At 45.7% G+C, this 57671-nt stretch carries 47 protein-coding genes (2 of these 47 cut by a window edge); 26 read left to right on the forward strand and 21 right to left on the reverse strand.

Annotation, left to right across the window (positions count from 1 at the left end; translation table 11 throughout):
- A protein-coding gene (locus tag L5M29_RS01785) for an ABC-F family ATPase (RefSeq protein WP_081729050.1) crosses the window boundary here: on the forward strand, window positions 1-184 show its 3' portion. The gene continues 1409 nt to the left of window position 1, outside the view; the window shows 184 of its 1593 coding nt (coding positions 1410-1593); its start codon lies off the left edge, out of view; the stop codon is at window positions 182-184.
- A gap of 188 nt (window positions 185-372) precedes the next feature.
- Here the strand turns inward: L5M29_RS01785 and L5M29_RS01790 are convergent, their stop codons facing one another.
- From L5M29_RS01790 to L5M29_RS01835, 10 genes are all read right to left on the reverse strand, one after another.
- Window positions 373-897, reverse strand: coding sequence for a lipocalin family protein (locus L5M29_RS01790; protein WP_263165863.1), 525 nt, complete (start codon window positions 895-897; stop codon window positions 373-375).
- Between the two features lie 119 nt (window positions 898-1016).
- Window positions 1017-1895 (reverse strand): DMT family transporter, encoded by an 879-nt coding sequence (locus L5M29_RS01795; protein WP_263165865.1) that lies wholly within the window; start codon window positions 1893-1895, stop codon window positions 1017-1019.
- A 105-nt stretch (window positions 1896-2000) separates the two neighbouring features.
- On the reverse strand, window positions 2001-4595 hold the full coding sequence (locus L5M29_RS01800; RefSeq protein ID WP_263165866.1) for an FAD-binding protein: 2595 nt from the start codon (window positions 4593-4595) through the stop codon (window positions 2001-2003).
- 132 nt (window positions 4596-4727) lie between these two features.
- The gene (locus L5M29_RS01805; protein ID WP_263165867.1) at window positions 4728-5756 is read right to left on the reverse strand and encodes a diguanylate cyclase; all 1029 of its coding nucleotides are present in this window, start codon (window positions 5754-5756) and stop codon (window positions 4728-4730) included.
- 229 nt (window positions 5757-5985) lie between these two features.
- Window positions 5986-6876 (reverse strand): IS982 family transposase, encoded by an 891-nt coding sequence (locus tag L5M29_RS01810; RefSeq protein WP_263165868.1) that lies wholly within the window; start codon window positions 6874-6876, stop codon window positions 5986-5988.
- Window positions 6877-7025: 149 nt separating this feature from the next.
- Window positions 7026-8075, reverse strand: a complete 1050-nt coding sequence (locus tag L5M29_RS01815) for a transposase (protein WP_113938919.1) — start codon at window positions 8073-8075, stop codon at window positions 7026-7028.
- A gap of 152 nt (window positions 8076-8227) precedes the next feature.
- On the reverse strand, window positions 8228-8605 hold the full coding sequence (locus L5M29_RS01820; RefSeq protein WP_011071844.1) for a DP-EP family protein: 378 nt from the start codon (window positions 8603-8605) through the stop codon (window positions 8228-8230).
- A 20-nt stretch (window positions 8606-8625) separates the two neighbouring features.
- The gene (locus tag L5M29_RS01825; RefSeq protein ID WP_263165871.1) at window positions 8626-11853 is read right to left on the reverse strand and encodes a winged helix-turn-helix domain-containing protein; all 3228 of its coding nucleotides are present in this window, start codon (window positions 11851-11853) and stop codon (window positions 8626-8628) included.
- Between the two features lie 432 nt (window positions 11854-12285).
- Window positions 12286-13614: a DUF4785 domain-containing protein gene (locus L5M29_RS01830; RefSeq protein ID WP_263165873.1), complete on the reverse strand. Its 1329-nt coding sequence runs from the start codon at window positions 13612-13614 to the stop codon at window positions 12286-12288.
- Between the two features lie 11 nt (window positions 13615-13625).
- Window positions 13626-14483, reverse strand: coding sequence for a hypothetical protein (locus L5M29_RS01835; RefSeq protein ID WP_028760548.1), 858 nt, complete (start codon window positions 14481-14483; stop codon window positions 13626-13628).
- Between the two features lie 793 nt (window positions 14484-15276).
- On the opposite strand from L5M29_RS01835, the gene L5M29_RS01840 reads away from it, so the two are divergent.
- The 6 genes from L5M29_RS01840 to L5M29_RS01865 all read left to right on the forward strand — a co-directional run bounded on the left by L5M29_RS01840 (window position 15277) and on the right by L5M29_RS01865 (window position 21041).
- A complete protein-coding gene (locus tag L5M29_RS01840; protein WP_113938914.1) occupies window positions 15277-15624 on the forward strand; it encodes a hypothetical protein in 348 nt (115 codons plus the stop codon).
- A gap of 185 nt (window positions 15625-15809) precedes the next feature.
- Window positions 15810-16511 carry a TetR/AcrR family transcriptional regulator gene (locus L5M29_RS01845; protein ID WP_198573577.1) on the forward strand — a complete coding sequence of 234 codons (702 nt, stop codon included), beginning with the start codon at window positions 15810-15812 and terminating at the stop codon, window positions 16509-16511.
- 23 nt (window positions 16512-16534) lie between these two features.
- Window positions 16535-17506, forward strand: coding sequence for an HlyD family secretion protein (locus L5M29_RS01850; protein ID WP_411569026.1), 972 nt, complete (start codon window positions 16535-16537; stop codon window positions 17504-17506).
- Window positions 17503-18459, forward strand: coding sequence for an ATP-binding cassette domain-containing protein (locus tag L5M29_RS01855; RefSeq protein ID WP_263165877.1), 957 nt, complete (start codon window positions 17503-17505; stop codon window positions 18457-18459). The genes L5M29_RS01850 and L5M29_RS01855 overlap by 4 nt, the downstream gene beginning before the upstream one ends.
- Window positions 18449-19585, forward strand: coding sequence for an ABC transporter permease (locus tag L5M29_RS01860; protein ID WP_263165879.1), 1137 nt, complete (start codon window positions 18449-18451; stop codon window positions 19583-19585). Before L5M29_RS01855 ends, L5M29_RS01860 begins: the two co-directional genes overlap by 11 nt.
- A 169-nt stretch (window positions 19586-19754) precedes the next feature.
- Window positions 19755-21041 (forward strand): acetyl-CoA hydrolase/transferase family protein, encoded by a 1287-nt coding sequence (locus L5M29_RS01865; protein ID WP_173245739.1) that lies wholly within the window; start codon window positions 19755-19757, stop codon window positions 21039-21041.
- 606 nt (window positions 21042-21647) lie between these two features.
- Here the strand turns inward: L5M29_RS01865 and L5M29_RS01870 are convergent.
- From L5M29_RS01870 to L5M29_RS01880, 3 genes are all read right to left on the reverse strand, one after another.
- Window positions 21648-22676 (reverse strand): DUF4062 domain-containing protein, encoded by a 1029-nt coding sequence (locus L5M29_RS01870; protein ID WP_263165882.1) that lies wholly within the window; start codon window positions 22674-22676, stop codon window positions 21648-21650.
- A 422-nt stretch (window positions 22677-23098) separates the two neighbouring features.
- Window positions 23099-23647, reverse strand: a complete 549-nt coding sequence (locus L5M29_RS01875; RefSeq protein ID WP_113938905.1) for a DUF1415 domain-containing protein — start codon at window positions 23645-23647, stop codon at window positions 23099-23101.
- 26 nt (window positions 23648-23673) lie between these two features.
- Window positions 23674-24267 carry a LysE family translocator gene (locus tag L5M29_RS01880; RefSeq protein WP_113938904.1) on the reverse strand — a complete coding sequence of 198 codons (594 nt, stop codon included), beginning with the start codon at window positions 24265-24267 and terminating at the stop codon, window positions 23674-23676.
- A 399-nt stretch (window positions 24268-24666) separates the two neighbouring features.
- On the opposite strand from L5M29_RS01880, the gene L5M29_RS01885 reads away from it, so the two are divergent.
- Window positions 24667-25350, forward strand: coding sequence for a DUF4136 domain-containing protein (locus L5M29_RS01885; protein ID WP_317633241.1), 684 nt, complete (start codon window positions 24667-24669; stop codon window positions 25348-25350).
- Window positions 25351-25598: 248 nt separating this feature from the next.
- On the opposite strand, the gene L5M29_RS01890 is transcribed toward L5M29_RS01885, so the two are convergent.
- The 3 genes from L5M29_RS01890 to L5M29_RS01900 form a co-directional block, all read right to left on the reverse strand.
- Window positions 25599-26420: a DUF2797 domain-containing protein gene (locus tag L5M29_RS01890; protein ID WP_263165886.1), complete on the reverse strand. Its 822-nt coding sequence runs from the start codon at window positions 26418-26420 to the stop codon at window positions 25599-25601.
- 173 nt (window positions 26421-26593) lie between these two features.
- Complete coding sequence (locus L5M29_RS01895) at window positions 26594-27247, reverse strand: DedA family protein (protein ID WP_263165888.1); 654 nt, start codon at window positions 27245-27247, stop codon at window positions 26594-26596.
- 477 nt (window positions 27248-27724) lie between these two features.
- On the reverse strand, window positions 27725-28225 hold the full coding sequence (locus tag L5M29_RS01900) for a glycine cleavage system protein R (RefSeq protein WP_028760534.1): 501 nt from the start codon (window positions 28223-28225) through the stop codon (window positions 27725-27727).
- A 200-nt stretch (window positions 28226-28425) separates the two neighbouring features.
- On the opposite strand from L5M29_RS01900, the gene L5M29_RS01905 reads away from it, so the two are divergent.
- The 4 genes from L5M29_RS01905 (at window position 28426) to phoU (ending at window position 34035) form a co-directional block, all read left to right on the forward strand.
- The gene (locus L5M29_RS01905) at window positions 28426-30684 is read left to right on the forward strand and encodes an ABC transporter permease subunit (protein ID WP_263165890.1); all 2259 of its coding nucleotides are present in this window, start codon (window positions 28426-28428) and stop codon (window positions 30682-30684) included.
- 59 nt (window positions 30685-30743) lie between these two features.
- Window positions 30744-32402 carry a phosphate ABC transporter permease PstA gene (pstA, locus tag L5M29_RS01910; RefSeq protein WP_028760532.1) on the forward strand — a complete coding sequence of 553 codons (1659 nt, stop codon included), beginning with the start codon at window positions 30744-30746 and terminating at the stop codon, window positions 32400-32402.
- A 33-nt stretch (window positions 32403-32435) separates the two neighbouring features.
- Window positions 32436-33254 carry a phosphate ABC transporter ATP-binding protein PstB gene (gene pstB, locus L5M29_RS01915; RefSeq protein ID WP_028760531.1) on the forward strand — a complete coding sequence of 273 codons (819 nt, stop codon included), beginning with the start codon at window positions 32436-32438 and terminating at the stop codon, window positions 33252-33254.
- 70 nt (window positions 33255-33324) lie between these two features.
- Window positions 33325-34035 carry a phosphate signaling complex protein PhoU gene (gene phoU, locus L5M29_RS01920; RefSeq protein WP_028760530.1) on the forward strand — a complete coding sequence of 237 codons (711 nt, stop codon included), beginning with the start codon at window positions 33325-33327 and terminating at the stop codon, window positions 34033-34035.
- 558 nt (window positions 34036-34593) lie between these two features.
- Here the strand turns inward: phoU and L5M29_RS01925 are convergent.
- The 3 genes from L5M29_RS01925 to L5M29_RS01935 form a co-directional block, all read right to left on the reverse strand.
- Entirely contained in the window at window positions 34594-35034 is a 441-nt protein-coding gene (locus L5M29_RS01925) for a hypothetical protein (RefSeq protein ID WP_263163301.1), read from the reverse strand.
- Between the two features lie 117 nt (window positions 35035-35151).
- Complete coding sequence (locus L5M29_RS01930) at window positions 35152-35478, reverse strand: hypothetical protein (RefSeq protein WP_263165892.1); 327 nt, start codon at window positions 35476-35478, stop codon at window positions 35152-35154.
- A 537-nt stretch (window positions 35479-36015) separates the two neighbouring features.
- On the reverse strand, window positions 36016-36411 hold the full coding sequence (locus L5M29_RS01935) for a VOC family protein (RefSeq protein ID WP_006085321.1): 396 nt from the start codon (window positions 36409-36411) through the stop codon (window positions 36016-36018).
- A gap of 185 nt (window positions 36412-36596) precedes the next feature.
- Between L5M29_RS01935 and L5M29_RS01940 the strand changes: the two genes are divergently transcribed.
- The 3 genes from L5M29_RS01940 to L5M29_RS01950 all read left to right on the forward strand — a co-directional run bounded on the left by L5M29_RS01940 (window position 36597) and on the right by L5M29_RS01950 (window position 40076).
- Complete coding sequence (locus L5M29_RS01940; RefSeq protein WP_028760527.1) at window positions 36597-37178, forward strand: DUF502 domain-containing protein; 582 nt, start codon at window positions 36597-36599, stop codon at window positions 37176-37178.
- A gap of 398 nt (window positions 37179-37576) precedes the next feature.
- Complete coding sequence (locus tag L5M29_RS01945) at window positions 37577-39553, forward strand: BCCT family transporter (protein ID WP_105249669.1); 1977 nt, start codon at window positions 37577-37579, stop codon at window positions 39551-39553.
- 160 nt (window positions 39554-39713) lie between these two features.
- Window positions 39714-40076 carry a YajD family HNH nuclease gene (locus L5M29_RS01950; RefSeq protein WP_028760525.1) on the forward strand — a complete coding sequence of 121 codons (363 nt, stop codon included), beginning with the start codon at window positions 39714-39716 and terminating at the stop codon, window positions 40074-40076.
- A gap of 57 nt (window positions 40077-40133) precedes the next feature.
- On the opposite strand, the gene L5M29_RS01955 is transcribed toward L5M29_RS01950, so the two are convergent.
- Window positions 40134-40367, reverse strand: a complete 234-nt coding sequence (locus L5M29_RS01955; RefSeq protein ID WP_006085323.1) for a DUF1289 domain-containing protein — start codon at window positions 40365-40367, stop codon at window positions 40134-40136.
- A gap of 164 nt (window positions 40368-40531) precedes the next feature.
- Here L5M29_RS01955 and L5M29_RS01960 point away from each other — a divergent pair, with 164 nt between their 5' ends.
- From L5M29_RS01960 to L5M29_RS01985, 6 genes are all read left to right on the forward strand, one after another.
- Window positions 40532-41881 (forward strand): SAM-dependent methyltransferase, encoded by a 1350-nt coding sequence (locus L5M29_RS01960; RefSeq protein ID WP_263165895.1) that lies wholly within the window; start codon window positions 40532-40534, stop codon window positions 41879-41881.
- Window positions 41882-42134: 253 nt separating this feature from the next.
- Window positions 42135-43184, forward strand: a complete 1050-nt coding sequence (locus tag L5M29_RS01965) for a 3-oxoacyl-ACP synthase III (RefSeq protein ID WP_028760522.1) — start codon at window positions 42135-42137, stop codon at window positions 43182-43184.
- 168 nt (window positions 43185-43352) lie between these two features.
- Window positions 43353-44264 carry an alpha/beta fold hydrolase gene (locus tag L5M29_RS01970; protein WP_263165897.1) on the forward strand — a complete coding sequence of 304 codons (912 nt, stop codon included), beginning with the start codon at window positions 43353-43355 and terminating at the stop codon, window positions 44262-44264.
- Window positions 44264-46102, forward strand: a complete 1839-nt coding sequence (gene oleC / locus L5M29_RS01975) for an olefin beta-lactone synthetase (RefSeq protein WP_263165898.1) — start codon at window positions 44264-44266, stop codon at window positions 46100-46102. The genes L5M29_RS01970 and oleC overlap by 1 nt, the downstream gene beginning before the upstream one ends.
- Window positions 46103-46251: 149 nt before the next feature.
- Window positions 46252-47397, forward strand: a complete 1146-nt coding sequence (gene oleD, locus L5M29_RS01980; protein WP_263165900.1) for a 2-alkyl-3-oxoalkanoate reductase — start codon at window positions 46252-46254, stop codon at window positions 47395-47397.
- A gap of 35 nt (window positions 47398-47432) precedes the next feature.
- Window positions 47433-47672, forward strand: a complete 240-nt coding sequence (locus L5M29_RS01985) for a DUF3624 domain-containing protein (RefSeq protein WP_105249662.1) — start codon at window positions 47433-47435, stop codon at window positions 47670-47672.
- A gap of 25 nt (window positions 47673-47697) precedes the next feature.
- Here the strand turns inward: L5M29_RS01985 and L5M29_RS01990 are convergent, their stop codons facing one another.
- A complete protein-coding gene (locus L5M29_RS01990; RefSeq protein ID WP_263165902.1) occupies window positions 47698-49323 on the reverse strand; it encodes a peptide MFS transporter in 1626 nt (541 codons plus the stop codon).
- Window positions 49324-50013: 690 nt separating this feature from the next.
- Between L5M29_RS01990 and L5M29_RS01995 the strand changes: the two genes are divergently transcribed.
- The 5 genes from L5M29_RS01995 to L5M29_RS02015 all read left to right on the forward strand — a co-directional run.
- Complete coding sequence (locus L5M29_RS01995) at window positions 50014-51000, forward strand: TerC family protein (RefSeq protein ID WP_028760515.1); 987 nt, start codon at window positions 50014-50016, stop codon at window positions 50998-51000.
- Between the two features lie 195 nt (window positions 51001-51195).
- Window positions 51196-52734 carry a hypothetical protein gene (locus L5M29_RS02000; RefSeq protein ID WP_263165905.1) on the forward strand — a complete coding sequence of 513 codons (1539 nt, stop codon included), beginning with the start codon at window positions 51196-51198 and terminating at the stop codon, window positions 52732-52734.
- 253 nt (window positions 52735-52987) lie between these two features.
- Entirely contained in the window at window positions 52988-53866 is an 879-nt protein-coding gene (locus tag L5M29_RS02005) for an ABC transporter ATP-binding protein (RefSeq protein ID WP_263165909.1), read from the forward strand.
- Between the two features lie 12 nt (window positions 53867-53878).
- Complete coding sequence (locus tag L5M29_RS02010) at window positions 53879-57436, forward strand: ABC transporter permease/M1 family aminopeptidase (protein ID WP_263165910.1); 3558 nt, start codon at window positions 53879-53881, stop codon at window positions 57434-57436.
- A 172-nt stretch (window positions 57437-57608) separates the two neighbouring features.
- Window positions 57609-57671: the start of a phospho-sugar mutase gene (locus L5M29_RS02015; RefSeq protein ID WP_263165911.1), read on the forward strand. It continues 1659 nt past the right edge of the window; 63 of the gene's 1722 nt are visible here — the first part of the coding sequence; the start codon lies at window positions 57609-57611; its stop codon lies off the right edge, out of view.

Below are 57671 nucleotides of genomic sequence, written 5' to 3' on the forward strand. Positions count from 1 at the left end.
GGAATCGATTGAATCACTGAACAACGCGCTGGAAATGTACGAAGGGACCTTGATTTTCGTGAGTCATGACCGTGCATTCGTATCGTCTCTGGCAAACCGTATCCTTGAAGTCACTCATTCAGGCGTGAATGATTTCAGAGGCACTTACGATGAGTTCCTTGCTAGCAAAGGCATCGAAGTCTAACGCTATTTGTTATTTAGCTGCATGTGTAAATACATGCATTTAAATACATGCATTTAAATACAGTGCAGCTAAATGCAGCATCAATAAAAACGCCGCGATTCATTGCGGCGTTTTTGTATCCATTTGCTGTCGTTTTTTCTAGTGATTAGCTTTTCGCGCACTCGATTTTAGCGCATTGGCGGCACTCGTTAGGGCGCTGACTCTTGCTGCACATAAATCAAATTGTCGGTATCAAAGCCGCGGGCTTTAGACATTTCAACAAATTTTTGCAACACCTCCGGTGGCACAGTCGGGGTTTTAGCCAATAGCCACAAATAACCTGTGTCGGGTCCCGATATAAAAGCGTATTGATAGTTTTCATGATCTAATTCGAAGACCACATACGATCCATAAAATGGCCCAAAGAAGGAGACTTTCAAATAGCCTTCTGAGTCCCCATTCACAAAATAGGCCTTTCCTTCGGCTTCTTTCCATTCATTTTTAGCCGCTGAGAATCCACGATTAATGACCATCACACCGCCATCGTCTCTGAGGCTATATTCTGCGCTAACTTGGCTTAAGCCTCTTTCGAATGAATGATCTAAGCGCGCAATTTCGTACCATTTACCTAAGTATTTATTCAGCTCAAAATCATTCACGGGTTGAACCAGTTTAGGCATGCCTAAGCAACCGCTGAGCAAAAATATACTAATGACTAACAGTAGCTTTCTCAATTTGACCTCCTGATCTTAAGTCTTAGTCGCACGTCTTCGGTGCAATGTTCAATCAATCCTCTGTTGAGCTTACACTATTTTCTTCACATTATTTCAGCTACTTGGCAAAGTGTTGTTGGTTAGCTGCTCGTAATCAATACTTTGCGTTGACTGATAAAGCCTTGGCTAATGCCGGCCAGAATAATCAAGCCGACACCGCTTAATTGCATTGGGCTCAAGGTTTCACCAAATATCCACCATGCCAGCGTCACTACGATAACGGGTTCCACATAGGCGAGGGTGCCAAAGGTGACTGCTGGCAATTGCCGCAGGGCTTTTACCGCCAGTAATATTGCTAAAAATCCGGGGAAGAATCCAATCGCAATTAACCAACCCATTTGCGGCAAACTTGGCGTTAGCGGTGCATTTATCACTAAGGGCAGTAGGCACAAAGCGCCGACACTAAGCTGCACTAAAGTGCTTTGATAGGGCGAACTCAGGCTAGGTTTTCGATTGATTAACATAAAACCGCAGTAGGTTAATAAGGCGAGTAGGGCATAAAAATAACCTAATAATTCAGTGTGATCGCTCGCTTGCTGCGGCCCTGTTGGGATCATTAACATAAAGCCCATTAGTGCGACGACCACGCTTGCCATGCTTAAGCGGGTGAGTTTCTCGGCAAAGAAATAATGGGCGAAAATAGCCGACACCACAGGGGCTAAGTAAATAATCATGATCACATTGGCCATTTGGGTGTACTGAATGGCTTCAATGTAAAACGCCATAAAACCCGCGAGCATAATGCCATTCACTAAGGTACGTTTACTGGGTCTATGGCGAATTTGCTGGCCTTTACCTGTAAGCAGCATATAAGCCAATAGAAATAGGGCACCGAGCAGTAAGCGGTAGAAGGTAATGTGTTCGGCGGGCAGGGCGGCAAAGCGCGCTAATACACCGATTGTGCCCATAAGAATGGCCGCCAATAGGGCAAAAATGATAGCTAAAGCTGAGCTGGGCATAGATAACCTACAACAGAGTGAATAGAGAGTTAAGGGGCGACACCGTCCGTGGACGGCGTCGATTTTGCCTTAAAAACTCACCCTAGGCTATGCCGATGTATTAACTTAGATAATGCTTTTACGTGAGCGGAAATGGTTAAAGCTATCTTGGCTGTAGGCCGCCTTAATCCGTTTTAACGCAGCGTAATTGTGGTCAAAGTACACATCTGTTGGAATGGCCTTATCTTTGAAACTGATAAAAGCGCCCGAGGTGTTGGGGATGTCATAGTTTCGGCTGGCATCAATCCAATCGAGCGCACGATTAATGCGGGTAAACACTTGGCTATCCTGCAATTGTTGCTTCTCTTGCAGGGCGTTATTCCACCAAGTTTGATATTGAATCGTGTATTGTCTGTCCTTGTAGGGGAAGGCGCTGCGACTCTTTTGCTCTTCGCCCATAGTGCGATAATAATCACCAGTTATAGCGCCAAGGGTAACATAGGTAAATAGCCCCAATTGGCGATTACCTTCAAGCACATAGCGAGAGGTTAAGCTTTCAAGCAGTGGCTTATAACCGTCCCTCAGGCCCGTTTGATTCACTAAGCGCGAGGTGACTTTATGGGGCGCGGGTTCATCCACATCGGTTGGATTAGGTGAGCGGCTTATGCCTTGTAAGTCAGCTTGCAGATGATGAAAAGATTCCCTTTCCCAACTGGGCATTAAGTTTTCACCGTAAGCTTTGGTGAGTCCGCCCATACCCTCGATGCGAATATCATTGGGGACTAGGCCAAATTCATTAAATTGTGTCTGGATAAAGTGGTTTAGGCTGGCGGAATTGCCCTCCCAAAAACCATACATCAAGCAGTTATGCGTAATTGAGTCAGTGTCTATGTCGAGTGTTTTGTGTTGTTCTACGGGTAAATTTTTGGCATTAATCTTGAGATTAGTGCCAATCAAACAGCCAGTGCTGTCGGCATTTATGATGGCTTCCCAGCGCTGTAAAATGTCTTTAGTTGGGGTGTGCTCAATAAGTTCATGGGTTTGTTTATCGTAGCAATTCCATTCTAATTCAAACTTGATAAGGCAAGGCGGTAGTGGAAAGGTTTGCACAAAAAAGCGGGTCACAATGCCATAACTTAACCCACCACCACCCTTAAGCGCCCAGAGTAACTCAGGTTTATTGGCAACAGAGACGACTTGAGTTTCACCAATGCCGAGGACGATTTCTGCCTGTAATAGGGATTCGCAGCACATGCCGTGTTTGCGGGTCCAAGGTCCTGAGCCACCGCCCATAATAAATCCCGCTATGGCAACACTGCCACAGGTGCTATGGGGGATCATCACGCCTTTTTTCGCAAGGGCAGTGGTGAGATTGATAAAGCGATTGCCTGGGCCAATGGCCGCAATACCTGTGATGGGATCTAAAGTGAGGCTATCCATCTTCAGCAGATCCAACACTATGGTATTGGTTTCAGTGCTTTCACCTTCGTGATCATTCCCACCTGAGCGCACGCTGATTGGCAAGTTATAATCGATGGCCGCCTTATAGGCGATTTTGACTTCTTCAGTTGACGTGCATTTGATTATCGCCAGTGGTTTTTTTTGTAATCTGCGGTTGAACAGTTGGCAAGCCTGTTGATAGGCAATCATTTGCTTACCTGTGCTGACCGAGAGTTGCTGCTCACTATAATAATGGCCACCGGTAATAATATTGTCGGCCGGAATGTGTGCGCGAACTTCATTGATAAAATTAACAAAGTTTTTGGCTTGAGTGATCACTAAGTTTTCACTGATCCGCACTTCAGCACTTAATTCTTCTTCGGTTGATTGAATAATCAAACAATCCCGTTCCAGTTCATTTGCGACGGTGACTTTAATATTCGAGCGATAGGCCGTCAGCGATTTAAACACTTCAATATTGAGTGTAATATCCGCTTGATTACTCGCCGTGTAATTCACTAAATAACTAAAATTAGGCCAAGTGTTATAGTTACATTCAATAATATAGGCTCGGCGTTCGTGGGGCGGAATAATCTTAGGCAGTTGTTGATTATAGGTGTTGCTATCCGTAGTGGTTTTTATGAATTGATGTTCAGTATCATTAAATATGACCAGCAGCACTTTTTGTCTTTTAAGTGGAATAAAGTTTTCACCACGAATATTATGTGCATCTTGATGCTGATAAATGTAAAGGTTATTTTCGCTAATCGATTTTTGTTGCGCTGGATTACGGTAATAGTCAACGATTTCAGTTCGGGTTAGTAATCGATTGAGCAAGGTGATGCCAAATATTTCACCATCGAAATGTGTATCGCGATGATTCGGTAAAGACACGTTTTCAATTAAAAATTCATTGTCGGCAACCAGTGACAGGTTATTGAGTTGTGTATGGGTAATTTCACCATCCACATAACAACTGATTTCATGGTATTCATGGCAGATAGACAATAAGTGCCACTGACCGTCGTTAAGTCCACCTAAGGTTGATATTGCTTCAACCCGCAGTAAGGTGGTATTAATCACGCATTCAATATGCCCAAGTGAATTAATATCCACCGCGAAATAGGTATCTTCTCGATCGGTTTTATAATGGAACACACGCCCACCTGCGCTGGTTTTCAACCAACACTGGTAAGTGAATATGGCAAGGGGTGACGTGCTCACGGGTAAGCTTTTTTCAATCACTGCCCGTATATTTCTTGATGCCTCAAGCTTGTCCATATTCATGCGTCCTTTCGTGTGCTTTGCGTGTTTTCCTCAATGCGCTAAAGCGCCTACTGAGGTCATTAATCCCGTTGTTGATCCATCGCGGATAACTAAGCCGCGGGCAAATAAGTCGCCAATTAATGGGGATTAAAGCGACGTATTGATCCTGTCACGGCCATCGGCTTTGGCGCGGTACAATGCAGTATCGGCGGCGCACAGCATGGCGAGTGAGGTACGGAACTGGCCATTGATTTCACTCGCAATCCCTTGGCTCGCGCTCACAGAGACATAGTCGCGCAAGCCTTGCTCGGTAAAGCGCAGGTCATTAATCCCTTGCTGTACTTTTTGGGCAATGGTGAGTGCCATTTTGGCATTGTGGCTTGGCAGAATTAGCGCGAATTCTTCACCGCCGTAACGCGCTGCCAGGCCAATTTCTATCGGCACTATGTCAGCAATCACTTTGGCAATCTTACGTAGGCATTCGTCGCCTTGGATATGGCCGAATTGGTCGTTGAACACTTTGAAATAATCCACATCGATAATCACCACGCTGATAGGGCGCAGCTTACCTGTACATTCTTCCCAATAGTGATGCAGCATTTCATCAAAATATCGGCGGTTCGCCAGCCCAGTAAGTGAATCTGTGGCGGCCAATTTACGTAGCTTTTGATTTTCCGCTTTGTGCTGCGTCAAATCGTGCATCATCATCACAAACAGAGGTTCATGGCTGGGGATGTAGGAAATGGAGAGCTCGACATCTTTTGCTTTGCCTGAGGCAGTAATGAGGGTGATTTCTTCGGCGCAGTGCTGCACTGGAATACCGCAATTTTTGCCTAATTTAATATCATTGCTCAGCAGATTGTCGTAGCGAGCTTGATGGTGTTCGGTCAAAAAGTTGCGCCAATCTTGTCCCTTCAAACTGGCCTGTGGGCACGTCAGTAAGTCAGCACCTTTGATGTTGCTAAAGTAAATGTAACCTTGGGCATTGACGATAATCACCGGTTCAGTCAGATGCTGAATAAACTGTTGAATCGTTTCAATCGAGGCATGTTCGAAGAAGGTTAACGGCAATGCGGGCTCGACCAAGCCTTGCTGCGCAGTACACTGTAAGCCATTGTCTTCACCCACAAGTGATAATGGATGTTGTGAGCGAGTCTGTTTAGGTGAGCTTGTCATTGTTATCATTCTCCGTGAACCTAATGTCATCTGCGCTAAGCGCTTTTCTGATGATGACTTTATTCTTCGCAAAGAAAAGATACCTTCTGCTTACCTTCTGGTGTAATTTTTTGATTTTAAATGTTTTAAATTTTACCTTCTGAGTCGTTTTGTCAGCGATTAGGTAGGATAGTTAGTTGGGCGCTTGCTTACATCTCACAAAATTTGGGCTAAATAACCTGAGATCGGTTTAACAAGCCATAACTGCAATAGCATTAAACTCCCCGTTAGTGAGGTTCAGTTGTGGCTTATTGTCTTTCAATTGATAGGCGATGAGTCCCTCAATCATATTCAGCATAAAACCATGCACACTGCGATGTCTTGAGTGCTCTATTTGAGAGATATTTTTTAACGGGTCGTTGATGGTTTCTATGATGAAACGTCTCGACAGCATCGCTCTATCCCACAATGACATCGCCTTCGCTTTCATATTCTTACGCACGTTCGTCACCAACTTTACGCCTTTCTCCAGCAATTCACTAGACAGCGCTTTACTGATATACCCTTTATCTGCATAGAGTTTATTCATATCACTGTGCGCCATCTCGTTCACCGGTTTTGTGTCATGTACATTCGCTGGGGTCACTTTGGCCGCCACTATTCCGCCTTGATGATTCACAATCAAATGCAGCTTAAAGCCATAGAACCACCCCATGGTGCCTTTACCTCTGCACGCCAGCCCCGCCAAGGTTTTATGGCGATGAATACGTAGGTTATGACACACTTTGATGCTGGTTGAATCTACAAATTCGATGCCAGTGGGGTCACTCTTAAGGCTGGCAAAGTAGCTGCAAAGCGGCACTAAAGCAGTGGGCATCACCTCAAGAAAGCGGGTATAACTGAGTAAATTGGGAAAAGCGGATTTGTAGAAATGAGCCAGATAGCCGATGTAGAAGTTCTTGAAATCACGGTGGTGAGACATCTGAAAAAGTATGATGATGGTCATCACTTCGCTCATCGTCATACGGCCAGGGCGTTGACGCTTGCGTGTGCCATCGGTTAACAGCGTTTTTTCCCATTCTGGAATGAAAACAGCCAAAAAATCATCGACATCGCAAAACACTTCCACTAATTTATGCATAGGCCCTCCGGTGTGATGGGGTTTCTCTTGGTCGAAAGATCCGATCACTTGGAGGGCTATTAGTTCAACATTTCTTATCCCGAGTTCAGGTTAAATAGCCACAAGTCTTAAGCATTACGACTGAGTCGAATATTTGTTGTTAGGGCAATTTAACGCAATGTAAGTCCATTAATTTGCTCCGGATGTAGTGCTTGGCTATGGGATTTCCCTCGACACCATTTGCCACCTTGCTTGTGTTTAAATGCACACATCGCATCCCATCGACCGCTTATGCCACTGAACTGTCGGCGAAACTCTTTGGCTGAAAGTAACCATGCATCGGATGCAATCCCTAACTCATTAAGCAGTTTAGGTCGCTGGTTATCGATAAATCCTTTTTTATCATGGCGAATCGCGCGACCCGTCCAATCGATAAGTTCCAGATAATCGGCAAAATGAAAGGGGATGCCCGTTTGTCGATGAAGGTGCGTTGCACCATCAAATTTTGCGAGGGATTTATCTGGTGTTGGCTGAGAGTTATCTACTGGGGTTTTGGTTATCAGTGGTGTGATGCTGTTAGGGGAAAGTGCATTTAGACGTTTTTGAATTGATGTAAAATCAGAGGATTGCAAAGAATCGGCAATGCCAGCTCGAATAGGATTCAAATCAACGTACATCATACACGCCAGTAATGCTTGCTCATCTAACAGTGCTTGGGATTTAAAACGGCCTTCCCAGAAGGCACCTTTGCACTCATCTTCTCGATTTGCGTTACGGGCAATCTCTTCATTTAGGCATCGCATAAACCAAGAGATACTGCTTAATCGCTCTTGCCACTCGGCAATTAAGGCATCGAGTAACATGCGTTCACCGTCGATTAATGCATCACCATTCATATATTTAGTGGCAATAGCATGGCCTTTGGTGATTTGACACCAGCGACTGATAATGTCTCTTTGCGTTAACGATTTAGCCTTCTCCACGTCAATCTTAAGCACTAAATGATAGTGATTGCTCATCACCGCATAGGCGCAGATATCGATACAAAAGATGGTGGATAATGCTTTGATTTTATCGACAATCCAGCCACGTCTATGCTCATAACTGCGGCCTGTGAGTTTATCCTCACCGCACAGAAAAGCCCTTCTGACACAGCGATTTATCACATGATAGAAGGGAGTTGTATTAGCATCGATAAGCATTCTTCTGGCCGAGGTCATCATCCGCTCCAAACAGACGCAATCAAGATAATGTAAAGGCTAGTATAAGAGGGGATAAAACACAAAAAGGCATGGCTGTCCCCGCTTTTCCGCTTTTTCCCCGCTTTTCGCCGTAGATGAAGGGACAGGGTTAGCTGTCCCTTTGACAGAGATTAGTTTTGTGGGCGATTGATAATTTGAGGATCTGGACTTAAAACGAGTAATGTATTAGCTGTATTACTTAATACAAATTGGAACTTTGTGGTTCCTGGTGTTTTATCTAAATCGACTAATTGCACTAACATGCCATCGCTACTAATGGTAACGGCATCGATAATGCCATCAAATGGGGTCACAAAGCCTACACCGACAAATTTTAAACCTTTAAGGGTTTGATCATTGAGTAAGTAAGTTATTGTGCCAGCTTGAGTGACGGTGATATCACCTTGGCACACTTGACCATTGGCATCGGTATAAATAAATACGGGTTCACCATTTTCTAGGGTTACATTGACTTTTATAAATTGAGCTAAGCCTTGTGGTGCAAACATGTTAACTTCCTTTTTTTGGGTTAAAATCTAGTGTTTTGTATTTGAGATTCAATTAATAACTTATTTAAAGACTCATCATTAATGACTTCACCTAAGCAGTCAATAGACTTAATGTAGGGAACAGTAAAGTTTGGTGATTTATCTTTTTCAATTATTGGTGAAAGTAATTTTTTTGAATCGAGGCATAGTTTATGTTTGATATTTTTGTCTTTAGCAGTTTTCGCCTCTAATAAAATACTTTCTGATAATTTAGATATGTAATTAGTGTTTTGGTGGTATTTTTTAGATAGTTTAAAGAATTCATTTTTTGCTTGCATGACAAATTCTATACTCTCAGAAAATCTCCCTTGTTGTTGTAGGTTTTTTGCTGCTGCCAGAAAGAAACTGGCATAAACATCATCTTTCTTTGATGAAGAGTTTAATGCAATATCTGAGTCAATTAATGATTTTAATCTTTCAATTTCATCACCTACAGAATGAGAGAAAACTAAGACTTTGAAATATTGGTAATACTTTTGGTTTTCCCAAATATCATTATTAGGATCTTTCTCTAGTGCCGCTGAAATAGCTTCTAAACCAAGTCTGGCTTGTTTTAGAGCCTGTTCGGGTTGGGCTTGATAGTCATATAATTCTGCAAGAATTTGATGACTAGCTGATAGCCTATCTAAAATATATGGCTGCTTATTATTTTTGCTTAATTCTTGTTGGAGCTGAGTGTGGATTCGTATTGCCGAAATTACATCGCCTTGTGAAACCGCAGCGCTGGCTAACCAAGAGCGCGTATCCGCCACATCCGCAATCAACTGACTATCCTCAGGCGCTTTTGCCAAGGCGAGCAATTTAAGCCTTAATGACTCTTCAAAATCTTGCTGCGCTTTGGCAAATTCCTGCTGTTTCATCGAAACTGAGCCCAAAGTGTTATGGGCATAAGACAGCTCCATCAGCGCATCTTTATCCTCTGGCGCAAGGGCGTACATGGTTTGGCTATAGGCCAAGTATTGCTCGAAGAAGGGGCGCGATGCCGCCCAATCACTCACATCATACTTAAGCTGTCCTAACCAAAAGGCATTGGCACCTAAGGTTTTCAGTAGGGCTAAGTTTTCCGGCTGCAATTCGAGCAGTGGCAACATTTTTTCTTGCGCCGCGAGTAATGCGCTGCGGGCTTCATCGATTTTATTGCGCGAATAGGCGACTTCCCCCATGGCCTCTAAGGTTTGGCCGTGTTGGAAGCGGGCGTCAAAACTTAAGTGTGCATCATCCTCTTTATTGGAAAAATCAGTGAAATATTCCAGTGCCTTATTGCTGATCCCGTCGAGTAAGTCCATACGGCCGATGCCGCGCATCTTGTCGGCGAAGTCACCCACCATAAAGCCGAGCAAATCTTCGGCGGCGAGGCGTTTTTGCAGGGCAAGTTTTTCGGCTTCTATGCTGCGAACGCTCATAATGACGGAGGTTAAGGTGAGGACGCACAACAGGGCAACGGTTACGCGCCTCGTCCAGCGCAGCATATTGGCGCGTTTGGTGGAGGCTGCGATAAAGGCGGTTTCGGGATCGTCTAAATCGAATAACGGATTTTGGCTGAGGCTTTGGGCCTCTTTTAACGGCTTGCCTTCGGCGAGCAGATAAGCGCTGTGTTTGGCTTCGCTGAGCCAACGCTTAGATAAATGCAGTAGGCGACTCTTAATACTCAAACTGTCACTATGTTCGCTAATCCAAGCCGTCGCCCGTGGCCAACGGCGCAGCAGGGCTTCGTGGGCGATGCTAAAACAGGGTTCTCCATTTTGCAGATGCGACACGAATAAGCGGCTATCGACCATGGCTTGCACTAGGGCGGTTTCGGCGGTGCTTTGCAGCTGCGACCAGCGAGCGGTGCGGCTGGTGATGGACTTTTCATCTTCGCGCAGGGTCACTAGCAGGGATAAAATCCGTGGTAGGCTGGCTTTTTCGGCATCGCTTAAATGGGAAATTGCCTGCTCGGCATTTTTGCCAATCGCCCCTTCAATACCGCCCAGTGCATGATAAACCGAGACTAATAACTTATCGTCGGCGCTGCGTTGTAAATACAAGGCTTGCAGAGTGTATTGCAACATGGGCAACGCATCTGGGTTACTGGCTGCATCGCTGCAGAGCATTTCATCGAGCGGCATCGCGGTGTCGCTGTCAACTTCCCAGCTTAAGTTGGCAGCCACCGCGGGCAGGCGGATCATTTGTAATAGCTCAGTGCGTGTTGGCGGCGCTAAGTCAAAGTGGGCGCCGCGGGCTTTACCCGCCATTAAGCTTGGGTAATTGACCAATAAAGGATAAAAATCGTTGCGACAGGCACTGATGATAATCACGGCTTTTGAGGTGGCGAGTTGTTCCAATAATTCTATGAACTGGGTTCGTTCGGTATCGCTAAATAGCGGTGATGAGAGCAACACTTCTAATCGGTCGATAAACAAGGCAAAAAACGGATTGGAAAAGGGTTTAGCCTTGAGCGCTTGGGTACACTGATTGATCACGCTTTGGATATCTTCGATAAGTTGAATCGCCAGAGTCTCAGCGCTCATGCCTTCGAATACTGGGATGTCGTTGATTTCCCAGTCGAGCATTGCACTGGCAAGATCGGTGAGTAGTTGCCCTTTACTCACATCGGCAAAATCTAAGCTGCTGAATGACGCGACACCAATGCCGTTATAGCCGTCGCCCTTCATTAAATTGGGCACAACACCCGCATTAATCAGGGAGGATTTACCGCTGCCACTTGGACCTAAGATCAGGCAGAAGGCACGGCCAAACAGGATTTGTTGGCTTATCCGGTTAAGCAAAGTGATGATTTGTTCTCTGCGGCCAAAAAACACCTCGGCATAATTAGCGCTATAGGCTTGCAGTCCCGGAAAGGGCGAGCCGCCTTGCCAACTCTGTGGGCTGGCGGTGGCTTGGTGTCCGATAGGAAAACGCACTTCGGCTAAGGTGCGATAGCCGCGTTTGCGTATGGTTTCTATATAGGTGGGTTCTGTGGCGCTGTCGCCTAATGCTCGACGTAACTGATTGATAATCTTGTGTAGTGGATTGTCGCCGGTATCTACACCTGGCCAGCAGTGGCTGACAATTTCATCACTGCTGACGACTTCGCCCGCCCGTTGACAGAGAAATAGCAGCACATCCATCGCCTTGGGCTCAAGTTGTTTGACTTGTTTGCCAAGGAGCAGGCTATTGGCGTTGGGATTGATTTGCCATTCACCAAAGAAAAATGTGCTGTCACTCATAACGATGTCCATTTATTGAGTATTGACCATGGCACGGTAAAAACTTGCGCCGTGAGTCACTCTTATTGTTATACGTATTGTTATAAAGATCTGTGCTTGTCATTCAAAGGTCTGACGTCAAGACGTTGACATTATGCCGTTGATGATTGTTATTTAAAAGGAATAACCCTTGATAATCAATGTAAATTTTATCAGGGTGTGGTGTGGTAAATAGTCTTTAGCTTGTCATTTTTCTGTCAACAGTTTGTGCTTTACGCTAGATGTTAAATAAGGTGATGGCTTTTAGGTGTCGATTGCAAAAGATCAACAATAAAAAAGTGCCCGTGATTGGGCACTTTGTATTAGAGAGGAACTTAAGGCTAACAAGCCTGACTTATCAGCACGTTAAGCTAAGTATCTTAACGTTAGCCCCTTAACATTGGTCCCTTTGAATTAGCGCGTTAAGGTTAGTGCCTTGGCTTGATAGCTTAATCTGGCCATTTGACCTTGATCTTGCAGTTCTAATTCATTGAGTTCGAAGGGCGGCTGTAAACCCGAGGCTTGGATAAGCTTAGGATCTAACATCAGCTTTAACTTCGGCGACTCTGGGGTCAGCCAATTGGCCGCTTGGGTGCGTAGAATCGCTACCTTTTGACCTTCGGCATTGGTGCCCGTTAACGTGCCACTTAAGCCAAAACGTCCCGCTTCGGCGACAGTTAACTCAAAGTTGATTTGGTTAGGCAAGCCTTTATCCCAAACCGTGAGCACTTCGGGCTTGATGCTCGCCGAATTGACATAGGACTTAAAGACAGATTTAACCGTGCGCTGCACAGGTCGTCCATCGACTTGGGTTTGCACTGTGATTTCAATTTCACTGAAACCTGCATTGCTGCTCGAAAGTGCGACGCCCGCGGGGATCACCGCTTGCCATGTCTCCCCTTGTTTTACCATCGCCAGCAGTTGTATATTGCCATCGGCTTGCTTGAGTGTTGCCTGTGGCACAAAGGTGTTATCACTTTGGCTGAGTGCGAGTTCAAGCCCAAGGGTTTGTGCATCCGCCGCGATGGCAGTGGGGGCTTTGACGCTCAGTTGATAGGGCGAGCCTTTTTCCTTCACATTGACTAAGTAGCTGGCGCTCGGTGTTAACGGCTGGCTGACCTGCAGGCGATATTCGCCCGGTGTGGCCTTCGCCGACATTTGCAGCGCACTGGAATCATCGGTTAACCCTGCGCTAGCCAAAGCATCGGCGTTGACCATTGATTTAACCAGTGACTCATTGGTGTTTATCCCACTGCTGTTGGCTGCTTTGCCTTGGGGTGACTGATTAGGGGTAACGCGCTGAATTTGTACGCGCTCAGGGGCAATAGCCTCTGCATGCATTAAGGCGCCAGAGCGGGTATCGCCCCGAGGTGCAATGCGCACTAAGCTCGACGCTTGGCTCATGGTGAGGCCCACGCCCGCATTAAGCTGTGCGCCTGTTACATTGACCCAATACTCGTCACTTTGGCTGGCTTGCTCAAGCTTAAGCATACTCGCTTGATACTCACCGTACAGCGGGGTGATAAAGCTAATGTAATCCGTACTGGTGTTGATGGGCGTGAGTGTTGGGCTGGCAATATTGCTATCGACTAAATCGGTATCGCTCGGCGCGGCTAGGGTTAACCCTTTGGCGTACATTGGGCTGGCATTGGTTTTGGGATCTATGGGTGTGGCTTCATCTTGGCAGGCTGCAAGCAGTCCGCTTAGCGCCAAGACACTGGCAAGTTTGCTGAGTGTGTGCATCTTAGTGCTCCTTAAATGTGGTTGCGGATCAGCGTGTCTAAATTGAAACACGTACGACGGCTCTGCTGATGGCTTAAGGGCTCTTGACCACGGGTCTTTTGTTTATCAGTAAACCAGACAGTACCTGCCGCCTTTTGTGAGCTGCAATTTAAGAAGCCGTCGGAGCAGCTATCGAGCCAGTTTTGGGTGGTTTCGAGCGCGACTTGGTATTGATAACCCGCGCAGTAACTGTCGCTGTCCCAAATGGCGGAATCAACATCTGAGCCCACCACGACTTCGAAGGGTTTACCCAGCGATGGGCGACCCGCTGTGCCATTAAGCCAAGCGTTGTTGTAGTTTGCCATCCAACCGACTTGCTGTTGTTTCACCGCGTTGCTGCCATAGCCTAAGAGCCAGCCTAAGCTGGTTTCGAACACATTACCTTGGTTCACCGCGTCGGCCAGCGGCGTACCAGCACTGGAAGGCGCGATGGCGATAACCTTTGAGGTGGCGTTGATCACTGCAGGATAACGGCTGTCCCACGTAGGGTTAGATAAAATCCACCGCACTACGTTGCCACCATTGGAGTGGGTCAGCAGAATTAAGTCGTCGATATTTTTGGCTTGGATAAAGCTATTGAGCTGCGTGGCCAGACAACCTGCGGCGCTTTCTTCCCACATGTATTGGTCAAAGTCGCAGTTGATCACTGTGTAATTGTTTGGCACTGGGATGCCTTGGCGCACTGAGTTAACAAATTCGGGCGTCCAGTAATCGGCTAAGGCATTGGTCTGGTGACCCGTACCATGGATAAAGGCGACTCCGGTTGCGGCTAACGTTACTGGGCTGACAGCGAACAGACCCAAGAGCATGAGGGCTTTTTTGATCTTCATGGCTATATCTCGTGTTGTTGGTCTTGTTGATTGTGGCCGCCAGTCCGATGCGATAGTTTAGGGCAAGTCAGTTAATGCAGGATTTGCCGTAAATAAGCTTGAAATCGGCTGGCATGGCTCGGTTTATAGGCGCTTAAGCGCGGGTTACTCACTTTGGGTAAAACATGACTTAAGGCCTGAATACGACGGGATAGCGTGAATGCGCTAGTTTACGTTGGCATCAAATGTGATTGCCGTAACTTAGCCATTATCAACAGAACTTAACTCAAGCTTATTAACCTAGACGCAACATTTTAAGCTGGCAAGTAAAACAATCATTATAAAATGCAATCGCAGGGTCGCATTTTGAACGGTTCGTTTTAATGTCAAACTAAAGGTTGGTAACCTGATGATAAGCAATACCTAATAAACTAAATTGTGCTTTATCGTGTTTGAAATAGCGATTTGCTTACACAAAAGAATTTTCTGTGACACCCACTTAGCGTTTGAGTTAATAGGTTTATCGTTCTGTATATAAAGGTTTTTTGTGATAAATAATTCAAACTCGCCCATTTACTCTGGGATTTGGGTATCACTTTAGTGCATTTAAAGACTAAACCGATTAGGCTGAGCTGAGGTAAAGTGGGATAAACGGGATAAATACCAACATTGCCGAGATGACATTCTTCTTATCTTAATCAGTCATCTGAGCCATGGATTGACTGGGAGTAGAAAAAGTAGCGCGATATGGGCAGGTTTAATCTAAATAGACAACAAACACAGGAGAATAAGTTTGGCGATAGAACATAATAAGATGGTGAGTTGCTTAAGTGGGCTGCAATGTCGCACTAATTTCACCATAAAAAACATTACTGAATACATGCTCCCAGAAACTAAAGAGGCTTTCTATTTACACCTCGACGGTAAATCACCAAACTTGATTATTCGTCCCGCATTCGAAGTCTTTTCCGGCGAACTTGCCACTATTGCAGGCGTGCATGCCAAATACGACTATTTCCACAATGCCGAGATGACACGTTTCCCCAAACGTTTACATAAGAGTTTGACCGAAACCCACTATGGCCTTGCCTTTAGTTTTGACACGGTTGAAGCCGTACAGCAATTCATTACCCGTTTGAGTGCGATAGTGAAAGGCGCATAAGCTTTTACTGTATAAATCTTTAATAGAAGGCCGCTTAATTTTTCGATTGAACGGTATCTAAATTTTAACCATGCAGTCCGTGGGTTAAATTCCTCAATATCAATGAAAATGAGGAATTTAACTGCTGCCTTTTTACGCAGCTTTTCAGTATATTCATCAATAGATGAATTTTGCTGGAGCTTGCCATGTCGCTTATTCCCGGTCGCCCAAAGGGGGTTGTGCCATTTACCGCCCAAACTGAATCACAGCCGCAGACTCCTGGTCGTCCGAAAGGGGATTCCGATGCCCGCCAACGCTTAATTATCGCAGCCCTAAATCTCTTCAGTCATCGCAGTTATCCCAGCGTTTCTACCCGTGAAATTGCCCGCGAAGCCGAGGTTGATGCCGCGCTTATTCGTTATTATTTTGGTTCAAAAGCGGGCTTGTTCGAACAAATGGTGCGGGAAACCCTTGAGCCCGTATTAGCGCGTTTTCGCGAAATATCCGCTGCGGATGCCCCTAATAACTTGGGTGAACTTATGCAGACATATTATCGCGTTATGGCACCCAACTTGGGATTGCCACGGTTGATTATACGGGTGTTACAGGAAGGCGATGGCTCAGAACCCTATCGCATTATGTTGTCTGTTTTTGAGCAAATTTTATCCCTCTCGCGGCAATGGCTCGAATCCACATTAGTCAATGCGGGGCTATTGAAGGAGGGATTAGATCCCGATTTAGTACGCCTCAGTTTCGTGAGTCTGATGGTTTTTCCGCTTATTGCGCCCCCGGTGTTAATGCGTCAGTTCGGCTTTTTTAGTGCCGATGCTGATGGTTTACAGCGTCTAGCGCTGCACAATATGCAGGTTTTTACCCAAGGTGTACTGCGTGAACCGAGGAAGTCGTAATGAGAGTGAATTTTAAAATTCTGATGCACGTGAGTGTGGGTTGTGTGATCTTGCTATTAGTCGGCTGCACTGAAGCGCCGCCCAGAGTACTTGGCACTGTCGAGCGGGACAGGCTGACGCTTACCGCGCCCGTAGGTGAGTTGATTACTCAAGTGAATGTGGTTGAAGGTCAACAGGTTAAGGCGGGTGAGGTGTTAATTCAGCTCGATACAACCTCTGCTAATGCGCGCCTCGCCCTGCGCCAAGCCGAGCTTGAACAGGCTAAAGCTAAACTTTCTGAGGCGGTCACAGGTGCGCGTTTAGAGGATATAGAACGCGCCAAGGCCGTGCTCGACGGGGCGAATGCCAGCGTGAAAGAGGCTCAGCGAGCCTTTGAACGAACAAACCGTTTATTTGTCACTAAAGTACTTAGCCAAGCGGATTTAGATACCGCCCGTGCGGCGCGGGATACCAGTTTCGCTAAACAAGCTGAGGCGCAGCAAAGTCTGCGATTGCTAGAAAATGGCACCCGTAGCGAGCAGCTAGAGCAGGCCAAAGCGGCGGTGGCTGCAGCTCGCGCCAGTGTAGCCATCGAACAAAAAGCCTTAGCAGACTTGAGCTTAGTGGCGGCGCGTGATGCCGTTGTCGATACGTTGCCTTGGCGAGTCGGCGATCGCATTGCCGCAGGCACTCAGTTGATTGGTTTACTGGCGAGCGATAATCCCTATGTACGGGTTTACCTGCCCGCGACTTGGTTAGACAGAGTGAAGGCGGGTGATAGCGTCAATATTCTTGTAGATGGCCGCGAGATACCGATTGCTGGCACTGTGCGCAATATCCGCAGTCAACCTGCTTACACGCCATTTTATGCGCTGAATGAACGTGATCGAGCGCGCTTAATGTATTTAACCGATATCACGATTTCCGCCACAGATCAGGATCTACCTACTGGCATGGCATTAGAAGTTGAACTCGATGTGCTGCAAGGAGTGCAGCAAAAAGTGGAGCAGCCATGAAAAGCGCTGATTTTGCTATCGAGGCCCAAGGGATCACCCGCGCCTTTGGTGGTGTTAATGCGGTAGAAAACCTCGACCTCACCATTCCCAAGGGCACAATTTATGGGTTTCTCGGCCCCAATGGCTGCGGAAAATCGACTTCAATTCGCATGTTGACTGGGTTACTGAGTCCAACATCGGGGAATATCCGCGTATTGGGTGAAACCTTACCCGGCGCCGAGGAAAAACTGCGCCGCCGCATTGGCTATATGACGCAAAAATTCTCCCTGTACGACAATCTTTCGGTGCGGGAAAACTTAGAGTTTGTCGCGCAAATTTATGGCCTTAACCGCAGAGCCTCAAAGCTGCGGATAGCCGAGTTAGTCACGCTATACGATTTAGTTGGCCGAGAAAAACAAATGGCGGGCTCCATGAGTGGCGGCCAGAAGCAGCGTTTGGCCTTAGCGGCGGCGACCTTACATCACCCCGAATTATTGTTCCTCGATGAGCCGACATCGGCGGTCGATCCTGAAAATCGACGCGAGTTTTGGGAACGCTTATTCGATCTCTGTGCCCAAGGCACCACGATACTTGTGTCGACTCACTATATGGATGAGGCCGAGCGTTGCCATGGTCTTGCGATTTTAGAGCGGGGGATAAAACGCGCCGACGGTTCACCCCAGCAGCTGATGGCGGCGATGGGGGCTCGGGTGGTTGAGATATCAGGGGACGACTTACGCACTTTAAAACAATCACTGATCAGCGAGTCTGCGGTATTGTCGGCGGCGCAAATCGGCAGTCGTTTGCGGGTGTTAGTGCGCAGCGATATTGAAAATCCGCTCGCTTGGCTTAAACCTAGGGTTGCCAGCCGGACGATGGAAGAAGTGCGCGCTAGCTTAGAAGATGTGTTTGTCACTTGTACTGGCGAGCGCTTGGCTGGGGTTTCCAAGGGAGAGACTGACCATGTGGCGTAGGATTTTTGCGATTGTGGTCAAAGAGCTGCGGCAGTTGTCGCGGGATCGCATGACCTTTGGCATGATAATCATGATCCCGTTAGTGCAACTAATGTTGTTTGGTTATGCGATCAATACCGATGCTCGCCATCTGCCTGCTGGGTTAGTTAATTTGAGTGATTCTGCCTACAGTCGCGCACTGGTTAAGGCGGTGGAAGCAACGCAGGTCGTAGATTTTAAACAGCGTTATTTAAGTGCCGCCGAGGCTGAGGCGGCGATCACTCGCGGCGAAGTCAAAGCTGTGCTGTATTTGCCCGCCGATCTTGATGAGCGCTTAGTGCGTCACCCAAGCTTTGTGGGTCAGCAATATTTAGCGCAGTCCTATATCGCACAACCCGCTGGCCAATGGCTAGTGGATGGTTCAGATACGGTTGTCGCTTCAACTATTCGTAGCCTAAGGCAAATGCCACTGGATGAAGTCGCAGGAAGAGCACTAAAAACGGCGATGCCGAGTTTTGAAGTGGTGCAATATTTCAACCCAGAACAACGTTCTGTGGTCAACATAGTACCCGGCCTGTTGGGGGTGATTTTGACTATGACCATGGTGATGTTTACTTCCGCCGCCATAGTGCGTGAGCGCGAGCAGGGCAATATGGAGTTTTTGATCACTACGCCTGTGCGGCCACTGGAGTTGATGCTGGGTAAAATCGTGCCCTATGTGATGGTTGGCTTTGTGCAAGTGACCATTATCCTGAGCGCAGGGCATCTGTTGTTCGATGTGCCCATTCGCGGCGGGCTTGATTCTATCGCCCTTGCTGCTATGTTGTTCATTTGCGCCAGTTTAACCTTAGGATTAGTGATTTCGACCATAGCTAAAACTCAGTTGCAATCGATGCAGATGACGGTATTTATCCTGCTGCCATCGATTCTCTTGTCGGGATTTATGTTCCCCTACGAAGCCATGCCTATCGCGGCGCAGTGGATTGCCGAAGCCTTACCCGCAACCCATTTTATGCGCATGTCACGGGCGATAGTGCTGCGCGATGCCCAAGTGATGGATCTGCAATTTGATGCCCTGTGGATGATAGGTTTTACCTGTATCGGGCTATTTATCGCCAGTATGAGATTCTCTAAGCGCTTGGATTAACCCTGTACTGAGTTTCATCATCAAGGGCAAAGTGCCGAGTTTTGATATAGCGCAAATTATCAGTAAACATTCGCGCTAAGCCATTGAAATCGATGTTGCTTAATTAGGATATCCCTTACACTGCCGCTAGGGCGATTGCCGCCATCATGCTTAGCGAAGGGAATTCATTATGCCTCCAATCATTTGTCATAGCGCGCTCGATGCGGTTGCTTTAATTCAAAGCGGCGAGACGCTGTGGACTCATTCCATGGGCGCCACACCGCGCATTTTATTAGATGCGTTGGCGCAGCATGCACTCACCAAAGAAAATCTCACCCTGTTACAGTTACATACTGAAGGCGCCGAATCCTTAAGCCATCCCAGTTTACAGGGGCATTTACGCCATCGATGTTTTTTCGGTGGGCTGCCAACGCGGGCATTACTGCAAAGTGGTGACGCGGATTATGTGCCGATTTTCCTGTCTGAAGTGCCTAAGTTATTTCGTTCCGGCGAGCAAAAAATTGATACCGCAATTATCCAAGTGTCGCCACCCGATAAGCATGGCATGTGTTCCTTAGGCATTTCGGTTGAAGCAACGCTCGCAGCTTGCCAAGTCGCGGGTAAGATCATCGCTCATATTAATCCACAAATGCCGCGAACCCATGGCGACAGCTTTATCCATATCGACCGTTTTGCCGCTGTGTATGAGCAGAGCGCGGCGTTGCCCATTCATTCCTTCGCGACGGGGGATGCGGTGAGTTTGGCGATCGGTAAAAATGTTGCCCAATTGGTGCGTAATGGCGATTGTTTACAAATGGGTATAGGAGCGATCCCCGATGCCGTGCTGTCTTGTTTAACCGAACATAAAGACTTAGGCGTCCACACAGAGCTATTTTCTGACGGTATATTACAACTGGTTGAAAAGGGCGTGATTAACAACAGCAAGAAGCGTTTTTATCCGGGGAAACTCGTCACAGGTTTCGCCCTGGGTAGCCAGAAATTATACGACTATGTTGATGATAATCCTGCGGTCATCTTTATGGACATAGAGCAAGTTAACGACACGGCCATTATCCGTAAAAATCCCAATGTGATGGCGATTAACTCGGCGCTGCAGGTCGACCTTTCAGGCCAAGTGTGTGCCGATTCCATTGGCACTAAAATCTATTCCGGTGTTGGCGGCCAGATGGATTTCATCCGCGGAGCAGGGTTATCTGAAGGTGGTCGTTCTGTGATTGCGCTGCCCAGCACTGCCGCGGGAGGAACGCTTTCTCGCATTGCCAGCGTGTTATCACCTGGCGCAGGGGTTGTCACCACTCGGGCCCATGTGCATTACATTGTGACCGAATACGGCGCCGCCAATCTACGCGGCCGTTCATTGCGCGAACGGGCACAAGCGCTGATCGCCATTGCTCACCCAGATTTTAGGGAACAATTAAGTCGTGATGCCTTTGAGGTGTGGGGATTAAGGGTTTAATTCTCTTTATTTATCAATGGATTTTTCTTTTAAACTTTGTTTTTTATTGATTTTCAAAGTCAAAGTCGTGGGGCTTCACCCTACACCCGACCAAGGAGGACTGCTCGTCCTATCAAAAACGTCCATGTTAAATAGCCAGCTCGATATCCCTATCTCGCGCTCAAAGCGGCCGTGGGCCTTCGCCTTTAGATGCTCCAAGACGCCCCCAACGGAGTTGAAAGCCCCTAGTGCTCATCTGCAAATCGAAGTCTTCGCTTCACATTCCTGTAAAGCAATCCAGTTCAGCAATCCTTGCCGCTCGCTCCTGCACCGCAAAAGCTAGCTTGTCATCTTTGGGCAAGACTCACGCACTCTTTATTAAATCAAGAGCTCTATTGTTTCGCGGCAACTCCAAGGGGATGGTGTATTTTTGAGGCTTAATTGTTGATTGTTCGGCATATCAGAAACAAAATCTATGCTTACTGAGCTAGTCACTTTAGTCTTTGTATCGCAATGTGCCATTATTGATCCGTAAAAGCAGGAATATAGATGAGCAAGCACGTTTAAGGACAACTACAGTTTTTTATCAGCTTATTTTATCTCACCAAAAAGCTATTAACATTTTGATTAAAAAGGAACAATAAATTCCTCTAATATTGATTTTCTTATCTCAGGATCAACTCGTTTTAAGGCTTCGAATGCCGATTGGATTTCATTAAATCCAATGGTGTTGTTTTGTAACTCAGACTCTGACCCAAGTTCAAGATACACTTTTCCTTTATCATATAGGAAACAAGTTTTTATACCATTCACAACCTTTTTAGTAATAACGAAATCATTTGTTGCAACCAAAAAATCATACCAATATTTGTGTTCTTTGGGGTCAGGAAGTTGATCGACATCCGACATTGATACGTAATGTGTGGAGAATAAATTAGCTAGCAAATTTGGGAAGCTTCTAGCTTTAGCAATCAAATCAACTTCACTAATTTTCTCTTCTGCGTGTTCAGCATCGGCTGTTCTAAGTAATACCTTAATCAGTTCTTCAGACTTTCTGGCTGCTATAGTCAGATCATCAATTAACCTATTGGTTATTCTAGCATTATCATTTCTTGTTCTTTCAGCAAGCAAGTCATACATCATACCTGCCCACTGTTTCTTCAAATATGCTTCCATATCAGAAAAATCGTTGAATGAAACAATAGCGTTGTTAAGGCTATTTTTTCTAACTTCGTCAATAAAACCAAAAATTTTGATGTTGTCTATGCTGGGGTAGGTAATTTTTTCGTAGAATTCAGGATTAGTTTTCTTGTTAGAGTTATAGGTGTAATGGTCTGAATACACAGCACTTTCAACCAAAGCGAAAACTGGAATTTTATTTTTAACCGCTTCTCGATATTCGTTGTTAGTAATTGAACCTTCCTTACCTTTATGTTCTCCACCATAGCGCCCACCTATGATTAAGATAAACAGTTGGCAAGTGGCTACTTCAGTAAGGCAAGCATCGTGGGTATGCGCATCTACACTGTAGTAAACATCACCATCATCGGATAGTACAGGCTCATAGCCTATAGTCTTAACGAAGTATTTTAAGTTTTCTCTAATATGCTTTAAGTCGTAGCATGTAGAACTTATAAAGACTCTAGGGATGGCCAATTTTTAATCCTTTAATTAGTGAATACATAAGCGAGCGAGTATAGCATTTTCAAGTTGTTACTTCAGACAGTCAATTTTTTGAATGGCCTAAGATAAAATGTCATCACAGCGTTTTTTAGAAATTTTTATATAAATTCTAAAAAACTGTAGTTAGGGTTGCATGTGGTGCGCACATTTTCTGTCCCGTTTTTCGCCTGCTATCTTTGCTTCGCGGTCAGTAGGTATACACAAAAATCCACGGAATTAAGCACTGACATGAAAGTGACCGTTGGCGGCATGGATGCCGTCGTCGAGCCCTCAGGGATGAGTTTACGGCGTGTCACTGGAGTGACAGTGCTTAATTTTTGGATACCAAGGTTAAGTGATTGCTCTACAACTTTCTATATTTACTATCTCTCTCAGTTATTTCTGAGGCGCTTAAGCTATTTCCCCATGCACTCTGCTAACAGTTTGACGAAAAAGTCGCTGCCTTTACGTTCGCAAAAGGCGATGTTACGTTCTGGGATGGTTTCGGGATCGTTGTAGTTAGCAAGGGCTAACTCCATGCTGGCTTCGCGGATGATGTGCAGGGTTGGGTAGGGCGCGCGGTTGGTGAAGTTGGCTGCCCCGTCCTGTGGTTCACCATCGAAACAATAGTCTGGGTGAAAGGTGGCGAGTTGATAAGTGCCTTCGTACTCGTGTTCGATAAGCGTATCGGTTGCCATGTCGATGAGGTCGAGATAAGCATAAAACCCCTCAAAACCACGGGGTAGAATAAACAGTGTGGTTTCGGCTTCGGGGTGGGCGTCGAGGTATTGGCATTCTTCAATCAATGCCTTGAGTACGAGTTTGACTTTAGTTTGTTCCACCACCAGATACCGAATACTGCCGCGTTCGACTTCTTGTCTGGCGAAGGGGCAAATATTGTATTTCATGATCACTTTTTTCACCCAGTCGTCGGTTTGTTGAGTGATCATGTCAATTTCGTTCATGGCGGTCGTTTGCTCGTGCTTAAAAATTAGGGGGCGATCATAGGGATGATAGACGCCACAAGCAAGAGCGCCATGCTGATATTAAAAATCTTCTGTTGACGCTCATTTTTTAAAATGCGTTTAAGGGCTACGCCAAAGCCTAGCCAGACAATAGCGCAGGGAAAGGCGACGCACAAAAATACCGTTGCGATAGTGATGACCTGCGGGGTCAAATCCTGCTGTACTGACGTGAACGTCGCAATCGCGCCCACGGCCATGATCCAGCCCTTAGGGTTGACCCATTGAAAGGCCGCGGCTTGGATAAAACTAAAGGGTTTAGCAATGGCTTTACCTTCCATCTTGCTACTGCTGTTGGCAATCAACCAAGACAGATACAAAAGGTAACCTATGCCGACGACTTTAATCACTTGATGGATGATAGGATAGCTTTGGAATAGGGCGCTCAAGCCCAAACCTATCGCGAGGATCATGGTCGGGAAGCCAAGGCTTATTCCCATAAGATGTGGAATACTGCGTTTTACGCCAAAGTTTACCCCTGAGGTCATCAGCATAATATTGTTAGGCCCAGGGGTGATACCAGATGAAAAGGCAAACAACGCGATAGCGAGTATTAACTCCATAGATAGATCCACACCTTTATTTTAGTTTTATGGCATTGTGATTATTTGCCGCATTGAGCCTGCGATTTACTCATCAGACGGTACGCAATACTGTGTTGCTATTATTTATAATTGCGACATTTGATTGCAACGCAGGCGAGGCATTCTAGCGATTAAATGTTGCCGCGCCTATACGACATAGCGAGTTTATAAACTAAAAAGAATAACAAAATATGTACATGCCTCGATGGGATTAATGGCGTGAGAATAGGGCTAGCGCAGTTTGATGGTTTTCTGTGTTAGCACGAATATCAAGATATATTGGAATATGCTGATTTAACACTATGATGGATATCAGCTTTCAGTTTTAGTAATAGCAACTATCCTTAGACAGCATTTTATAGATTGAGGTAACAGGGCATGATGAATCCATCACTACATAGTGAGCTAAGTGGAGTGCTAAATCGACAGCTCAGTCGAGTTCCTTGCTGGGCTCCCGACCGAGTGTTAAGTCGGTATTTGAGAGTGTTAATACTGCTTTTTAGCAGTGTTTTAGGTCTTACTGGGTGCGTAACTGTGACGGATAACGCGGCGCAGCCGTTGCGAACCACAATCGTGATGTCTGGCGATCTCAGTGAATTACCATCAACGGCAATGACATTTACTTGGCATCCTAAATTTCAAAAAATCATCACGGATAAACGCTTAGATCCGCAGCCAGTGTTGCAACACATGCAAGCCGTATTAAAGCAAACTTTGCAGAGTAAGGGATATCGCTGGATCGAAGATCCATTACTGGCGGATTTTCAGGTTGGCTTTGGCGTCGCTATGGGAACTGAAATGAGTGATGAACAAATTTTGGCAGTGACAGGGTTAGTCGCTGGGCTGTCAACCGACGGTGTTAATACCCAAAAGTATGACAAAGGTACCGTGGTGATAGCGCTCTTTAAACCCACTAAAATACAGGGCGTTGATGAGCCAATTTGGCGAGTGCTTGCCCAAGGTTTTGGCAACATTAAAAAGATGGATGAGCTAACCGAAAATTTCGACAGTCTCATTGCCAGTATGTTGGCCAATATGCCGTCGGTTAATGTGGCTCCTTAGTCAGCGTTTGAGCTTTAGTTCAGTTCTAAGTGAATTGAGTCAGCATTTTGGTTGGAGCATTCGCCAGATAAACGGGATTAGTGCTTAATTGAGGTGTCTTGGTCCCATGTTTGTGGTGCTAGCTCCCATTTTTGAACTGTGGAACATGGTACTTTAGTGACAGCCATCTCAATAAAGGGCGCGACAGTGAAAACTGCCGCGCTTTTTCGTTTTAATGGAGGGAAGTTCCATTTTGATTTCAGACTGTTTCAGTCGTGCTCGACTGTGATCTCGTAGGATGAAAACTTACGAATGTTAATCACGCCCGTATCAAACATTAAATACTGCCCCTTGATCCCCTGCAAAATTCCGCTGACGACCACATCTTTATCGAAATTGTGCGAAGTGATCTTCTTCGGAAAGGTGTCAATTGGATAATGAATTGGCTGAATCGTTTCGTGCAAATGCTCGATACTGTAATCGCCTTTTTGCATGCCGATTTCGTGCAACTTAGCCTCAATTTGCGGGATCAGTTCCGCAGCCTTAGCATTTAAATCAATATCGTCGGCATGGCCTTTTAACATGGCTTGCCAATGGGTTTTATCATTAACCAGTTTTGCCAATTCTACTTCGACTAAGCCTGAGAGCTGTCTTGTTGAGACTTTAAAAATCGGTAAACCTTGGGTAGCACCTTGGTCAATCCAACGGGTGGGCAGTTGAGTGTGGCGGGTAATGCCGACTTTAACGCCCGAAGTATTCGACAGATATACATAATGCGGCACAAAACAGTGGCTCTGGGCCCACTCTGGTTCGCGGCAAGTGCCTTGGTCGTAATGACAAGTTTCCGGCTTCATGATGCACATATCGCAACTCGCCAACTTTTGCATACAGACAAAACAATGGCCCTGCGAGTAACTCTTCTTGCTCTTTTTACCGCAGTTGCAGCAGAAGATATTGCCCGTGTGGGTCAAAGTTAATTGCTTGCCTATCAATGGATTGAGCGGAAGCAACTCATCACCGACAACGAGTTGATATTGCACTTGTTGCGCGTCATCTAACTGCACGCGCATCTTTTTTAGCGTTCCTAACATGGTCATCCTAATGTGTTGCGTTCTGGTGCAGCTTAGTCGCTCATCATGCGTTCTAGTGCACGCTTTCGTTATATCGTCATTGCGTGACCGTCAGTATACAAGATTATCCAAGTCAGTTTAGATAGGATTTTTCGATAAGTAAGTCGATAAGTGAGTCGATTGACTGAGTGCACCTAAACCTCTTTTGTTTTACTTAACCATTTGTACACTAAGGCAATAATACTGAAAGTAAGCAAGGCTACTGGTAAGTAAATGATTATGCTCATAAATTGTGTTTGGTATTTTGTTGCTAATTGGGTATGGCTAATGAGATACCCAAAACCAACAACGGAAAAAATCCACACCATTGAACTGATGAAGTTAATGAGTAAAAAACGACGGGAAGAAATACCCGTTGCACCTAAAATATAGGGGTAAACGGTACGAACAAAAGGAATATAACGTGCGAGTAGCAGGGTTATCACTCCATAGTTATCAATAAGGTGGGTCGCTTTTTCCTGATGTTTGATATCAATATTCGACAGCAGTTTTTGGTAAATTTGGGTATGCCCTAAAAATCGACCCTGTAAATAACCTATAGCTGTACCTGTAAAGGTTGCTAGAACCAATAACGGCATAATACCGATATGAAGAATATCTTGATAAATCAGCACTCCAGTGAGAAAGAGTAGGCTATCTCCGGGTAAAAATGCGGTGGGAATAAAGCCATTTTCTAACACTAAAAAGCCACAAATTAACGCGCTGACCATGAGGGCGATTTTAGGATTGGCTAAAACCGCCAGATCATTGTGTATCATGGCTTGGGCCAGTTCGTATAACTGCTCCATACGTACTACTCCCTAAAATAATTGATAAAACATAAAGATGGAAAAGCTCGAAAGCAGCAAAGTGGTCATTCTGAACCGGAGCTATGGTGTTTCGTGGGTTATTCTACCAAGGGAGCATGAATCGAAAGGCAGTTACAACATTAAATTTTGTTGGTGTTAGTGTATTTATGATTCAGTAATCGGGTTTTGTGGGCTTTTTATAGTAAAAATATTAAACATTATTATATGGTTAATAAATTTTAAATGATGACATCAACTTACAAACCCACTTGCCTGATTCCTATGCGCATTCTAACGATTCCAACTATTCAGCATTGATTACACTGGCTTAACTTAATTTGAACACCTTGCCGCGAATATCGGTTTTTAAGCATTGTTTTAAGCGCTCTTAAAGTGCTGTTTGAAAGTGCCATTGCGAGTGCACTCTCTAAATGTGTTGGCGTGCCAAGTGTTACATCTCAGTAAAAGTAAACAAGATTAACGGCTTAATCTATCGAGCACGAGATCATCCCCAAGAGCATAGAGGGATTCAACTAATTGATCTTCTTGTGCGAGATCTGTGAGTCCAAGGCCAATGGTCGCCCGAAACAAAGCTATGCCTGTGTGGCCTGCGGTTTCATATTGACTACTAAACTGCTCGATATTGATGCCAATTGCATTGATTTTGTTAGATATATCGAGCACAAGTCCGGGTCTGTCATAGGCCACTAGGTTGTAACTTAAGCGTTTGATGGGCTTAAGGGCGACCGAGGTTTTGGAGTAGGTGAGGGACAGGCTATCGATGCATTCTAGGGCCTCAATAAGCTCATCCATGCGCAGTGACGGCACTTCGAGTAACAATATCGCGGCAAAGACACCGTCAATATGGCGTAATTCTGAGTCGAGCCAGTTGCCGCCATGACGACTCACAGCATGGGCGATTTGTTCTACTAATCCTTTTCTATCAGGTGCTTGTAGTGTGATTAAGTATCGTAGCATAGTGACTGACTCCTATTTTTTGTAAAAGGCACCTGTTTTAAAACGGGGTGTAACACAACTGTCATCTTTGCGTCATATAATCCAACGCACTTAGAATAAAGGATGTTGTTATTGCTCAGTTTACGTTCAAACAGTGTAAGCATAGCACTCGGCAAATCCTAGCGAAAAAACTCGCTAGCTATTAATAATAGAGGTTCTTAATGGAAAGTCAGGTCACTCAACCTGGTTCTGCATCGCACAGTATGCTTAAAGGCGGACGCTCGAATCGCAGGGCATTTAAGGATAAAGCGGCGCAAATCAGCGTCACTATCGGCGGCACTATGGTATTTGTCGCCTTATTGTTGATCTTCTTTTATCTGTTGTATGTGATTAAACCCATTTTCGACAGTGCTGATGTCACACCTGTTAAGAGTGTGAGTTATCAACACGCGGATGTGCCGACCTTAATGGTGGGTGCTGAAGAGCAAAATGAGGTGATGTACCGTGTGGCCGTTGATGGCCAAGTGGACTTCTATACTGTTGCCGACGGTAGCTTACTTTCTAGCTTTACTCCGACGTTACCAGCGGGTGTTACCGTCACCAGCGCCGCCGTTGCTGTACCGAGCGAACAACGTTTTGCGCTGGGATTAAGTAATGGTCAGGTCATAGTGGCGGGCCTAGAGTTTGGTTTAACGTACCCCAATAACAAACGTTTAATCACACCTAAACTGCGTTATCCCGCAGGTGAAACCCCCATAACAGTCGATGAGACGGGCAGCGCGATTCATAAGCTGACCTTCACTTATAGCTCAGACAAAATGAGTTTTGCTTATCAAGATGAGAGTGGTGTTTGGCGCCTCACTCGTCTCGAAGGGCAAGAGAACATGATGACTGAAGAAGTGGAGTGGGTTTCTACGACGTCACAAATTCAAGATGCGCCGAAGAAAGTCTCCCACGAGCTGATGACGCCCGATCAACGTCAATTGATGTTGCAAACTGGCAATAAAATTTTCGTGTACGACATCCGTGATACTGACAGCTTAGATCTGCTGCAGGTGATTGATGTTGAACGTGCTAAGGCACAAGTCAATAACGTGGCTTTGCTGGCGGGGGCGAGTTCATTACTGGTCAGTTATGACACAGGTATTGTGGCGCAGTACTTCCAAGTTAATGGTGAAAAAGGGCGTTTATATCAAGAGATTCGTCAGTTTGATGACTTACCGCCCATCAGCTCGATTGCCTCTGAGTTTTATCGTAAGAGTTTTGCGACAGTGAGCCCTGAGGGTGAGCTAACACTACTTTATACCACGAGTCATCGTGAACTGTTTGATGCAAAGTTTGACCTTAAAAATCCCGGTAAAATGGGCTTTACCCCACGCTCAAACGGCATAGTCGTTGAGGCGGACAAAAAGCTGCATATCTTCAGTGTGGAAAACTCCCACCCAGAAGTGTCATGGAGCGCTATGTGGGACAAGGTGTGGTATGAAGGTTATCCAGAGCCTAAATATGTATGGCAATCGACCTCAGGTTCTGACGATTTCGAAGCTAAGTTGAGCTTAATGCCATTGGCCTACGGCACAATGAAAGCGGCATTTTATGCCATGTTATTTGCCGTGCCTTTATCCGTTGCTGGTGCGATTTACACGGCTTACTTTATGTCGCCTAAGGTGCGCGGTTTCGTGAAACCGACCATTGAAATCATGGAAGCATTACCAACGGTGATTTTAGGCTTCTTGGCGGGTCTGTGGTTAGCGCCACTGATTGAAGAGCATCTCCCCGGCATTTTAATTCTACTGATCTTATTGCCGACCTCGATACTCACGTCTGCCTATGGCTGGAGCAGGTTGCCGGGTAAGTGGAAACAACGTTTACCCGAAGTGTACCAAGAGCTGATGTTGATCCCTGTGGTCTGTTTCGTGGGTTGGTTCTCTTTTGCGGTCAGCCCAATCATCGAAGTGGCGCTGTTTGATGGTAATACCCGTCAATTCATCACTAACGAACTGGGGATCACCTTCGACCAACGTAACGCGCTGGTGGTTGGTATTGCCATGGGCTTTGCGGTGATCCCAACGATTTTCTCCATCGCTGAAGATGCCATTTTCTCTGTACCGCGTCATTTATCTAACGGCAGCTTAGCCTTAGGTGCGACGCCTTGGCAGACATTGACACGCGTGGTGTTGTTAACCGCCAGTCCGGGAATTTTCTCGGCCATTATGATGGGCCTTGGCCGCGCCGTTGGCGAGACCATGATCGTACTGATGGCCACTGGTAACACTGCCATCATGGAATGGAGTGTGTTCGAAGGGATGCGAACCTTGGCGGCAAACATTGCGGTTGAAATGCCTGAATCGGCTATCGGTAGCTCGCATTATCGTGTGCTCTTCCTTGCTGCGTTCGTACTATTCATCTTTACATTCTTCTTTAACACCATTGCAGAAGTGGTGAGACAGCGTCTACGTGAACGCTATAGCTCGCTGTAACGGGGATAAGACAATGACATTAAATACTATTTCGCCAGTGACCTTGAGAGGTTTGTGCAATGGGTAAGTGGGTAAAATCAGGCTCGCCATGGATATGGATGACGGGCGGTGCTGTGAGCATCAGTTTGATTGCCGTCTTAGGCTTATTATTGTTAATCGCATGGCGCGGCTTAAGTTACTTTTGGCCTGCAACTGTTTACCAGTGGGAGCTTGAAGATAACACGGGTGTACGTTCGACCTTAATTGGTGAGGTTTACGATAGGGAAGAAGTACCGACTGAGCGTTTGATTGCTGCTGGCCATGTGTTTAAGCAACATCCGGGCGAGTTTGTGACCCGTTACTTAGTGAAAACCGGTAACCGTGAATTTGTGGGTTTGGATTTCCGCTGGATATTAGGTACGGACATTGTTAGTCGTTCTGTGCCAAGCGAGGTCGCACTGATCGAGCGGGCTAAAAACGGTAACTTCTACGGTTATCCGATAGCCGTGATTGAAAATGGCAAGCGTCTTGATTTAGTGAATGATGCGATTGAATCCTCCTTAATGGAGCACATCGAACGCGCTGTTGCCTTATCGGACAAAGCGGTTGATTTGCAGAAGCAAGATATTGGCTCGATTAACTACGCCATTGAAAAATTGCGTTTGCAGGAGCGTCGTTTCGAGCTAGATGGGGAACTGACCGACAGTATTAAAGCTGAGTTGGTCGCCAAGAGAGCTCAACTGCAAGAAGATTACTTAGTGCTTGAGAAAGCGTTATTTGCCCTGCGTGATGATGCGGCGCGTGACTCGGTTATTGTCCGAGATATGCGCGGCGAAGAAGTTGAACTAAAGCTCGATACCGTTCTCGATGTGACCTATGTGAATCACTTAGGACTCATAGGAAAAATTGGTAAGTGGTTTGTCGGTATTGGACGCTTTATGAGTGACGATCCGCGTGAAGCCAACACTGAGGGTGGCGTGTTCCCCGCGATTTTCGGCACTGTGTTTATGGTGATGTTGATGGCGGTTATCGTGACGCCATTTGGCGTGGTCGCGGCGGTTTATCTACATGAATATGCTAAGAAAGGCCCTATTACTAAGATGATCCGTATTGCGGTAATCAACTTAGCGGGTGTGCCCTCGATTGTGTATGGTGTATTCGGTTTAGGTTTCTTCGTGTACATGATGGGCGGTTCCATCGACCAATTGTTTTACGCTGAAGCTTTGCCGGCTCCTACCTTTGGTTCACCAGGGGTGATTTGGTCGGCATTAACCCTCGCGATTTTGACACTGCCAGTGGTTATAGTGTCGACTGAAGAAGGGTTAAGTCGTATTCCAAGCGCGGTGCGTCAAGGTAGTTTGGCATTGGGCGCGACTAAGGCTGAAACCCTGTGGCGGATTGTGATCCCGATGGCGAGTCCAGCGATCATGACGGGTTTGATTTTAGCGGTCGCTCGTGCTGCCGGTGAAGTGGCACCGCTGATGTTGGTGGGTGTCGTTAAATTAGCGCCAACTTTACCACTGGACTTTAACTTCCCGTTTGTGCATTTAGAACGTAAGTTCATGCACTTAGGGTTCCATATATATGATGTGGGCTTCCAGAGTCCTAACGTTGAAGCGGCACGTCCTCTGGTGTATGCGACCTCTTTCTTGCTGGTGTCTGTGATTGTGGCACTCAACTTGACGGCCATTAGCGTGCGTAACCACTTACGTGAAAAATATCGTTCGCTTGAGCACTAATCAGCGATTATCCTGAAAGTATTAGGACTAAATATGATTTCTATAGATTCGACAGCAATGAAAACCAATAACTTTGATTTAGCTAACTTAAGCCAGAACGACACCGCGCTGGAGATCCGTAACTTAGATTTGCGCTATGGCGATAAGCAAGCGCTGTTTAATGTATCGATGAAGATCCCCAAGAAGCAAGTCACTGCCTTTATCGGCCCCAGTGGTTGTGGTAAATCGACACTATTGCGCTGTATTAACCGCATGAATGACTTAGTTGATAATTGTCATATTGGCGGCGAGATATTGCTGCACGGCCAGAATATTTACGACAAGAAAATCGACGTCGCGGCCCTGCGCCGTAATGTCGGTATGGTGTTCCAACGCCCAAATCCTTTCCCTAAGTCGATTTACGAAAACGTTGTTTATGGCTTGAGATTGCAAGGGCTGAATAACCGTCGTGAACTCGACGAAGCGGCTGAGCGTTCATTGCGCGGCGCGGCGATTTGGGACGAAGTTAAAGACAGATTGCACGATAACGCCTTTGGTTTGTCTGGCGGTCAACAGCAACGACTGGTGATTGCCCGTGCGATAGCCATTGAGCCAGAAGTGCTATTACTCGACGAACCAACATCGGCACTCGATCCGATTTCGACGCTGACGATTGAAGAGTTAATCACTGAGCTTAAGACGAAATACACTGTGGTTATCGTGACTCACAACATGCAACAGGCGGCGCGGGTATCGGATCAAACGGCCTTTATGTATATGGGTGAATTAGTTGAATATGCTGATACTAATACGATTTTCACCACGCCGAAAAAACGTAAGACTGAAGATTACATCACAGGACGTTACGGTTAATCGCTTGAGTATCGGATAATGCCACCACGGCTTGGTATGGGTCAACAGTTAAGTAACAGGTTGGAACGCAATGGAAAACATGAATTTAAGTAAGCACATTTCGGGTCAGTTCACCGCTGAGCTGGATGATATCCGTAATCGAGTGCTCGCCATGGGTGGCTTGGTTGAACGTCAGCTAGAGCAAGCGATTGATGCCTTAAGCGCCCTCGATGCCGAGTTAGCCCAGCGGGTGATTGCAGGCGATCATAAGGTCAATGCGATGGAAGTCTCCATTGACGAAGAATGCACGCGTATTATTGCTAAGCGTCAACCTGCGGCCAGTGATTTACGCTTGATTATCGCTATTTCAAAAACCATCGCCGATCTTGAGCGTATTGGTGATGCCTGTGTGCGGATTGCAAAAGCAGCATTAGATAAACGTTTGAATAATCAGCAGCCTTTGTTAGTTAGCATTGAAAATATGGGGCGTCATGCGACTCGGATGTTGCATGCGACTTTAGATGCCTTGGCCCGTATGGATGCCGATACCGCGTTAGAGCTGCATAAAGAAGATGCTAAGCTTGACCGTGAATATGAAGGCATTATTCGCCAGTTAATGACCTATATGATGGAAGATCCGCGTTCAATCCCAGACATACTCGACGTATTATGGGCTGCACGCGCAGTAGAGCGTGTCGGTGACCGTTGTAAAAATATTTGTGAATACATAATCTACTACGTGAAAGGCAAAGACGTTCGCCATACTTCCTACGAAGATATGGAAAAGGACATGAAAGGCTAACACAAGTATTAGTCTGCTATTGTAATGCCATTCGCTGAATACAACGCTCCGCAGTCTCTGTGGAGCGTTTTGCTTTTAGGGCTTTTAAATGCGGCTTTATAAATGCCGACTGCTTTTATAGACTGATTTGACAGTACTAATAGCAATGATGAGTCAATTCGATTTGGTAAAAACGCATTGGAAAATTCTGCAGGCGAGTATAGCTGAGTGAACTGTCATTTTAGTTGCTAGGCGTTGGCTGGTATCCACACATATAGGCTTGCCATGGTACTTACTCACCGACACGCAGCAAGTCCATCTTTGGATGCTCGACCGCCACGTCCATGGGGCGGACGGTCGTCTCGCTAATCACCATGGCTCACCTTTTGTGCATTCGTGTAATCTGTAGATTTAAAAGACATACGCAACACACTTTTGGACATTTTTGAGTTAAAGCCTTAACTCGAACTCGTCAGTTCCGGATTAAAATTTCTATGGATAACGCCTCGCTAACGGGTGCTAAATTGTTTGCTAAAATTAGCGCAAGCCAACTGTTTTGCGTCCATTTTAAGCGACTTGTTATAAGCCATTTGCCACTTTAAGGTAGGACTTAGTACCAATACCAACCTGTGCCCAAACTTTACGTTTGTGATCGCCAAGGTTATCGTATTGTTCGTCCATGTCCCAGAGAGTAACTATTTGTTCAGGGAAAATATACTCCGACTCATTAAACGAGTGACTCTCCGATTCATTAGCGGAAATTGCATTAAACAAAGTTATACCTTCAACATCAAATGCGTCGATACCACCAAACATAAGTTGGTAATTATCGTTTTGAGATACACCGATAAAGTCTACTAAATCGTTTTCAAATTCAATTTGAAGGCAACTATCAAAATAGAAATCGCTAGCCCCATCGGACAAAGTAAAAAAAGCAGCGAATAGCACTTTGACTTGTTTTCTAGACATTCCAAGTTTGATGGGCCCAATTCCATCATGAGGCTTAATTAAAAACTCCATACCTTCCTATGGCTTATAACGCCTAAAACACTAGCTTGGTGAAGTTGGCGGCTTTTTGGGAACAAAAAAGGTGACTGCTTTACCAAGTCCGAGTGCTTTGACTTGTTATGAGCTTGACTAACGCACACGAATATTGTCTAGCTCTGATTTATAAAGTTCTTTGCCATTTTCTATTAGTGACAGCTCAATACTCAAATCGGATAAACCCTCCTCAGAGGTGTAGATTGGTGCAACTACACTCCATTCTCTTGGGCTACTATTTTTTACTTCTACGATGTCTAGTTTCAGGTTGTCTGGATACGAAACCAGCTGATAACCGTATTCTAAAATCGTCTCACAAATTTCATTTGAAGACATACGAGATCCGTTGGTAAATCGCTCTAATTCATCATAATTTTCACTTAATAGAAGTGAGTAGATATGTCTAATAGTTTGCTCAATCATGCTTACTGATGGCTCATAACGTCTTAGTATTTATGCGCTGTGCTGTTTGCAGGGCATAAATCGCTTGTTGGACTTGGCCGCTGCCACATCCGAGTCAATTGGTAAAATGATGCTATAGGAATTTGCTTTTTTGCGGTAGCAGTTTTTTATACAGTTTGATGGGTAATCACTTGATATCGTTTTAGCTTTATTATTTCTCTCGCTTATTTTTTGCTGATGAATTGTGATCTAATGACTCAAAATTCTAAGGAATACGCCATCCCCTCGGAGTTGCCGCAGGGCGAATAGAGCTCTTGATTTAATAAAGAGTGCGTGAGTTCGGTCATGGATGACCGACTAGCTTTAGCTGGTGCAGGGACGCATCCTTCGGAAGCGATAGCAATTTGGGCTATGAGCACAAGGGGCTTTCAACTCCGTTAGGGGCGTCTTGGAGCATCCAAGGAGGATATGACGAGCAGTCCTCCTTGGTCGGGTGTGGGGTGAAGCCCCACGACTTTGACTTTGATTAAAAAATTCAAATGAAGTTTTTAACTTCGCTTATCCCGTGCAGGCGGGCAGATATTCTGATAACTCAAGCAGGTTACAATCTGGGTCGCGGATATAGACAGAGTTTATCCGGCCTGTGGCACCGGTTCGTAGCACTGGGCCTTCAATGATTTCAATCTGAAGTGCGTTTAAATGGGCGATCACTTCTTCTATGTTGTGGCTGACCACAAAACACAGATCGGCACTGCCGGGTGTGGCTGCTGCGGCTTTAGGTTCAAATTCTGCCCCCGCTTGGTGCAAGTTAATCTTTTGGTCGCCAAAACTTAACGCAATACGCTGATTGCCAAATACCACTTTTTTCATCCCGAGCACGGTTTGATAAAATTCGACACTGACGGCGATGTCTTTTACGGTTAAGACCAAATGATCTAAGCGGGTTACGCGCATTTTACTTTCCTTAGAATTGTTCAGAGTGGGCTCTGAATTTGAACGCTGTCTCTATGCTTGAGACTATTACTGCCAGATACCTTACATCATGTGCTGGTGCAAAAGTGACTCTGTGGTAGCATTTGTGGCGTTTTTTGCGTAAATATTTTATGCCTTCTATATCCCTATGACTGAATGAGAGTGTGATGAAAAAAACCTTAGCCCGCGGCTTAATGAATCTATTACCTATGGCCTTGAGTTTGTGGCTATTTTGGTCGTTGTTTGTATCGTTAGATGGTTTAGGAATTGTAATTTTAGAGTTGGTAGGGATTAACCAACACTTTGTCGGCGCGGGATTTATGCTGGTGGTGGCATTAGTTTTTGCGGTGGGCCTGCTGTTTTCGGTCAGCCCGATTGTGTGGCTTTATGGTTGGCTTGAGCGCCAGTTGATGCGTTTCCCATTGTTTAAATCGGTTTATGGCAGTATCCGTGATATCGCCTCTTTGATGAATCGTGATGGTAAGCCAACAAGCCAAAAGACAGTGTTAGTGAAACAGGCGAATGGCAGTTTTGTGGTGGGCTTTATTATGACGGATACGCCGCCGCAGCCCTTGTTAGATGCGTTGCCTGAGGGCGATTGGGTGCCTGTGTTGTTCCAATTGAGCTATCAAATGGCGGGCGTGACGAGCTTAGTTAAGCGGGATGATTTAATTATGGTTGATTGGTCGTTTGAGGAGGCGATGCGCTTCAATTTAACTGCTGGCATTTCGCAGTCACCGACTAAGTAATCAGATGAAGGTTTGTGCGTTTTAGCGTTTAAAATTAAATTTGATGATTTTTGTGGTATAATTTTTTGGCGACCAATATGGTCGCCATTTTTTATGCTGAATATTCTAGTAATATATTTGTTTTATGCTAAAGGTGGGTGTTAGCTGCCTTAGTGGTGTTAATTCTGTTTATCCATCAATCATTGGCTTAAAAAAGTCGAGTGTTGTTAATCCCGTTGTTCAGATCCTGTCGCGTTTAGCCATAGCGAGTCGTTTCAATGATCTTTGGGATTTCCCCCATACTGGTCATAGATGAGCCACGCAGTATTAACCAAATTTTAAGTATAAGTTTTGTCCTATCTCGCCGTTGGTATGTTGAGATATTTGGAGTGTGAACCCGCTAGAAATAGGGAGAGTCAATGTCAATCAAGTCTAGTATTAATCCGCCGGTATTTTATTCGTCGGTCTTTTTCATCATCTTGATGGTGATGATTTGCGCAGTATGGCCCACAGAGGCAAACACCTTTTTTAGATCAATGCAGTCATGGATAGAAATGAAAGCTGGTTGGCTTTACATTCTAAGTGTGGCGTTTTTCCTGATTTTTATCATATTTGTCATGGTCAGTCGCTTCGGCGATATCAAACTAGGACCAGATCATTCAGTGCCTGACTACAGCTATAAAAGCTGGATCGCCATGTTGTTTTCGGCGGGTATGGGCATAGGTTTGATGTTTTTTGGGGTAGCCGAACCTGTGATGCACTATCTGGCGCCGCCGGATGCAACTCCAGAGAGTCTTATTGCCGCAAAAGAGGCAATGAAGATCACTTTCTTCCATTGGGGACTGCATGCTTGGGCGATTTACGCTGTGGTGGCATTGAGTCTGGCCTATTTCTCTTATCGACATAAGTTACCGTTATTGCCGCGAAGTGCGCTTTATCCCTTAATTGGTGAACGCATCTATGGTCCTATTGGCCATACAGTGGATACCTTTGCTGTGCTTGGCACTATGTTTGGGGTGGCGACATCACTGGGCTTTGGGGTGTTGCAGGTCAATTCTGGGTTGAGTTATTTATTCGAAGGCTTACCCAATAATGCTGTAGTGCAGGTGTGTTTGATTATCGGCATTACTTTATTGGCGACATTATCGGTATTTTCTGGTCTCGATAAAGGCGTGAAACGCTTAAGCGAACTCAATCTGGGTCTCGCGATTATTTTATTGCTTATCGTCTTGATCCTTGGCCCTACGGTTATGCTGTTGCAGGCTTTTGTGCAGAATACCGGTAGTTACTTAAGTGATTTAGTGGGCAAAACCTTTAACTTGTACGCTTATGAACATAAGGAAGATTGGCTCGGAGGCTGGACCTTGCTCTATTGGGGCTGGTGGATTTCATGGTCTCCTTTTGTCGGTACCTTTATTGCGCGTGTGAGTCGCGGCCGTACCATCCGTGAGTTTTTAATTGGTGTGTTATTTGTACCATCGGCGCTGACCTTCCTATGGATGACAGTATTTGGTAATACGGCGATTGATTCAATTATGAATCACGGCGCGACCTATCTTGCCGAGGCGGTGAATACCGATGTGTCAGTGGCCTTGTTTGTGTTTTTCGAGCACATGCCGTTTCCTACGTTACTTTCTGGGATTGCGATTTGTTTAGTCGTCACTTTCTTTGTGACCTCGTCGGATTCGGGATCCTTAGTGATTGATAATCTAACCTCGGGCGGCGATAACAATGCCCCCGTATGGCAGAGGATCTTTTGGGCACTGTTGCAAGGGGTCGTTGCTTCGGTATTGTTGTTAGCGGGTGGGTTACAGGCGCTGCAAACGGCGGCAATCGCCAGTGCTATGCCGTTCTTAGTGGTGATGCTATTCATGTGTCTGGGCTTATTTAAAGCCCTGAAAAATGATTGGCTGAAGATTAATAGCGTGCAGTTACATAATACCAGTGTGCAATACGCCAAAACTAATATGAGCTGGGAAGAGCGTATTGGGGTTTTAGTCTCGCATCCTACCCATGAAGAAGCGCAAGTGTTCTTGAATAATGTGGCTACGCCCGCTTTGTCTAAGGTGTGCCAACACTTTATGGCGAAAGGCATAGTGGCCGATCTTGAATACTTAGATGGCCGCGTGCGATTAGTGATCAGCAATGAGGTGAATTTGCCCTTTGTTTACGGTGTACGAACGCGTTGTTTTGACATCACTAACCCAATAGGGACTGAAATCGAGCAGGGCAATACCTTGTATTACCGCGCCGAAGTGTACCTTGAACAAGGTGGTCAGCATTACGATGTGATGGGTTATACCGAAGAGCAAATCCTCGCGGATGTGGTGACTCAGTATGAAAAATACTTACACTATTTGCATCTGTCGAATGCCGATCATGCCCACGTAAGCTAAGTAACGTAAGTAAACTAAGCCAGTAACCTAGGTCGGCTTAGCCATTTACGTCTACAAATCGTGCACCATTAACCCGTAAAGTGCGGGATATATTGCCCCAAGTGATAACTCGGATTATCCTTGGGGCAATTTTTTTAGGGTTTGTTTTAGGGATTACACTATGTCATCAGTGCCAGGCCAGAGTAAGTTAGATAAAGTATTAGCCGATGCGCGGGAGTACAAAGCTAAGCGTGAGAGCGGTTACCGTGAGCAGGCGTTAAAACTCTATCCTTGGGTGTGTGGCCGCTGTACCCGCGAATTTACCCCAAAAAACTTAAGTGAACTGACTGTGCATCATAGGGATCATAACCACGATAACAACCCGTCAGACGGTTCAAACTGGGAATTATTATGTCTTTATTGCCACGATAACGAACATTCTCGCTTTGAAGAATTGATCCGTTACGGTAGCACCACAGAAACCAAGCAAGCGGCGGCGACCTACAATCCCTTTGCTGACTTGAAATCAATGCTGAAAAAATAGTTTTGTAGGCTGTTAGCAGGATGAGCTTGCGCAGAGGGTGGCGTTAGCGGATGGGGTTTAGTCCTTGTCGGTTAAACGCGCTTCGGCAGCTAACCATTTATCACGACTTAAAATATGCTGGTTTTCACTGCCTTCAAATAAGGCTTTGCGGGCGGGAAGTTGCTGACAAATGGCCGCCTGTTGCGCTTCGCTACTCGTGCGCCAACTGACAATTTCATCGATATGTCGAAAACAGCCCATGCAGTAGTCTTCATCATTTAAACCGCAGCGTGCGACGCAAGGTGAAAGCATGTGTGTCCTTTGGAGCCTTATGGCTAGTTAACCGAGTCTTCTCAGTTAACGTTATGGTTGAGTGTTTAAAGGCCGCGATACTAACATTTTTTCGCATAAAGTCATCCGTAGGGCTGATTCGCTCAGCCTAATACGAGACAAGTATTTTTTACACTGGGCATGACGTGAACCAAGATAATCTGCAGCAACAATTCACTTACTCACAGCAATTTAGCAAGCTTAATCAGTTGCTTGAAAAGAGTGCTGCCCTGTGGCAAGTGCGTGCATTTGAAGTGAACGCTTTGCCTTGGGCACAGGATTTTCCGCTGTTGGCCGAAGCTGTGTGGGCGCTGGCTGATGATGAGCTTGATGGACTCGATGCCGAGCAATCTTTACTGGTTAAGACGTTGTCACCGGCATTAAACCGCGATCTTAGGGCATTAGGCCAAGATTGGGACTTGTCATTGCTTACCACTGCCATTGCTGATATTGCAATTACCGATACCACAAAGGTAGATAAAGCGCAGGACCGCGGTTTGTCCTTTGATGATGAGGCGCACTTTAGTGCTCACATTAAAGGCCGAAAATGGCAGCAAATTACCGCCTTTGTACAGCATTTACCCCAGCTTAATTTACCCGTATTGGAATGGTGTGCGGGTAAAGGGCATTTGGGCCGCTTGATTGCTAAAGCTCGCGGCGCCGAAGTGGTGAGCTTAGAATGGCAAGCGCCATTATGTGAAGCAGGGCAGGCTTTTGCTGATAAGTGGCAGTTATCGCAAACCTTTATTTGCGCCGATGCCTTTGCTATTGGCGCTGAGCACAGGGCTATAGCCACTGTCGAAACACCAGTTGAACATCCCTCAGCAGCGAATCCGTTAACAACTCATCCCTTAACTGCTCAGCAGCAAGCAGTTGCTTTGCATGCCTGCGGAGATTTGCATGTTCGGCTGTTAACGCTGGCGGCCGAGGCGGGCACGCAGGCATTGGCGATTTCTCCCTGTTGCTATCATTTAATTCAAGCGAGCCATTATCAGCCGTTATCGACTCTTGCTCAGCAGAGCAGCCTAAAGCTCAGTCGCCATGATTTACAGTTACCGCTGCAGCAGAGTGTGATAGCTAATCCCAAACAGCAGGCGCTACGCCATCAAGAAATCGCGTGGCGCTTAGGCTTTGATGCACTGCAACGTGAATGTCGACAAATCGACGAATATTTGCCTTTACCCTCGTTAAAACAGAGTCAATTGAGCGGCAGTTTTACGGATTTTTGCCTGTGGGCGGCGCAGACGAAGGCCGTTAATTTTGCGAAAAACAGGGATTTTGAAGCTTGGCTTGATGTTGGGCGACAAAGACAACAATTAACTCGCCGTATCGATTTAGTCGCGCATTTATTTCGCAGCGCACTGGAGCAGTGGCTCATCTTAGATCGCGCTTGTTTTTTGCAGGAACAAGGATATGGTGTTTGCGTGGGTGAATTTTGTGCAAACAGCGTTACACCAAGAAATACGCTGATTTTAGCGCAAAAAATGGCGGTATAATTTTGCGCGTCTAAAAATATGCTGTACTGTGATGTTTTTTATGAATTATTTCTATATTAGCGCATTTAAGTTTAGTGATAGTGAATTCAGGGCCGTCGTGTTTGGAACCTGCGCTGTGAGACAAGTCTTACACTCAAGATGGTTTTTTATTGAATCATCGGGCTTTTCTTGTTCAAATGTCGCATTAATGACGAATAACAACTGAAAGCTGACCTGCTGGTCAGTCATTCTAGTGAGCGAATAAAACAGTTTCATGAAATATTCCCGCGTATTTATTAATAGCCTGGCCTATGAACTGGCGCCTGTTGTGGTTTCCAGTAGTGAGCTAGAGTCTCGTCTTGCTCCTTTGTATCAAAAGTTCCGTATTCCTATGGGACAGCTTGCCGCATTGACTGGGATTACCGAACGCCGCTGGTGGCCAAAAGGACATCAATTGTCCGACGGTGCGATTAAAGCTGCCCGTAAAGCCATGGTTGAAACTGGGATTGATGTCGCCGATTTAGGTGCTGTTGTCTATACCGGCGTTTGCCGCGATCAACATGAGCCCGCGACCGCGTGTCGTATTGCTGCCGAATTGGGGGTGTCAAAAGACACCGCGATTTACGATATCAGCAACGCTTGCCTTGGGGTGTTATCGGGTATTTTAGATATCGCGAACCGTATTGAGTTGGGTCAAATCAAGGCGGGTATGGTGGTGTCCTGTGAGTCGGCGCGGGATATTGTCGATGTCACTATCGATAACATGTTGGCCGATCCGACCATGCAGAATTTTGCCCAGTCACTGGCGACCTTAACCGGTGGCTCTGGTGCAGTGGCGGTGATCCTTACTGATGGCAGCTTGCCGCTGACAAATGTGCGCCAGCATCAATTGCTGGGTGCATCGCACTTATCGGCGCCTGAGCATCACCAGTTGTGTCAATGGGGTCTGCAGGAAGTGGGGCACAATCTGTACCGTGAGTTTATGCGTACCGATGCCGTTACCTTGCTTAAAGAAGGTGTTGAATTGGCGAAGCACACTTGGGAGCATTTCCTTGAGCAGCGTAATTGGCTGGTTGAGCAAGTGGACAAAGTGATTTGCCATCAAGTGGGCGCCTCAAACCGTAAGCAAGTGCTTAGCGCGTTAAATATTCCCCCCGAAAAAGAATTTCCAACGTATCAGCTGCTGGGCAATATGGGCACAGTGTCGTTACCTGTGACCGCTGCGATGGCGCACGATCAAGGCTTTTTGCAAGCGGGCGATCAAGTGAGCTTTTTAGGCATAGGCAGTGGATTGAATTGCATGATGTTAGGTATTAAGTGGTAGGGTGCAGTGCACCTTTTCACGCCTTTGCTTGATGGCTAGAATACATTCGAGTCAACCCAGTAAGTCCATGATTCAGTTGATAGCTTAGTCTTTAGTTCTGTCGATAAGCTAAGCCAGCTGTACATAACCCGTTATTCGCTCTCATAAAGAATTAAGATAGGAAGCGTCATGTTAGACACTCTGTTGCCTTTTAAACGTCATTTTCTTAGCCGTAATGGCAACAAGCTACATTATATCAACGAGGGTCAAGGCGAGCCTGTGGTGATGGTTCACGGTAATCCTAGCTGGTCGTTTTACTACCGCAACCTTGTTAGCGCCTTAAAAGACACTCACCAATGCATAGTGCCGGATCATATCGGCTGTGGCCTGTCGGATAAGCCAGACGACAGTGGTTATGACTATACCCTTAAGAACCGTATCGACGATCTCGAAGCCCTGCTCGATAGCCTGAATGTGAAAGAAAACATTACCTTAGTCGTACACGATTGGGGCGGCATGATAGGTATGGGTTATGCGGCGCGTTATCCTGAGCGCATTAAACGCCTAGTGATATTGAACACGGGTGCTTTCCATTTGCCCGAGACTAAACCATTCCCTTGGCCGCTGTGGATTTGTCGTAATACCCTGTTAGGCACAGTGTTGGTACGCGGTTTCAATGCCTTTTCGTCTATTGCTTCCTATGTGGGTGTTAAGCGCCAGCCGATGTCCAAATACATTCGCGAGGCGTATGTCGCGCCGTTTAACTCTTGGGCCAATCGCATTTCGACGCTGCGTTTTGTGCAGGATATTCCGCTGCGTGAAGGCGATAGAAATTATCAATTAGTCTCTGATATTGCTGCGAGTTTACCGCAGTTTGCCAAAGTGCCGACCCTGATTTGCTGGGGTCTCAAGGACTTTGTGTTCGATAAGCACTTTTTAGCAAAATGGCGTCAGCACATGCCCCATGCGACCGTGCATGAGTTTGCCGATTGTGGTCACTACATTTTGGAAGATGCCAGCGATGAAGTGATTGCCCATATTAAAGATTTTATGGCTGACGACCACGTAGAAGCGGCGCCGTCCGAACAGGCCGCAGGTTAATGTCGACCTTGCTTGAGACTGAAGTGGCTCCTTTGGTTGCTCCTTTAGTGACGCCGTTGGAAACGCCGCTTTTAACGGGTTCTTCTACGTCAGCAACGGTCAGTGATGCCAATATTTGTCGTCATCTCAAGCAAGCCGCCCATGCCATTCCCCATCATCTTGCGGTAGCAGTACAAAGCGCTCAGGGCGCTTCTGTGGCGAATTTGCGTTACAGCGAGTTGGATTTTCTTAATCTAGACAGACAAAGCGATGCGATAGCCTTTGCGCTGAACGCCCATGGCATTGAGCGCGGCATGAAGGCTGTGCTTATGGTCACGCCGAGTTTGGATTTTTTTGCACTTACTTTTGCGCTGTTTAAAGCGGGGGTTATTCCTATCCTAGTTGATCCCGGCATGGGGATCCGCAATCTTAAACAGTGTTTTGCTGAAGCCGCGCCCGATGCCTTTATCGGTATTCCCAAGGCTCATATTGCTAGACGTCTATTTGGTTGGGGTAAGGGCAGTATTAAGTCATTACTCAATGTTGATGACGGCAAAACAGGCTTAGCGGCAAAGTTAATCCGTATCGGTACTGGTGCGATAAGTTTATCGACTCTGCTGCAAAGCACCTCAGTGCAATCTTCTGCTCCAAAGTCTGAATATCCCATGGTGATGCTTAAATCTGATGAGATAGCGGCGATTTTATTTACCAGTGGCAGCACTGGCACGCCTAAGGGGGTGGTGTATAGCCATGGTATGTTTGAGGCACAAATCCAAGCATTAAAAAACGATTATGGCATTTGCCATGGCGAGCGCGATCTCGCCACGTTTCCACTGTTTTCACTCTTTGGTCCCGCACTCGGTATGGCGTCTATTGTTCCTGAAATGGATGCCAGCAAGCCCATTACCGCCAATCCTGAATTCCTGTTTGCCGCGATTGAGAAATATCAATGCAGTAATATTTTTGTTAATCCCGCTTTGCTCGAACGTTTAGGCCGCGCGGGGGAACAAAAACAGCATAAATTGCCTAGCGTACAGCGGGTGATTTCCGCGGGTGCGCCAGCCACCATTGCCTCCATCGCCCGTTTTAGTAAGATGCTGAGCCAAGGTGTGCCGATTTTAAATTCCTACGGCGCAACCGAATCTTTGCCTATTAGTATGATTGCCAGCGATGCGTTATTTGCCACGACTGACATCACAGATAACGGCGGTGGTATCTGTGTCGGTCGCGCTATCGATGGCGTGACGATTCGCATTATTGCTATCAGCGAAGAGGTTATTCCCGAGTGGGATGATGCCTTAGTGCTGAATAACGGTGAAATCGGCGAGATAGTCGTGCAGGGGCCTATGGTGAGTCAGTCCTATTATCTAAACAATAGTCAGCACGAAAGCCAAGGCAAACGCGCGACTGCGGCGGCCAAGATTTGGGACTCGGCAACCAATACCGTTAGACACCGCATGGGCGATTTGGGGTATCTTGATGATCAAGGTCTTCTGTGGATGTGTGGTCGTAAGGCCCACAGAGTCGACGCTACTGGATTGTTTGTTAAACGTTATTATTCCATTCCCTGCGAGCGCATTTTTAATACGCATCCCAATGTGAAGCGCTCCGCTTTAGTGGGAGTGAAAGTGGCGAACGAGATAGAGCCGTTAATTTGTATCGAACTCGACCAGTCATTGGTGTGCAATAAGAGTCAGCAGTTGTACCAAGATTTGATCGCCATTGCCGAGCAATTTACGCAGACTCAGGGCATAAGGCGGTTTCTTATTCATCCAGATTTCCCTGTGGATGTGCGGCATAATGCCAAGATTTTTAGAGAAAAATTAGCCGTTTGGGCACAATCACAAACGAAAGGTTGATTTAAAACTCCACGGCTTTTTCCTGCATTTTTTACGTTATATTCTGTGTTCATTTGAACAAACTCGCTTATTTTTAAGCCCTTGTGCTTATTTTAAACTTATTACACCGACTTTAAGTTCATGTAAATGTGCTGAAATGGATACCCTTAATGACGAAAGACCCAATCAAGAGCACGACGCTTGCCCAATTTGATGCGGCTGAACAAATGGCACTCGCGCAGCTCGCGCTTAAGGTGCGACACGCCTTTGTCACGGGGGCGGGGGGATTTTTAGGTAAAGCGATTTGCCTGAGATTGTTAGCTGCGGGCATTAAAGTCACAGGTTTTGCGCGTGGGCATTATCCCGAACTTGAAGCACTGGGCGTAGTCATGCTGCAAGGGGATTTAGTCAATAAAGATCTGCTGCAACAGGCGATGCAAGGCTGCGATATTGTATTTCATGTGGCGTCTAAAGCAGGTGTTTGGGGTGACAGAGACAGCTATTTTTGCCCGAATGTAAAGGGCGCAGCCAATGTGATTGCCGCTTGTAAGGCATTAAAAATAGATAAGTTAGTCTACACCAGTACCCCGAGTGTGACCTTTTCAGGGCAGGATGAATCGGGTATTGATGAGTCTACTCCCTATGCCACAAGATTCTTGAATCATTATGCCCACTCTAAAGCCATCGCTGAAAAGATGATGCTCGACGCCAATCAAGTGGGTGACATGCCACTTGAAAATCCTAGTGTGACTCAAGTATCTAGCCAAGTGACGACTCAAGCCACTGGACCCTATGCGTTAAAAACCGTCGCACTCAGGCCGCATCTGATATGGGGGCCTGGCGATCCCCATCTAGTGCCTAGGGTATTGTCGCGCGGGCGTTTAGGTAAGCTTAAACTGGTTGGCCGCGAAGATAAGCTAGTCGATACCATCTACATAGATAACGCTGCCTATGCCCATGTGCTGGCGGCGCTGGAACTTTGCCAAGCAAAGCCTAAGTGTCAAGGGAAAGCTTATTTTCTGAGTAATGATGAACCCATCACTATGGCCGAGATGATCAATCTGATTTTGGCCTGCGATGCTTTACCGCCGGTGACTAAGCGTGTGCCTCAATCTGTCGCCTATGTAGCAGGCGCAGTATTGGAAAGTATACATTACCTCCTAAAGAAGCAAGAAGAGCCCATGATGACGCGTTTTGTCGCACGGCAGTTATCCTGCAGCCATTATTTTGATATCAGCGCAGCTAAACGAGATTTAGGTTATCGTGCGCTCGTCTCTATTAATCAAGGGATGGCAAGGCTTAAAGTGTCGCTTTAGTTTTAGATATACTGCCATCATGGTATTGGGGATTTATGAGTTGCGGTGATTGTAAAACGTCAATTTTCAGGCAAAAGATTGGTCGCTGCAAACGCTGTATGTGGCAGCTTACGGCTTTATCGGCAATCGGCTGGCCGCTGTGGTGGTGGCTTTATCGTGATGCGCCTAGGGATGTAAACTCGATTGCATTACTGTTTTTCTGCGCGGCTTTTACGGGGTTACTTGCTTTGCACCTTATCGTCTTGGCTTACCGTCGCCTCAGAGGGCGAAAGTAAGCCAACCGACTTTCTGTTTGTCTGCTTAAACTGAGTGAGTCGCCATTTTCTCGTGCATCATTTTCTTCATTAATGGCGCAAGGGCAAAGAAGACTAATGCCATCACCACGCCAATTTGCGCCGAGAAGATAAACAGTTGCTCGTATAGCGCCATCGCACTCGGTACGTCACTTATCACGCCGCCTTGGGTATCAATCGCGGCGAGTTTGTTTAATTCGGCGGCTAAGATTTCAGAGTATGAAGTGCCGAGGAACCAAGCACCCATCATCAGGCTGACTACGCGTTTTACCGAAAGCTGAGTTACGGCTGATAAGCCTATGGGCGACAGCAATAACTCCCCGATTTCTAATACAAAATAAGCCGCGACTAAGAACCAAATACTCACTAAGCCACTGCTTAGCGGCATCTGGATCCCGAGCACAAGCACCATAAAGGATAAACCCGCGAACAAAATACCGAGTGCGGTTTTAACCGGTTTACTCGGGTCACAATTTTTACGGGCGAGGGCAGGCCACAGCCAAGCGAAGATAGGCGACAAACTGATCACAAAGAAAGCGCCGAGGAAGGTCAATTGTCCCGCACTCCATTCGAGGCCGAGCATATTGCGGTCCATCACACGGTCCGAAAATGCTACCCAAGAGCCATAGGTCTGCTCATATAAGCCAAAGAAGACCAAACCCGCAACGATGAAAAGCAGCAAAGCCGACATCTGTTGACGTTCAATCGGATTACAATGTTTCACCATGAACCAGCCAATACCAAGGGCAAGCACTAGTGATACTGAGTGCAAGAACCAAATCACTGGGCTCACAGCGGGTAATAAACTGCTAATCGAAAGTACGAGGGAGTGGGTTTGAATCAACCCCCAGACTATGATTACGCTGCCAATTGCGCTTAAGTAAATCCATTGTTCTGTCGTTATGCCAGCGGTTTTCTTTAAAATCCGCGCAGGATCTCTGGGTTCGGCGAAGCCTTGCAGATGTTTCTTGCCACGAATAAACACCAACAAACCTGCTAACATCCCTAAACCTGCCAAACCAAAACCGTACTTCCAGCCATAGGTTTCACCTAAATAAGCGCAAATCAGCGGGGCTAAGGTGGCGCCTAAGTTGATGCCCGCGTAGAAAATGGTAAAACCAGAATCTCGCTTAGCGGATGATTTAGGATAAAGCTGACCTACTATGGTGGAAATATTGGGTTTTAAAAAGCCCACACCGACAATGATTAAGGCGAGGGATAAATAGAATACTTGCAGCGCTTGTTCATCCCGTTGAATTTCACCCGCAACGATAACCGCTTGATGGCCTTCAAAGGCCATACCTAAGTGGCCGAGCACCAATAAAACACCGCCAAAGATCACCGCTTTGCGCATGCCGATATAGCGGTCGGCCAATAAGCCACCCACTACGGGCATGGCATACACTAAGGCACCGTAAGCACCAATCACGTTGTAACCAAATTCGTCGGTAAACAGATGATATTTAATCAGGTAAAGAAACAGTAATGCTTTCATACCGTAGAAAGAGAAGCGTTCCCACATTTCGGTAAAAAAGCAGACAAATAAGCCCTTAGGATGCCCAAATAGCATTTCAGCTGGGGGCGAGCCTTGTGGGCCCTGCATTGCGTGCGGCGGGTTTTGTTCTATTGACACTTAAGACTCCCAATGCTGGCACTTTATGCGCCGAGCAGCTAATGATTCATTTTATCGTAATGAATTTTATTAATTATTTTTCATTATTTGTGATTATCGCGGCGCTTTTGATCACTAAAAGACGGCGCTGTTGTAGCAGTTAATCACACTCGGATGATATGGAACAGCCAAGGGTCTTGAAAGTGATGAATATTTTGTATAACTAACATTTTTAGCCGTTCTTTAAGGCTCGCTATAGCAATACTAAGCGGTTAAATTAATTCATTTTCAGTTAGGAAATGAGTGCTAAATAGTGGCCATAATTCAACTGTGGCAGTTTTATCTTAGCGGCTTTAGCCTTGATTTAGCTGTAGTTCGTCGTTTAATGGATAGTGTAAGTTTTATGATTGATAGCAATTTTGCATTATTGGTAGAGCATCTACGCGCTTGTTCGAGGCTGCTATCTAAAGGAATGTCACGAATGGGTGGGTTAGATGATTTTCTCAGGGAAGCGCTGTGATTGAGAAGTGAACTTATTCGAGGCATAAGTATAAATAAGCACCATAATTATATTGATTGTAAAAGAATTTTAATCTTGATAGTTGCATTTTTCATATAAGATTTCACAGTTTATATTTCTACAATGAGTCAATGTCTATCTGCTCAACTTTACTGATTTAGATCAGTCGTTATGTGTTACTAAGGAGACTTATGGAGTTTTTTACCACCCTATTTGTGGGTTACCCGCTTTGGGTTTGGTTAATGTTTTTCGGTTTTGTGCTGGCGTTATTAGCCTTTGACCTTGGCGTATTGCACAAGGATCAGCATGAAATTACCGTGGCTGAAAGTTTAAAGCTTTCAGCCTTTTATATCTGTATGGGCTTATTGTTTGGGGCCTGGCTCTGGTGGTACAAGGGTTCAACCGCCGGTATGGAATACCTAACGGGCTATCTGATTGAAAAATCACTGTCTATGGATAACGTATTTGTTATCGCGTTAATCTTCAGTAGCTTAGGTATCCCACGTTTATACCAACATAGAGTGCTCTTCTGGGGCATTATGGGCGTAATAGTGTTGCGCGCCATTATGATCGGTCTTGGGGCTGTGCTTGTTGCCCAGTATCAAGGTGTACTTGTGTTATTTGGACTCTTCTTGATTTTCACTGGCGTGAAAATGCTCTTCTCAAACGATGAGCACGGTGATATCCAAGACAATAAGTTTTATAAATGGTTACGCACTAAGATGCGTTTTACGCCAACGCTGCATAAAGAAAAATTCTGGGTACGTGGCGAAGATCATCAGTTAACAAAAGGATGGTGGGCGACGCCGTTATTCTTGGCGTTGATCTTAGTGGAAACCGCGGATTTGGTGTTTGCAGTCGACAGTATTCCAGCTATTTTTGCGATTACTCAAGATCCTTTCATCGTCTATACCTCAAATATCTTCGCGATTCTGGGGCTACGTGCTTTGTATTTTGCGTTGGCTGCTATGGTGCACCGTTTCGAATACCTTAAATATGCGCTGTCAGTGGTATTAGTATTTATTGGGGTGAAAGTGGGTTTAGTGTATTTCAATCACGAGGGAATAGTGGACTTTACTATCCCAACAGCAGTGTCCCTTGGTGTGACTTTTGGTCTGTTAGTCTTAGGTGTCTTGTATTCACTGTGGAAGACGCGTGGGCAAGAAGTTGAGAAATAGCTTGGACGGCTAGTCCAATAAGTAATATGTTTCGGCCGTTTAGTCATACTAAACGGCCTTTTTTATATCCTTAATATGTGAATCGTTAAGCTTTACAGAAGATGTTAAAAATTAGTCTATGCTTAATTCGAGCCGTTGTTAGTTTTGGGCTCACAAAGGGAGTTTTTAGGACTAATACTCTTCAAGGACGATATTATGAAACTCAACATTACAGCCATACTTCTGCTCACCGTTTGTTCATTGACTACAGTCAACGCAAAAGCTGCAGATAAGCAATCGCCTAACACTAGATCTAACGCAAATTCAACCTGTACTGGAGCCTATCCAAGTTACTTCCAAGATCCTGCTTTTACAAAAACAGGTATGTGGGATAATCAGGTCACCATCAATCAAGCCTATCCGGGCTGGAAGGGGCCTATTTTTAGCCTCAGTGATGCTTATTCGAGTGCTAAACCCGATAGCGCTGCACCTTGGCTTAAATTCAATCCCTTCGATAAGAATCTGAGTGAAAATGATAAAAATACCCAAGCTGAGCAATACCTCTGGGCTGTGATGAAGTACATCCAAGAGGGAAACATCGACAAAGGTGATGTCAGTAAAGACTGGGATCTGTGTAACAACAAGGTGCGCTCTTGGTACCATATTCCCTATCAGACCTATGATCCCATGAGTGGGCGGGAATTTATCCATGGCTTGACCCGAGAAGCCCCCGTTACTATGGAGATAAAAGGCCAAGGCTCCCTTAAAACCACTATGTGGGCGGTGGGTTTTTATAATCCTCAGGCGGCAAACAGCATTGGCAAGGTATGGACGGGGGCGCCATCACCTGTGATGCCCCAGCAAAACTTTGCATTTAATGAAGGCAGTGTGATTGGCAAGTTACTGTTCACTACCGCAACGCCTAATAACTATCCTTTCCTTGAAAATGTACCTGTTTGGCAAGCCAATATCAGTGCCAGTGATTTCTGCGAATGTAAAAATGCCGATGGCAGTGCTTGCAGTTTCCAACAGGAAACAGAGCAATGCCCGCGCTCTGTCGCCGATGTGTACTTATTGCAGTTTGATATTGCAGTGCGCGACAGCCGTTCACCCGTGGGCTGGGCCTATGGCACTTTTGTCGCCGATGGTCAGTTTAAAGCGAAAGAGCAAAATCCTTGGGATCGTATCTCACCTCTGGGATTAATGTGGGGGAATGACACGCCGCCAGCAACAGTGGGAGCGGCAGCATTCCCTCAAAACCCAATCACAGGGCTTAAGGATAGCGCCGTATTTCAAGAGGTCGTTGGCCGTTTGAATGAGCACACCAATGCGGGACACTTAGGGTGTAATGGGCGCCTAAATGGCCCTGCGGATAATGCATTAAGTAGTTGTTTATCTTGTCATCAAACTGCTTCAGTTCCCGATAGTACCAATAATACACCGGCAATCCTGTACCAATTTGCCTCGTATCAAGAGCCGGGCAGTGGTCAATGTTTAACATCGCCCAGCGCCCTCGATTTATCGATTGACCAAGTGTATTTCAAAACCTTTATGTGTTCTGCGTCCTTCGTTGGACCCAGTAACATAGTCCCTGCACCAAAATATACTCAAGGGCAAAAACAGTGGATTTCTACTGATTTTTCATTGCAGCTTAGTATTAGTTTCACCCAGTGGCAAGAATGGCAACAAGACCAAGATAACCTAAAAAAGAATATCAAAGTGCGTGTATTTGATGGCACTTTACCCTCGCGCTAATGTTGGCGTTTATGTAACTAATTGTATTTGGTACGCCATATTTTAATTCGTGGCATATTTTTACTTTTATATTGTATTTCAATAGCAAGGGACTCAAATAGAGTCCCTTTTGCTATTTTAGGGATTAAGAATATGTAGTTTGTTTTGCTGGCTAGCATTCTGTAAGTACATGAATATCTTGATAACTACTGTAAAGGTTAATTTTATGTGATAGTTTGTCGGTATTTTGAACTCACAGACGCAAGAGGGAAGCATGCTGACTATTTCTAATCTCACTAAAACCTATGATAACGGTGTTAAAGCACTCGATGGTGTTGATTTAACGATTTCCAAAGGGATGTTTGGTTTACTCGGACCCAATGGCGCGGGAAAGTCATCACTCATGCGTACCATTGCCGCCCTGCAAAGTGCCGATAGTGGCAGCATAGTGTTTGACGGTATTGATGTATTAGCCGATCCTCAAGCGCTGCGTAAAACCTTGGGATATTTGCCCCAGGACTTTAATGTTTATCCGCGTATTAGCGCCTATGACCTGTTAGATCATTTAGCCATTCTTAAGGGTATTAATCAGAGCAAGCTGCGTAAAGAAGCGGTTGAAGGATTGCTGGCACACACCAATCTTTATCAGCATAAAAATAAAGCCGTGAGTGGTTTCTCTGGCGGTATGCGTCAGCGCTTTGGTATTGCTCAGGCCTTGCTTGGGGATCCTAAGTTATTGATTGTGGATGAGCCTACCGCGGGTCTCGATCCCGAAGAACGTAACCGTTTCCATAACTTGCTGGTGAGTTTAGGCGAAGAAAAAGTGGTAATCCTCTCGACTCACATTGTCGAAGATGTGTCTGAGCTCTGCGCTAATATGGCGGTTTTGGCATCGGGTAAAATTCTGCTTCAAGGCAATCCACATCAATTGGTGGGTGAATTAACGGAAAAAATTTGGACTAAGACTGTGAGTCAAGCACAGGCGCAGGAGCTTGAAGCGCAATTACCTGTGATTTCTAAGCGTTTATTAGCGGGACGCACAGTACTGAATGTGATGGCTGACACTTGTCCTGAAGGATTTACCCCTGCGACTGCTGGGCTTGAAGATCTGTATTTTTCTACTTTACTCAGTCATCGCCGTCAGGCTGCCTAAGGGGATATCAATATGTTGTTATCAATGCTTAGGTTTGAGTGGCGTTATTATTTGCGTCAGCCATCCTTTTATGTTGTTTCTTTTCTATTGTTTTTAATGAGTTTTCTATCAGTCGTCTCTAACAATATTCAAATTGGTAGCGGCGGTGAGGTGATGAAAAACAGCCCATTTGGGATTACTCAAACCATGTTGATCATGGGACTCATTTCCATGTTTGCCGTGGTGAATTTTGTGGGTAGCACGGCTATCCGCAATCATCAGCATTTGATGGAAGAGCTGATTTATAGCAAACCCCTATCACCATTTGCATACCAATTTGGTCGATTTCTCGGCAGTTTTGTTGTGGTGATGATGGTATTTGCCTTTATCCCCATAGGGTTAATGCTCGGCTCTTTTATGCCATGGGTCGATGCTAGCCGTTTTGGACCTTTTGCGTTATCGAATTATCTTGTGCCGTATTTTTTACTCGCCATGCCGACTTTGCTGCTGATCTCGACTCTATTCTATGCGATGGCAAGTCATTTTCGTTCCTTAATGGCGCTCTATCTGACCGCTGTAGCCATGTTGGTGCTTTATACCTTGACGGGCGAAATGGCGAGTCAGCCACAATATCGTACTATTGCTGCTTTGCTTGATCCCTTTGCGCTGCGCACCTTTGCTGAAGTGACCCGTTACTGGACCATTAGCGAGAAGAATAGCCAGTTAATTGAATTCTCAGGACTCGTGCTGCAAAACCGGGCGATATGGTTTGGAATTGCCTGTGTATTACTGGCCATTTCCGGGATTTTCCGTCAGCCGAGTTTGACTAAGAAACGTGAGAAAAAATCCGATAAAGCAGGAACAGTTCCCAGCTTAGTGCCTTTGGCACAATTGGCTATGGCAACTGAGCCTAATGGTCGCCAGCAATTTTGGACGCGGGTTAAATTTGAAGTACGGCAAGTACTATTTACCGCGCCATTTGTGGTGTTAGGTGTGCTGACTATTTTCAATTTAGTCGGCCCCATGTTCGATGATTTTGGTTGGTACGGCACATCTAATTGGCCATTAACCCAAGATATGGTGAATAACATTGCCGGCGCGACGGGGCTATTGATGGTGATAGTGCTGATTTATTACAGCGCAGAAATCGTCTGGCGTGAACGCAGTTCAGGAATGGGAGATATCGTCGATAGCGTTCCCGTATCAAACTTAAGCTTTTGGGGCTCAAAGCTAGTATCTGTGGTCATAGTGATGACCTTGCTGTATGTGCTCGCCATGTGTACCACAATTGCTTTTCAACTGATAAAAGGACAAGCCAATCTTGAGATTGCTCAGTACCTTATTCGACTGGGATTTTATTACCTCCTGCCGCTGTTGATGACCGCTGTGCTGGCGTTTTTCCTGCAAGTACTTAGCCCAAATAAGTACGCAGGTATGGGGTTATTTGTTGCTTATTATCTAACGACATTTGTTATGGCAAGCTGGGGATTTGGCCATAGCTTATATAACTTTGGTCAATCACCGACCTTAATTTACTCGGATATGAACGGCTACGGTTGGGGCTTATTAAGCCATGCACTCTATATGATTTATTGGGGTGCCTTTAGCCTTATCCTGTTTGTTTTAGGTTATGGCTTGTACCATCGCGGACCGCAGCAGAGCCTTAAAACCCGTATGGGATTACTGAGTTATCAGCTTGGTTTTAGTGGAAAAGCCATTGTGAGCGTTGCTTTGGTGGTGTTTTTGGGCATGGGCAGTTATTTGTTCTACCAAACCAAAGTGGTGAATCATTATTTAACCCAAGATGAGACCACAGATCTGCAAGCCGATTATGAGAAGGCCTTCAAACAATACCAAAGCATGCCGATTTTAGTGGCCACTAAGGTCAATGCGAATGTCGATATTTTCCCTGAAGATCGTAAAATTATCGCTAAGGTGATGTTTGAATGGCAAAACAAGTCCGACAAACCGATCGAGAAGATGCTAGTGCAGTTGCCCGAACACACTCAGGCAGATACGGTAAAAATCAATATCCCGAATACAAACTTAGGTGAGTTAGATAGCCGCTATCGCAATGCTTGGTTGACCTTTTCGACACCTGTGCAGCCTGGACAGGTGGTGCAAGGGGACATTCAATTAGTACGTCAGTCTGTGGGTATTGCTGAAGCTGGCTTTGATATGTCAGTGGTTGAAAATGGCACCTTCATCAACAACTTCGAACTATTGCCTCTCTTTGGTTATCAAGATGGCTATGAGCTTATGGATCGCCACGAGCGCCAAAAGCGCGATTTAGCCGAAAAAGCTCGAGCGAACAAGCTTGAAGACAGCCATTACTACACGCAAAACTTCTTTGGTGTCGATGGTGATTTCATTCAGTTTGAAGCCACTATTTCGACAAGTGCAGATCAAATTGCATTAGCGCCAGGGTATTTGCAAAAACAGTGGCAGCAGGATGGGCGTGAGTATTTCCATTATTCGATGGATAGCCCTATGGTGAATTTCTACGCGATTATTTCTGGCCGTTATCAGGTGGAAAAAACTGAGCACAATGGTGTTGCGGTTGAGGTTTACTACCATGCGGAGCATCCTTGGAACGTTGCGCGCATGATAGAGTCGGTTAAAGATTCTATCGATTACTACACACAAGCATTTGGGCCTTATCAACATAAGCAAATGCGAATTATGGAGTTTCCGGGTTACCGTAGTTTTGCACAAAGTTTTGCTAATACAGTGCCTTACTCAGAGCGTATTGGTTTTATTACTGATTTACGCAATGAGGATAATATCGATCCTGTATATTACGTCACCGCCCATGAAGTGGCGCATCAATGGTGGGGACACCAAGTGGGCGCTGCGGATGTGCAGGGCAGTGCTGTGATATCCGAAAGCTTGTCACAGTATTCGGCGCTGATGGTGCTGGAGAAAAAGTACGGCGATAAAATGATCCGTAAATTCTTGAAATACGAATTAGATAGATATTTACGTGGCCGTTCATCTGAATCCATCAAAGAAATGCCTTTGCTGCGTAGTGAAAATCAGCAGTACATTCATTATCAGAAAGGCTCAGTGGTGATGATGGCGATTAAAGATGTGTTGGGTGAAGAGAAACTTAACGCTAATTTGAAGGCATTCTTAGCGCGTTATCAGTATCGTAACGATCCTTTCCCAACCACATTGGATTTAGTGAGTTACCTTGAGCAAGGTACGGATGAAGCGCAAGCTCGCTTTATCGATGAATCTTTTAATGAGATCACACTCTACGACCTCAGGTTAACCAATGCGGTAATGACCACTCTGCCTGATGGTAAGACGCAAGTTGACTTGAGCATTTATGCCAGTCGCAAAGTCGCGAGTGGTAAAGGTGAAGAAGCCGAACAACCTTTAGACGCCATCATCGATATCGGTGCCTTTAGTGCCGATCCCGATAAGCTAAAGGATGACAAACAGGTATTATTGATTGAGAAGCATAGGTTGGTCAGTGGTGAAAACAAGCTGACGATCACTTTGGCTGAAAAACCCAGTTATGTGGGGGTCGATCCCTTTGTGAAGCTCATCGACAGAGATACGAAGGATAATATCTTTAAACTCTAAATCCGTTTTGAAACCAGTTTGTTAAAACCAACGCACTATCTGGCATGACCTGTTAGATAGTGCGTTTTTTATGGCAATACCCATGGCTCATTTTGAAATTAATGCAAATTAGCTTGTTCTTCTACGTGCTTTTTCCTAAGGTGATTGCAAATGATTTTCAATGAGGCGTGATATGAATACCCATCTACAGTTACAGGTAAACCATTGGCTTGAAAATGATCCAGACCCTTGCACT

Origin of the sequence: Shewanella sp. SM95 (assembly GCF_025653595.1) — a bacterium.
Lineage (GTDB): Bacteria > Pseudomonadota > Gammaproteobacteria > Enterobacterales > Shewanellaceae > Shewanella > Shewanella oncorhynchi.

Bases quoted from the DNA above. Each gene is read 5' to 3' on its own strand.
- L5M29_RS01795 (WP_263165865.1), bottom strand. From the start codon at position 1,895: ATGCCCAGCTCAGCTTTAGCTATCATTTTTGCCCTATTGGCGGCCATT.
- L5M29_RS01800 (WP_263165866.1), bottom strand. From the start codon at position 4,595: ATGGACAAGCTTGAGGCATCAAGAAATATACGGGCAGTGATTGAAAAA.
- L5M29_RS01805 (WP_263165867.1), bottom strand. From the start codon at position 5,756: ATGACAAGCTCACCTAAACAGACTCGCTCACAACATCCATTATCACTT.
- L5M29_RS01810 (WP_263165868.1), bottom strand. From the start codon at position 6,876: ATGCATAAATTAGTGGAAGTGTTTTGCGATGTCGATGATTTTTTGGCT.
- L5M29_RS01815 (WP_113938919.1), bottom strand. From the start codon at position 8,075: ATGACCTCGGCCAGAAGAATGCTTATCGATGCTAATACAACTCCCTTC.
- L5M29_RS01820 (WP_011071844.1), bottom strand. From the start codon at position 8,605: ATGTTTGCACCACAAGGCTTAGCTCAATTTATAAAAGTCAATGTAACC.
- L5M29_RS01825 (WP_263165871.1), bottom strand. From the start codon at position 11,853: ATGAGTGACAGCACATTTTTCTTTGGTGAATGGCAAATCAATCCCAAC.
- L5M29_RS01830 (WP_263165873.1), bottom strand. From the start codon at position 13,614: ATGCACACACTCAGCAAACTTGCCAGTGTCTTGGCGCTAAGCGGACTG.
- L5M29_RS01835 (WP_028760548.1), bottom strand. From the start codon at position 14,483: ATGAAGATCAAAAAAGCCCTCATGCTCTTGGGTCTGTTCGCTGTCAGC.
- L5M29_RS01840 (WP_113938914.1), top strand. From the start codon at position 15,277: ATGGTGAGTTGCTTAAGTGGGCTGCAATGTCGCACTAATTTCACCATA.
- L5M29_RS01845 (WP_198573577.1), top strand. From the start codon at position 15,810: ATGTCGCTTATTCCCGGTCGCCCAAAGGGGGTTGTGCCATTTACCGCC.
- L5M29_RS01850 (WP_411569026.1), top strand. From the start codon at position 16,535: ATGCACGTGAGTGTGGGTTGTGTGATCTTGCTATTAGTCGGCTGCACT.
- L5M29_RS01855 (WP_263165877.1), top strand. From the start codon at position 17,503: ATGAAAAGCGCTGATTTTGCTATCGAGGCCCAAGGGATCACCCGCGCC.
- L5M29_RS01860 (WP_263165879.1), top strand. From the start codon at position 18,449: ATGTGGCGTAGGATTTTTGCGATTGTGGTCAAAGAGCTGCGGCAGTTG.
- L5M29_RS01865 (WP_173245739.1), top strand. From the start codon at position 19,755: ATGCCTCCAATCATTTGTCATAGCGCGCTCGATGCGGTTGCTTTAATT.
- L5M29_RS01875 (WP_113938905.1), bottom strand. From the start codon at position 23,647: ATGAACGAAATTGACATGATCACTCAACAAACCGACGACTGGGTGAAA.
- L5M29_RS01880 (WP_113938904.1), bottom strand. From the start codon at position 24,267: ATGGAGTTAATACTCGCTATCGCGTTGTTTGCCTTTTCATCTGGTATC.
- L5M29_RS01885 (WP_317633241.1), top strand. From the start codon at position 24,667: ATGATGAATCCATCACTACATAGTGAGCTAAGTGGAGTGCTAAATCGA.
- L5M29_RS01890 (WP_263165886.1), bottom strand. From the start codon at position 26,420: ATGTTAGGAACGCTAAAAAAGATGCGCGTGCAGTTAGATGACGCGCAA.
- L5M29_RS01895 (WP_263165888.1), bottom strand. From the start codon at position 27,247: ATGGAGCAGTTATACGAACTGGCCCAAGCCATGATACACAATGATCTG.
- L5M29_RS01900 (WP_028760534.1), bottom strand. From the start codon at position 28,225: ATGCTACGATACTTAATCACACTACAAGCACCTGATAGAAAAGGATTA.
- L5M29_RS01905 (WP_263165890.1), top strand. From the start codon at position 28,426: ATGGAAAGTCAGGTCACTCAACCTGGTTCTGCATCGCACAGTATGCTT.
- pstA (WP_028760532.1), top strand. From the start codon at position 30,744: ATGGGTAAGTGGGTAAAATCAGGCTCGCCATGGATATGGATGACGGGC.
- pstB (WP_028760531.1), top strand. From the start codon at position 32,436: ATGATTTCTATAGATTCGACAGCAATGAAAACCAATAACTTTGATTTA.
- phoU (WP_028760530.1), top strand. From the start codon at position 33,325: ATGGAAAACATGAATTTAAGTAAGCACATTTCGGGTCAGTTCACCGCT.
- L5M29_RS01925 (WP_263163301.1), bottom strand. From the start codon at position 35,034: ATGGAGTTTTTAATTAAGCCTCATGATGGAATTGGGCCCATCAAACTT.
- L5M29_RS01930 (WP_263165892.1), bottom strand. From the start codon at position 35,478: ATGATTGAGCAAACTATTAGACATATCTACTCACTTCTATTAAGTGAA.
- L5M29_RS01935 (WP_006085321.1), bottom strand. From the start codon at position 36,411: ATGCGCGTAACCCGCTTAGATCATTTGGTCTTAACCGTAAAAGACATC.
- L5M29_RS01940 (WP_028760527.1), top strand. From the start codon at position 36,597: ATGAAAAAAACCTTAGCCCGCGGCTTAATGAATCTATTACCTATGGCC.
- L5M29_RS01945 (WP_105249669.1), top strand. From the start codon at position 37,577: ATGTCAATCAAGTCTAGTATTAATCCGCCGGTATTTTATTCGTCGGTC.
- L5M29_RS01950 (WP_028760525.1), top strand. From the start codon at position 39,714: ATGTCATCAGTGCCAGGCCAGAGTAAGTTAGATAAAGTATTAGCCGAT.
- L5M29_RS01955 (WP_006085323.1), bottom strand. From the start codon at position 40,367: ATGCTTTCACCTTGCGTCGCACGCTGCGGTTTAAATGATGAAGACTAC.
- L5M29_RS01965 (WP_028760522.1), top strand. From the start codon at position 42,135: ATGAAATATTCCCGCGTATTTATTAATAGCCTGGCCTATGAACTGGCG.
- L5M29_RS01970 (WP_263165897.1), top strand. From the start codon at position 43,353: ATGTTAGACACTCTGTTGCCTTTTAAACGTCATTTTCTTAGCCGTAAT.
- oleC (WP_263165898.1), top strand. From the start codon at position 44,264: ATGTCGACCTTGCTTGAGACTGAAGTGGCTCCTTTGGTTGCTCCTTTA.
- oleD (WP_263165900.1), top strand. From the start codon at position 46,252: ATGACGAAAGACCCAATCAAGAGCACGACGCTTGCCCAATTTGATGCG.
- L5M29_RS01985 (WP_105249662.1), top strand. From the start codon at position 47,433: ATGAGTTGCGGTGATTGTAAAACGTCAATTTTCAGGCAAAAGATTGGT.
- L5M29_RS01995 (WP_028760515.1), top strand. From the start codon at position 50,014: ATGGAGTTTTTTACCACCCTATTTGTGGGTTACCCGCTTTGGGTTTGG.
- L5M29_RS02000 (WP_263165905.1), top strand. From the start codon at position 51,196: ATGAAACTCAACATTACAGCCATACTTCTGCTCACCGTTTGTTCATTG.
- L5M29_RS02005 (WP_263165909.1), top strand. From the start codon at position 52,988: ATGCTGACTATTTCTAATCTCACTAAAACCTATGATAACGGTGTTAAA.
- L5M29_RS02010 (WP_263165910.1), top strand. From the start codon at position 53,879: ATGTTGTTATCAATGCTTAGGTTTGAGTGGCGTTATTATTTGCGTCAG.